General features: G+C 69.3%; 50 protein-coding genes and 2 pseudogenes. 23 read left to right on the top strand and 29 right to left on the bottom strand.

Annotation, left to right across the window (positions count from 1 at the left end; all coding sequences use genetic code 11):
• Nucleotides 1-243: 243 nt before the first annotated feature.
• The 6 genes and pseudogenes from AC07FN_RS36635 to tnpA form a co-directional block, all read right to left on the bottom strand.
• Nucleotides 244-1,803 (bottom strand): hydantoinase B/oxoprolinase family protein, encoded by a 1,560-nt coding sequence (locus AC07FN_RS36635; RefSeq protein ID WP_478399769.1) that lies wholly within the window; start codon nucleotides 1,801-1,803, stop codon nucleotides 244-246.
• A complete protein-coding gene (locus AC07FN_RS36640) occupies nucleotides 1,800-3,752 on the bottom strand; it encodes a hydantoinase/oxoprolinase family protein (RefSeq protein WP_478399770.1) in 1,953 nt (650 codons plus the stop codon). Before AC07FN_RS36640 ends, AC07FN_RS36635 begins: the two co-directional genes overlap by 4 nt.
• A 277-nt stretch (nucleotides 3,753-4,029) precedes the next feature.
• Entirely contained in the window at nucleotides 4,030-4,701 is a 672-nt protein-coding gene (locus AC07FN_RS36645; protein ID WP_478399771.1) for a GntR family transcriptional regulator, read from the bottom strand.
• A 51-nt stretch (nucleotides 4,702-4,752) separates the two neighbouring features.
• Nucleotides 4,753-5,739 (bottom strand): ornithine cyclodeaminase family protein, encoded by a 987-nt coding sequence (locus tag AC07FN_RS36650; RefSeq protein WP_478399772.1) that lies wholly within the window; start codon nucleotides 5,737-5,739, stop codon nucleotides 4,753-4,755.
• 92 nt (nucleotides 5,740-5,831) lie between these two features.
• Nucleotides 5,832-6,518, bottom strand: a complete 687-nt coding sequence (locus tag AC07FN_RS36655; RefSeq protein WP_478399773.1) for a glycosyltransferase family 2 protein — start codon at nucleotides 6,516-6,518, stop codon at nucleotides 5,832-5,834.
• Nucleotides 6,519-6,545: 27 nt separating this feature from the next.
• Nucleotides 6,546-6,909 (bottom strand): annotated as a pseudogene (gene tnpA / locus AC07FN_RS36660) (IS200/IS605 family transposase).
• Nucleotides 6,910-6,965: 56 nt separating this feature from the next.
• Here tnpA and AC07FN_RS36665 point away from each other — a divergent pair.
• Together AC07FN_RS36665 and AC07FN_RS36670 are read left to right on the top strand one after the other, a co-directional pair.
• Nucleotides 6,966-8,177, top strand: a complete 1,212-nt coding sequence (locus tag AC07FN_RS36665) for an RNA-guided endonuclease InsQ/TnpB family protein (protein ID WP_478399774.1) — start codon at nucleotides 6,966-6,968, stop codon at nucleotides 8,175-8,177.
• Between the two features lie 418 nt (nucleotides 8,178-8,595).
• A complete protein-coding gene (locus AC07FN_RS36670) occupies nucleotides 8,596-9,228 on the top strand; it encodes an LCP family protein (protein ID WP_478399775.1) in 633 nt (210 codons plus the stop codon).
• 4 nt (nucleotides 9,229-9,232) lie between these two features.
• Here the strand turns inward: AC07FN_RS36670 and AC07FN_RS36675 are convergent, their stop codons facing one another.
• Nucleotides 9,233-10,261, bottom strand: coding sequence for an aliphatic amidase (locus AC07FN_RS36675; RefSeq protein WP_478399776.1), 1,029 nt, complete (start codon nucleotides 10,259-10,261; stop codon nucleotides 9,233-9,235).
• 328 nt (nucleotides 10,262-10,589) lie between these two features.
• Nucleotides 10,590-11,666 (bottom strand): substrate-binding domain-containing protein, encoded by a 1,077-nt coding sequence (locus AC07FN_RS36680; protein WP_478399777.1) that lies wholly within the window; start codon nucleotides 11,664-11,666, stop codon nucleotides 10,590-10,592.
• Between the two features lie 92 nt (nucleotides 11,667-11,758).
• Between AC07FN_RS36680 and AC07FN_RS36685 the strand changes: the two genes are divergently transcribed.
• Complete coding sequence (locus AC07FN_RS36685) at nucleotides 11,759-12,181, top strand: MarR family winged helix-turn-helix transcriptional regulator (RefSeq protein ID WP_452618793.1); 423 nt, start codon at nucleotides 11,759-11,761, stop codon at nucleotides 12,179-12,181.
• 4 nt (nucleotides 12,182-12,185) lie between these two features.
• Here AC07FN_RS36685 and AC07FN_RS36690 read toward each other — a convergent pair whose 3' ends face one another.
• The 5 genes from AC07FN_RS36690 to AC07FN_RS36710 all read right to left on the bottom strand — a co-directional run bounded on the left by AC07FN_RS36690 (nucleotide 12,186) and on the right by AC07FN_RS36710 (nucleotide 16,234).
• Entirely contained in the window at nucleotides 12,186-12,863 is a 678-nt protein-coding gene (locus AC07FN_RS36690; RefSeq protein WP_478399778.1) for a formylglycine-generating enzyme family protein, read from the bottom strand.
• Nucleotides 12,856-13,302, bottom strand: coding sequence for a helix-turn-helix domain-containing protein (locus tag AC07FN_RS36695; protein WP_452618795.1), 447 nt, complete (start codon nucleotides 13,300-13,302; stop codon nucleotides 12,856-12,858). Before AC07FN_RS36695 ends, AC07FN_RS36690 begins: the two co-directional genes overlap by 8 nt.
• Before the next feature lie 173 nt (nucleotides 13,303-13,475).
• Entirely contained in the window at nucleotides 13,476-14,747 is a 1,272-nt protein-coding gene (locus AC07FN_RS36700; RefSeq protein ID WP_478399779.1) for an MFS transporter, read from the bottom strand.
• Complete coding sequence (locus AC07FN_RS36705; RefSeq protein ID WP_478399780.1) at nucleotides 14,744-15,943, bottom strand: M20 metallopeptidase family protein; 1,200 nt, start codon at nucleotides 15,941-15,943, stop codon at nucleotides 14,744-14,746. The genes AC07FN_RS36700 and AC07FN_RS36705 overlap by 4 nt, the downstream gene beginning before the upstream one ends.
• Nucleotides 15,944-16,042: 99 nt before the next feature.
• Nucleotides 16,043-16,234, bottom strand: a complete 192-nt coding sequence (locus AC07FN_RS36710) for a helix-hairpin-helix domain-containing protein (RefSeq protein WP_132493631.1) — start codon at nucleotides 16,232-16,234, stop codon at nucleotides 16,043-16,045.
• Nucleotides 16,235-16,366: 132 nt separating this feature from the next.
• Here AC07FN_RS36710 and AC07FN_RS36715 point away from each other — a divergent pair, with 132 nt between their 5' ends.
• Complete coding sequence (locus AC07FN_RS36715) at nucleotides 16,367-17,863, top strand: long-chain-fatty-acid--CoA ligase (protein ID WP_478399781.1); 1,497 nt, start codon at nucleotides 16,367-16,369, stop codon at nucleotides 17,861-17,863.
• Nucleotides 17,864-18,082: 219 nt separating this feature from the next.
• Here the strand turns inward: AC07FN_RS36715 and AC07FN_RS36720 are convergent, their stop codons facing one another.
• A complete protein-coding gene (locus tag AC07FN_RS36720) occupies nucleotides 18,083-18,766 on the bottom strand; it encodes a GNAT family N-acetyltransferase (RefSeq protein ID WP_478399782.1) in 684 nt (227 codons plus the stop codon).
• A 352-nt stretch (nucleotides 18,767-19,118) separates the two neighbouring features.
• Here AC07FN_RS36720 and AC07FN_RS36725 point away from each other — a divergent pair, with 352 nt between their 5' ends.
• The 3 genes from AC07FN_RS36725 (at nucleotide 19,119) to AC07FN_RS36735 (ending at nucleotide 21,729) form a co-directional block, all read left to right on the top strand.
• Nucleotides 19,119-19,505 (top strand): VOC family protein, encoded by a 387-nt coding sequence (locus tag AC07FN_RS36725; RefSeq protein WP_478399783.1) that lies wholly within the window; start codon nucleotides 19,119-19,121, stop codon nucleotides 19,503-19,505.
• Between the two features lie 100 nt (nucleotides 19,506-19,605).
• Nucleotides 19,606-19,896, top strand: coding sequence for a hypothetical protein (locus AC07FN_RS36730; RefSeq protein WP_478399784.1), 291 nt, complete (start codon nucleotides 19,606-19,608; stop codon nucleotides 19,894-19,896).
• A 234-nt stretch (nucleotides 19,897-20,130) separates the two neighbouring features.
• Nucleotides 20,131-21,729, top strand: a complete 1,599-nt coding sequence (locus AC07FN_RS36735; RefSeq protein WP_478399785.1) for an SMI1/KNR4 family protein — start codon at nucleotides 20,131-20,133, stop codon at nucleotides 21,727-21,729.
• A gap of 95 nt (nucleotides 21,730-21,824) precedes the next feature.
• On the opposite strand, the gene AC07FN_RS36740 is transcribed toward AC07FN_RS36735, so the two are convergent.
• A complete protein-coding gene (locus AC07FN_RS36740; RefSeq protein WP_478399786.1) occupies nucleotides 21,825-21,971 on the bottom strand; it encodes a hypothetical protein in 147 nt (48 codons plus the stop codon).
• A gap of 116 nt (nucleotides 21,972-22,087) precedes the next feature.
• Between AC07FN_RS36740 and AC07FN_RS36745 the strand changes: the two genes are divergently transcribed.
• Nucleotides 22,088-22,666 (top strand): TetR/AcrR family transcriptional regulator, encoded by a 579-nt coding sequence (locus tag AC07FN_RS36745; protein ID WP_478399787.1) that lies wholly within the window; start codon nucleotides 22,088-22,090, stop codon nucleotides 22,664-22,666.
• A gap of 70 nt (nucleotides 22,667-22,736) precedes the next feature.
• Nucleotides 22,737-23,678, top strand: a complete 942-nt coding sequence (locus tag AC07FN_RS36750) for an alpha/beta fold hydrolase (RefSeq protein WP_478399788.1) — start codon at nucleotides 22,737-22,739, stop codon at nucleotides 23,676-23,678.
• 124 nt (nucleotides 23,679-23,802) lie between these two features.
• On the opposite strand, the gene AC07FN_RS36755 is transcribed toward AC07FN_RS36750, so the two are convergent.
• The 4 genes from AC07FN_RS36755 to AC07FN_RS36770 are packed head-to-tail and all read right to left on the bottom strand — an operon-like array spanning nucleotide 23,803 to nucleotide 28,096.
• Complete coding sequence (locus AC07FN_RS36755) at nucleotides 23,803-24,129, bottom strand: hypothetical protein (RefSeq protein ID WP_452616822.1); 327 nt, start codon at nucleotides 24,127-24,129, stop codon at nucleotides 23,803-23,805.
• Nucleotides 24,126-26,123, bottom strand: coding sequence for an nSTAND3 domain-containing NTPase (locus AC07FN_RS36760; RefSeq protein ID WP_478399789.1), 1,998 nt, complete (start codon nucleotides 26,121-26,123; stop codon nucleotides 24,126-24,128). Before AC07FN_RS36760 ends, AC07FN_RS36755 begins: the two co-directional genes overlap by 4 nt.
• Nucleotides 26,120-26,851, bottom strand: coding sequence for a toll/interleukin-1 receptor domain-containing protein (locus tag AC07FN_RS36765; protein WP_478399790.1), 732 nt, complete (start codon nucleotides 26,849-26,851; stop codon nucleotides 26,120-26,122). The genes AC07FN_RS36760 and AC07FN_RS36765 overlap by 4 nt, the downstream gene beginning before the upstream one ends.
• A gap of 42 nt (nucleotides 26,852-26,893) precedes the next feature.
• Complete coding sequence (locus AC07FN_RS36770; protein WP_478399791.1) at nucleotides 26,894-28,096, bottom strand: transcriptional regulator; 1,203 nt, start codon at nucleotides 28,094-28,096, stop codon at nucleotides 26,894-26,896.
• A gap of 304 nt (nucleotides 28,097-28,400) precedes the next feature.
• On the opposite strand from AC07FN_RS36770, the gene AC07FN_RS36775 reads away from it, so the two are divergent.
• Nucleotides 28,401-28,604 carry a hypothetical protein gene (locus AC07FN_RS36775; RefSeq protein WP_478399792.1) on the top strand — a complete coding sequence of 68 codons (204 nt, stop codon included), beginning with the start codon at nucleotides 28,401-28,403 and terminating at the stop codon, nucleotides 28,602-28,604.
• Between the two features lie 102 nt (nucleotides 28,605-28,706).
• On the opposite strand, the gene AC07FN_RS36780 is transcribed toward AC07FN_RS36775, so the two are convergent.
• The 5 genes from AC07FN_RS36780 to AC07FN_RS36800 all read right to left on the bottom strand — a co-directional run bounded on the left by AC07FN_RS36780 (nucleotide 28,707) and on the right by AC07FN_RS36800 (nucleotide 32,046).
• Nucleotides 28,707-28,883: a hypothetical protein gene (locus tag AC07FN_RS36780; protein WP_478399793.1), complete on the bottom strand. Its 177-nt coding sequence runs from the start codon at nucleotides 28,881-28,883 to the stop codon at nucleotides 28,707-28,709.
• Nucleotides 28,884-29,003: 120 nt separating this feature from the next.
• Nucleotides 29,004-29,252, bottom strand: coding sequence for a hypothetical protein (locus tag AC07FN_RS36785; protein ID WP_478399794.1), 249 nt, complete (start codon nucleotides 29,250-29,252; stop codon nucleotides 29,004-29,006).
• An 81-nt stretch (nucleotides 29,253-29,333) separates the two neighbouring features.
• On the bottom strand, nucleotides 29,334-30,428 hold the full coding sequence (locus AC07FN_RS36790) for an NAD(P)/FAD-dependent oxidoreductase (protein WP_478399795.1): 1,095 nt from the start codon (nucleotides 30,426-30,428) through the stop codon (nucleotides 29,334-29,336).
• A 98-nt stretch (nucleotides 30,429-30,526) separates the two neighbouring features.
• On the bottom strand, nucleotides 30,527-30,976 hold the full coding sequence (locus tag AC07FN_RS36795) for a MarR family winged helix-turn-helix transcriptional regulator (protein WP_478399812.1): 450 nt from the start codon (nucleotides 30,974-30,976) through the stop codon (nucleotides 30,527-30,529).
• Between the two features lie 95 nt (nucleotides 30,977-31,071).
• A complete protein-coding gene (locus tag AC07FN_RS36800) occupies nucleotides 31,072-32,046 on the bottom strand; it encodes a sugar-binding transcriptional regulator (RefSeq protein ID WP_478399796.1) in 975 nt (324 codons plus the stop codon).
• A 128-nt stretch (nucleotides 32,047-32,174) separates the two neighbouring features.
• On the opposite strand from AC07FN_RS36800, the gene AC07FN_RS36805 reads away from it, so the two are divergent.
• The 5 genes from AC07FN_RS36805 (at nucleotide 32,175) to AC07FN_RS36825 (ending at nucleotide 38,767) form a co-directional block, all read left to right on the top strand.
• A complete protein-coding gene (locus AC07FN_RS36805; RefSeq protein ID WP_478399797.1) occupies nucleotides 32,175-33,176 on the top strand; it encodes a zinc-dependent alcohol dehydrogenase family protein in 1,002 nt (333 codons plus the stop codon).
• 4 nt (nucleotides 33,177-33,180) lie between these two features.
• Nucleotides 33,181-34,518 carry an ABC transporter substrate-binding protein gene (locus AC07FN_RS36810; protein ID WP_478399798.1) on the top strand — a complete coding sequence of 446 codons (1,338 nt, stop codon included), beginning with the start codon at nucleotides 33,181-33,183 and terminating at the stop codon, nucleotides 34,516-34,518.
• Nucleotides 34,519-34,544: 26 nt separating this feature from the next.
• Nucleotides 34,545-35,444, top strand: coding sequence for a carbohydrate ABC transporter permease (locus AC07FN_RS36815; RefSeq protein WP_478399813.1), 900 nt, complete (start codon nucleotides 34,545-34,547; stop codon nucleotides 35,442-35,444).
• Nucleotides 35,441-36,265, top strand: a complete 825-nt coding sequence (locus AC07FN_RS36820; protein ID WP_132491930.1) for a carbohydrate ABC transporter permease — start codon at nucleotides 35,441-35,443, stop codon at nucleotides 36,263-36,265. Before AC07FN_RS36815 ends, AC07FN_RS36820 begins: the two co-directional genes overlap by 4 nt.
• A gap of 321 nt (nucleotides 36,266-36,586) precedes the next feature.
• Nucleotides 36,587-38,767, top strand: a complete 2,181-nt coding sequence (locus tag AC07FN_RS36825) for a tetratricopeptide repeat protein (RefSeq protein WP_478399799.1) — start codon at nucleotides 36,587-36,589, stop codon at nucleotides 38,765-38,767.
• On the opposite strand, the gene AC07FN_RS36830 is transcribed toward AC07FN_RS36825, so the two are convergent.
• Nucleotides 38,718-39,677 carry a carbohydrate kinase family protein gene (locus AC07FN_RS36830; protein WP_478399800.1) on the bottom strand — a complete coding sequence of 320 codons (960 nt, stop codon included), beginning with the start codon at nucleotides 39,675-39,677 and terminating at the stop codon, nucleotides 38,718-38,720. The two genes, AC07FN_RS36825 and AC07FN_RS36830, sit on opposite strands and share 50 nt — an antisense overlap.
• Before the next feature lie 349 nt (nucleotides 39,678-40,026).
• Here AC07FN_RS36830 and AC07FN_RS36835 point away from each other — a divergent pair, with 349 nt between their 5' ends.
• Nucleotides 40,027-42,933 (top strand): AfsR/SARP family transcriptional regulator, encoded by a 2,907-nt coding sequence (locus AC07FN_RS36835; protein WP_478399801.1) that lies wholly within the window; start codon nucleotides 40,027-40,029, stop codon nucleotides 42,931-42,933.
• Nucleotides 42,934-43,246: 313 nt separating this feature from the next.
• On the opposite strand, the gene AC07FN_RS36840 is transcribed toward AC07FN_RS36835, so the two are convergent.
• Nucleotides 43,247-43,804: a hypothetical protein gene (locus AC07FN_RS36840; RefSeq protein WP_478399802.1), complete on the bottom strand. Its 558-nt coding sequence runs from the start codon at nucleotides 43,802-43,804 to the stop codon at nucleotides 43,247-43,249.
• On the opposite strand from AC07FN_RS36840, the gene AC07FN_RS36845 reads away from it, so the two are divergent.
• Together AC07FN_RS36845 and AC07FN_RS36850 are read left to right on the top strand one after the other, a co-directional pair.
• A complete protein-coding gene (locus AC07FN_RS36845) occupies nucleotides 43,791-44,186 on the top strand; it encodes an FHA domain-containing protein (RefSeq protein ID WP_478399803.1) in 396 nt (131 codons plus the stop codon). The two genes, AC07FN_RS36840 and AC07FN_RS36845, sit on opposite strands and share 14 nt — an antisense overlap.
• A 52-nt stretch (nucleotides 44,187-44,238) precedes the next feature.
• Nucleotides 44,239-44,904: a response regulator transcription factor gene (locus AC07FN_RS36850; protein ID WP_478399804.1), complete on the top strand. Its 666-nt coding sequence runs from the start codon at nucleotides 44,239-44,241 to the stop codon at nucleotides 44,902-44,904.
• Between the two features lie 6 nt (nucleotides 44,905-44,910).
• Here AC07FN_RS36850 and AC07FN_RS36855 read toward each other — a convergent pair whose 3' ends face one another.
• Nucleotides 44,911-45,912 (bottom strand): Acg family FMN-binding oxidoreductase, encoded by a 1,002-nt coding sequence (locus tag AC07FN_RS36855; protein WP_478399805.1) that lies wholly within the window; start codon nucleotides 45,910-45,912, stop codon nucleotides 44,911-44,913.
• A 117-nt stretch (nucleotides 45,913-46,029) separates the two neighbouring features.
• On the opposite strand from AC07FN_RS36855, the gene AC07FN_RS36860 reads away from it, so the two are divergent.
• The 3 genes from AC07FN_RS36860 (at nucleotide 46,030) to AC07FN_RS36870 (ending at nucleotide 49,781) form a co-directional block, all read left to right on the top strand.
• Nucleotides 46,030-47,766 carry a GAF domain-containing sensor histidine kinase gene (locus AC07FN_RS36860; RefSeq protein WP_478399806.1) on the top strand — a complete coding sequence of 579 codons (1,737 nt, stop codon included), beginning with the start codon at nucleotides 46,030-46,032 and terminating at the stop codon, nucleotides 47,764-47,766.
• A 279-nt stretch (nucleotides 47,767-48,045) separates the two neighbouring features.
• Entirely contained in the window at nucleotides 48,046-48,996 is a 951-nt protein-coding gene (locus AC07FN_RS36865; RefSeq protein WP_478399807.1) for an ATP-binding cassette domain-containing protein, read from the top strand.
• Nucleotides 48,993-49,781 carry an ABC transporter permease gene (locus AC07FN_RS36870; RefSeq protein WP_478399808.1) on the top strand — a complete coding sequence of 263 codons (789 nt, stop codon included), beginning with the start codon at nucleotides 48,993-48,995 and terminating at the stop codon, nucleotides 49,779-49,781. Before AC07FN_RS36865 ends, AC07FN_RS36870 begins: the two co-directional genes overlap by 4 nt.
• Nucleotides 49,782-49,989: 208 nt before the next feature.
• Here AC07FN_RS36870 and AC07FN_RS36875 read toward each other — a convergent pair whose 3' ends face one another.
• Nucleotides 49,990-50,979: an LLM class flavin-dependent oxidoreductase gene (locus AC07FN_RS36875; RefSeq protein WP_478399809.1), complete on the bottom strand. Its 990-nt coding sequence runs from the start codon at nucleotides 50,977-50,979 to the stop codon at nucleotides 49,990-49,992.
• Nucleotides 50,980-51,226: 247 nt separating this feature from the next.
• A pseudogene (locus AC07FN_RS36880) lies at nucleotides 51,227-51,574 on the bottom strand (transglycosylase family protein); the annotation flags it as partial.
• A gap of 385 nt (nucleotides 51,575-51,959) precedes the next feature.
• On the opposite strand from AC07FN_RS36880, the gene AC07FN_RS36885 reads away from it, so the two are divergent.
• Together AC07FN_RS36885 and AC07FN_RS36890 are read left to right on the top strand one after the other, a co-directional pair.
• The gene (locus AC07FN_RS36885) at nucleotides 51,960-52,739 is read left to right on the top strand and encodes a heparin lyase I family protein (RefSeq protein WP_478399810.1); all 780 of its coding nucleotides are present in this window, start codon (nucleotides 51,960-51,962) and stop codon (nucleotides 52,737-52,739) included.
• 51 nt (nucleotides 52,740-52,790) lie between these two features.
• Nucleotides 52,791-53,456, top strand: a complete 666-nt coding sequence (locus AC07FN_RS36890) for a peptidylprolyl isomerase (RefSeq protein ID WP_478399811.1) — start codon at nucleotides 52,791-52,793, stop codon at nucleotides 53,454-53,456.
• Nucleotides 53,457-53,567 lie beyond the last annotated feature (111 nt).

Here is a 53,567-nt window from a genome sequence, read left to right on the forward strand (position 1 = left end):
GTCGACGCACCTCGCGGTCCAACTGGGGTTCACTCACCCGGATCTCCCTATGATCATCAGGCCCGGGTGTCAACCATCTCCGTCAGTTTTATAGGCCGCTGGAGCGACCATTACCGCTCACGACCGCGGGCGCCGGGATGCGGAAGCCTCCGGCCGCTGGGGTCGGAGGCTCCGCCGGGCCGGGAAGTTCGAAAGCTCCACGTGCCAGCGCGGGGCGCCCGACCGGCACCTCCAGGGTAGCGCTCAGTCGCCCTCGCCGGGACCGCCCCAGCCGCCTCCACCTGGTGTTTCGATGCGGATCCGGTCGCCTCGGCGCAGCGGCCAGGTGCCCTTGGCCGGGAGCCCCTCCTCGGTGCCGTCCGCCCGGACCAGGACGTTGCGGCCCACCGCGCCGGGCTCGCCGTCCCGGGCCCCCCGTGGGGCGTGTTCGCGGCGTTCGGACTGGATCGTCAGGGTGCAGTCGGCGAGCGCTTCGATCTCCCGCACCAGGCCATCGCCGCCCGGGTGCCGTCCCGCGCCGCCGGAGGACGGCCGGAGCTCGTAGCGCCAGACCCGCAGCGGGTAGTCCAGCTCCATCGCTTCCGCCGGCGTGTTCTGGGTGTTGGTCATGCCCGTGTGCACGCCCGACATGCCCGGGCGGGTGGGAGTGCCGCCTTCGCCGCCGCCCAGCGTCTCGTAGTAGCTGAACGCCGGGTCACCGCCGCCGATCAGCAGGTTGTTCATGGTGCCCTGGCTCCCCGCAGGCACGCGGTCGGGGATCGCCTGCGCGAACGCGCCGAGCAGCACGTCCACGATGCGCTGGCTGGTCTCCACGTTGCCCGCCGCAGTCGGGGCCGGGAACGTCGGGTTCACCACCGTGCCTTCCGGCGCTTCGACGCGCAGCGCCCGGTAGCAACCGGCGTTGGGCGGGGCGTCGGGGTCGGTGAGCATCCGGAGCACGAACATCGACGCCGACAGCGTCACCGCGAACACCGCGTTGCAGTTCACCGGGATCTGCCGCGCCGTGCCGTCGAAATCCACCAGCACCTCGTCGCCGGAGACCGTCACCGCCGCCTTGATCGGGATCCCGTCGCCGATCTCCAGCACGTCCTCGCTGCGGTAGCAGCCGTCGGGGATGTCGCGGATCGCCGCGCGCACCCGGCGGTCCGAGTAGTCGCACACCGCCGCCATCGCCGTGCGCAGCCGCCGCGACCCCATCCGGTCGGCCAGTTCGCGCATCCGCGCCGCGCCGACGTGGTTCGCCGCGAACTGGGCGCGCAGGTCGCCGCGGCGTTCCTCGGGGGTTCGCGAGTTCGCCGCGATCAGCCGGACCACGTCCTCGCGCTCGCCGGTCGCGTCGGCGATGCGGACCGGCGGTATGCGGACGCCCTCCATCGCGATCTCGGTCGCGGTCGCGGGCATCGAGCCCGGCGCGGCGCCGCCGACGTCCGCGTGGTGGGCGCGGTTGGCCACGTACCCCAGCAGCCGGTCGCCGTCGCCGACGGCGGCGACGATCGTCAGGTCCGGCAGGTGGGTGCCGCCGAGGTAGGGGTCGTTCACGCAGACCTGCTCGCCCGGTTCGAGCCGCCCGCAGGTCTCCAGCACGGCGCGGACGCTGGCGGGCATCGCGCCCAGGTGCACCGGGATGTGCTCGGCCTGCGCGACCATCTCGCCGTCGGGGTCGAACACCGCGGCGGAGCAGTCGGCGCGTTCCTTGATGTTGGGGGAGTAGGCGGCGCGGCGCAGCGCCACGCCCATCTCGTCGGCGATGCCGGCCAGGGCGTGGCGGAACACCTCCAGCTCGACGGCGGTCAGCTCGGTCATGTCAACCGCACCACCAGGTTCCCCGATTCGTCCACTGCGGCCACTTCGTCCTCGGCGAGCAGCGTCGTGGTGTCCGGCTGCTCGATCAGCGCCGGCCCGGCGACCTCGTCGCCCGTCTGCAGCGCGGCCCGGGACACGATCCGCGCGCGCACCGACCGGTCGCCGATGCCGATCTCGCGATCCGGTTTGCGCTCCGGTTCGCCCTGGTCCCAGTCCCGCGGCGAATCCGCGAGGATCGGCTCGCCACGGGCGATGACCCGCAGCGTGACGACCTCGACCCGCTCGTCGGGCATCGCGTACCCGTACGACTCGCGGTGCGCGTCGTGCAGCAGTTCGGTGAGATCGGCTCGCTCGGTGACGTCGATCCGCAGCTCGTGGGATTGTCCCGCATAGCGCATGTCGGCCACTTTGGACAGTGATATGCCCGTTGTGACGCCTTGCTTTTCGAGTTCCCGATGAGCTTCGGTGCCCAGTTCCTCCCACGCCTGCGACAGGTCTTCACCGGCATCCACCAGCACTGTTCGCGACGCCTCGAAGCGAGGCGGAGCCAGCAGCAGGCCGAGCGCACTGAGCACGCCGGGCGCGGGCGGCACCACGACGGCGGGGCAGCCGAGCTCCCGCGCCAGTGCGGTCGCGTGCAGCGGGCCAGCGCCGCCGTAGGCGACCAGGGCGAGCCCAGCCGGGTCGATGCCGCGCTCGGTGCTGACCCTGCGCAGCGCCCGCGCCATCGTCGCGCGCACGACGGCCAGCACTCCGGCGGCCGGTTCCGGCAGCGTTTCCAGCGCTCTGCGTGCGGCGTCGGCGTCCAGCCGGAGGCCGCCGCCGAGCTCGCGCGCGGGGTCGAGATGGCCGAGCGCGCAGTGCGCGTCCGTCACCGTGGGCTCTTCGCCGCCGAGGCGGTAGCAGGCCGGGCCGGGGTCGGCGCCGGCCGACTGCGGGCCGACCCGCAGCGCGCCGCCGGTGTCCACCCACGCGATCGACCCGCCACCGGCCCCGACGGTGTGGATGCCGACCGCCGGGGTCCGGAACGGCAGACCGGCGATCTCCGACGACGTCGACACCTCCGGGCGGCCCTCGCGGATCAAGCACACATCGGTGGACGTGCCGCCCATGTCGAACGCGATCGCGTCCTCGAACCCGGCCGAGCGCGCGACCGCTCCGGCGGCCACCACGCCCGCGGCCGGGCCGGACAGCAGCGTGTGCACCGGTGCCGTGGCGGCGAAGTCCACGCCCGCCGTGCCGCCGCTGGAGGTCATCACGGTGATCGTGGGGTCGGGCAGCCGGGCGGTCAGGTTGGACAGGTAGCGGCGCATCACCGGCTCGACGGCGGCGTTGAGCACGCAGGTCGACGCCCGCTCGAACTCGCGGAACTCCGGCAGCAGCGAGCTGGAGCGGGTGATCGGCACGCCCAGCTCGGCCAGCGCCGCGCACAGCCGCCGCTCGTGGTCGTCGCAGGCGTAGGAGAACAGCAGGCACACGGCGATCGACTCGGGTTCGAGGCGGCGGACCGCGGCCACCACCCGGTCGATCTCGGCATCGGTGAGCTCGACGACCGCCTCGCCCCGCGGGCTCATCCGCTCGGCGACGGTGACCGACCGCTCGTGCGGCACCAGCGGCTCCGGCTTGGTCGCGGACAGGTCGTAGAGGGCGGGCCGGTTCTGCCGCCCGATCTGCAGGACGTCGGTGAAGCCGTCGGTGGTGACGAAGGCGGTGCGGGCGACCTTGCGCTCCAGCACGGCGTTGGTGGCGGTGGTGCTGCCGTGTGGCAGCAGCCGGAGCGACCCGCCGGGCAGGCCTTCGGCGATGCCGCGCTCCACCCCTTCTGCCTGGTCGGCCGGGGTGGTGGGCACCTTGACGGCCCGGGGCCGGTGGCCGGAGGAGTGCACGACGACGTCGGTGAACGTGCCACCGACGTCCACCCCGGCACACGCCTCGGCCTCTCCGGACATCACAGTCACCCCGCTCAATCATCGCGCAGCACTCGCCACCCGGCAGGAACGCCGCCCGCGTTTGTCCGGAGCCGCCGCGGCGGAGTGCGCTCCGTCGGGCTGAGCGAAGGGAGCGAACGGCCTGTTCGCCTCGTCTACTGGGGCAAACGGTCCGTTCGCGCCAAATCAGCAGTGCGTGCCTGCGTTGGGTGGGTGAACCGAACGGCCTGTCCGCCTCGCCTATCGAGGCAAACGGTCCGTTCACCCCGAAGCCCCCGGGATGCCGGTGCGGAAGTGACTACTGAAAGTTTCCCAGCTGGTCGAAGGTGGGCTGGCGGCTGGCCGCCACGTGCTCCAGGGCGATCCGGGCCGCTTCTTCGGCGTTGCCCGCAGCGATCGCGTCGAACAGATCGGTGTGCTCCCGGCAGAGCATCTCCGGGTCGGTCGCGCTGGTGAGCCGGAACAGCCAGCGGACCTTGCTGTTCAGCGGCGCCATCATCGAGTGCAGCAGCTCGTTGTCGGCGAGGTCGATGATCGTCGCGTGGAACGCCGCGTTGGCGCGGGCGATGCCGTCCTTGTCCGCGGCGGCGGTGGTCGCCCGCGCCTCGTCGAGGTGCGCCCGCAGCCGCTGCAGGCCCTGCCGGTCGGCACGCTGCGCCGCGAGCCGGGCGGCCAGCGATTCCAGGCTCTCCCGGATCTCGAACAGGTTCTCGACGTCCTTCGCCGTCATCGAGGCGACCACCACGCCGCGCCGCGGCAGCGCGCGCACCAGCCCTTCCGACTCCAGCTGCAGGAACGCCTCGCGCAGCGGGATCCGCGAAACCTCCAGCTGCTGCGCGAGATCGCGCTCCACCAACCGGAAGTCCGGTGGGTAGGCCCCGGAGATGATCCGTTCCCGCAGCTCGTCGGCGATCGAGTCGCGCAACGAACGATGCGCCGACCCGACGGAAGGTCGCGCTTCCAGCGACACCTGGCACCTCCTGGCCGCGGTCCGGCTCCCGCGCGGCCCATCGTATTCCGCCTACTCGGGCAGCGAGATCTCGATCCCGATGCCCTTGTCGCGCGCCCGGTCGACGAGGATCCGGGCGGTCGCGAGGTCCTGGATCGGCACGCCCACCGAGTTGAACAGGGTGATCTGCGCGTCGTCGCGGCGGCCGGGCTTCGCGCCGGTGAGGACCTCGCCGAGCTCGTCGCGGACGTGGTCAACCGTGATGGCGCCTTCGTCGAGCGCGATCGACACGGCACCCGATTCGGCGAGCGCGGTGTCCAGCGAGTCCACCACGACGCGGGCGCGCGCGATGCCGTCGGTGTCGATCTCCCGGTGGTCCCGGCGCGGCGGCGCCCCGACGGCGTTGACGTGCAGGCCCTCGCCGAACCAGCGACCGGCGACCACGGGCGTCGCCGCCGGGGTGAGGGTGCAGAGGACGTCCGAGCCGCGGACGACCTGCTCGGGGCTGCCGGCGAGCTCGATGTCCAGGCCGCTGTCGGCCACGGCATCCCGGAAGGCCCGGGCGCTGGCCTCGGTGCGGCTCCACACCAGCACCCGGTCGATCGGCCGGACCCGCGTGATGGCCGCGAGGTGGCTGCGCGCCTGCGCGCCCGCCCCGATCAGGCCGAGCACGTGCGCGTCGGGGCGGGCCAGGCAGCGGGTCGCGACGGCGGAGGCGGCGGCGGTTCGGTACTGGGTGATCGCGCCGCCGTCGAGGAATGCCTCGCAGACCCCGTTCTCGGGGTTGACCAGGACGATCGTCGACTGCTGCCGGGGCAGCTCGCGGGCCGGGTTCGCGGGCACGTCGGCGAGCAGCTTGACGCCACCGGCCTGGCCGTCGGCGAGCGCCGCGGTCATCGGGATCAGGTGCGCGTCGGTGCCGGGCGTGCGGGCGGGGTGCCGTTCGGGCTGGTCGGCGCGGCCGAGGGCGAGGTCCTCGTGCGCCTTCTGCACCGCATCGATCACCTCGTCCATCGAGATCAGCGAGCGAACGTCGGACCGGGTCAGGATGCGCGCCATCGGGACCTCTCCGTCGAAGAAGGAGTGTTGGTCTATGGTATACCATGTTGCGAATCCGAGCTTCGATCTCCGTCCGGGCGGGCGAGCTCAGGTCACCGGCGCCGCCCGGCCGCCAGCGGGACGATCCGCCCGCGGCGCTCCAGCTTCTGCCACGGCAGCCGGGCGCCGGCGAGGGCGGTGATCACCGACTGCACCACGACCAGGTACATCAGCTGCCGGTACACGATCTGCTGCAGCGGCAGCACCAGCAGTGGGCGCAGCGACTCGCCGTCCAGCCGGAACGCGATGACGCCGGGAACCGCCTGCAGCGCCAGGAATCCCAGCCAGGTCAGCGCTACCGTGCCGGCGTCCTCGGTGAACAGGGCGAAGCACGCGGTCACGTCGACCACCGGGGAGATCACCTGCAGCAACACCTGGAAGATGAGCAGGTAGGGCAGGCCGCGCCGCCCGAGCCGCCCGGCCGGGCCGCGCTCGATGATCGCCCGCCGGTGCTTCCAGATCGCCTGCAACGTCCCGTAGCACCACCGGTAGCGCTGCTTCCACAACTGGCCGTAGGTGGCCGGCGCCTCGGTCCACGAGATCGCGTTCTCCTCGTAGACCACCCGCCACCCGTCGCGCTCCAGGGCCATGGTCAGGTCGGTGTCCTCGGCGAGCGTGTCGTCGCTGACGCCGCCGATGTCGAGGATCGCCGAACGGCGGAAGGCGCCGAGCGCGCCGGGCACCGTCGGCGTGCAGTGCAGCACGTCGTAGACGCGGCGGTCGAGGTTGAAGCCGATCATCGAGAACGTAGCGCGAGTGCCCGTCCTTCAGGGCAGGAAGGAAGCGCGTCGACTCAGTGTCGGGGATGGCCACTGGGCGAGCGGGCGGGCTTGCCGTTCGATGTGCTGATGTATTACGGAAATCGGCGCTCCCCCAACGGGTCGTATGTCGTCGAACTCTTCGCGCGGCAGTCTGAAAGAGACTCGTTTTAGGTCGTTGACCAGCTTCGAGATAGCGATCCCGGGTGGGAAGTTGGCAAGGCTGTGGACGTGGTTGGGTCGCAGTTGAACTCGGCTCACTCGGTTTCGAAGTCCGCGCATACCTTGCGCATGATCTCTCCCGCGCGGTCCAGGTAGGTGTTGGTGAACACGGATGTCGGTACTTGGTGACGAAAACCAAGTGTGCGTGCATGAGGAACACGTAACGACCTGCATGGAACCTGTGTTGATCTCCGTAAAACAGCTACAATGATCTTCATGCGAGATGGCGCAGGCGGTAGGTGTATCGGGCACGCCCGATACACCTACCGCCTGCGCCTTTCCCGCGCCGCACACCGGTCCATGCTGGGTGAGTGGGATCGATGCCGGTGGGTGTGGAGTTCCTGCGTCGCTTCCTCCCATCAAGCGCACCGAGACGGCGCCGAGTGTGGTCCGGCGCGACTGGACAAACTTCTGACCTCGTGGCGCGCGGAGCACGAGTGGCTGTGTGCCGGTGCGTCGGTACCGCAGCAGCAGATCATCCGCGACTTCGCGAAATCTCGTACGAAGGCGTTGAAAGACATCAAGGTCCGGCTGTCGGTGCGGCAGCGTGCTGGGATGCCGAGGTTCAAGAAAAAGGACATCGCGCACCCGAGCCTGAACTACACACTGCGCGGGTTCCGGATCAAGGACGGACGCCTGCACCTGGCAGGCGGAATCGTGCTGACCGTGGTGTGGTCCCGCGAACTTCCCGCGTACCCCTCCTCAGTGCGGGTATACCGGGACAGCCTGGGGCATTGGTACGCCTCATTCGTGGTGGTGGCTGAAGTCCAGTCCTTGCCGGAAACCGGCAAGGTGATCGGTATCGACTGGGGCGTTACCGAGATCGCCACTACTACATCCGACGACCACGACCTACCGCACGGCGAGCGCGGTAAACAAGCCGCTGCGAAACTGGCTCGGTATCAGCGGATGATGGCCCGCCGACGTCCGTCGAAAGGCAAACCGGCATCGACGGGATACCGCACGGCCAAGCGGCAGGCCGCGAAGGCACACAAGAAGGTCGCACGCCAACGGCAGGACGATGCCCGTAAATGGGCTCAGCGGGTGGTGTCCGACCACGATGTGATCGCGGTCGAGGACTTCCGGCCGAAGTTCCTGGCGAAGACAACGATGGCCTGCAAGGCTGCTGACGCGGCGATCTCGGCGACGAAGAACGAGCTGCTGAACATGGGGCGTAAGCACGGCCGCGCGGTGGTGCTGGTGGACCCGAAGAACACGACGAAGGACTGCGCCAAGTGCGGAGCGAGAACCAAGCACGCCATGCCGCTGTCGGAACGCACCTATACCTGCAACGCATGCGGACACATCTCCCCCAGGGATAAGAACTCCGCACACGTGATGCTCGTCCGGGCTGGGCTGTACCCGGCTGGTGTTGAGGGCAGAAGACCTGATCGTCCGCTGGACGATCAGGCAGCCTGAGCCAGAAATCCCCACAACACCGAATGCGGCGGGGTTGAGAATCCCCCTGCTTTCAGGCGAGGGAGCAGTCAAGTACTCGATGTGCTGCCGTCCGGTCCGCCGCAGCGGATGAGCACGAGATTGATCGCCAGGACGGTCCGGCGGAACACGCGGCGGCGACCGCTGCCGTCTATGAATACCGGCTCCGCCGGGTGCGCCCGGCGCACGTGCCGGTCCGACAGCACGTCGAGGGTGGTTTCTTCCTGATAATTCCGCTTCCGGAGTGGCCGGTGTGGACCACTACTGTTCTGGGACCGCCACGGAGTTATGCCCGGCGTGAACTTCCTTCGAGGCGCTATAGGGTCGCTGGCGGTCTTGTCGTGACATCGCTGCTCCGGTTCTCGGAGACGTCGGTTGCTCGAATCGCAGGTCGAGGGTCGTGCTCGTCGTCGCCGTGGCGCTCAACGCGGCATACTCCTACGGAGGTCCGACGCTGCTGTCCCGGACCGTGGAGGAGGCCACCGGGCTGCGCATCGACCACTACCTGGAGATCGGCCTGGGCGGTTTCGCCGGGGTCGTGGACGCGGTCGGCGGCGTGCGGATGTGCCTGCCGCAGCCGATCCACGACCCGAAGATCGACCTGACCCTGGCGGCCGGCTGCCAGCAGCTGACCGGCGCGCAAGCGCTCGGATTCGTCCGCACCCGAGCCTTCGCGCGCGGCGACCTGGAGCGCGCGGAGCACCAGCGGGAGTTCCTCATTTCGTTGGTGCACAAGGCGACCAGCCGGGAGGTGCTGTTCAACCCGTTGCGCTCGGTGCCCATGGCGTGGGGGCTCGCCGATGCCGTCACCGTCGCCGACGGCGACCACCTGGACGACCTCGGGCAGCTCGGTCTCCAGGCGAGCACCGCGGGCGAGGGGCTGATCACGGCGACCGTGCCGACCAACGGCGGGATGGACATGCCGGGCGTCGGCGCGGTCCTGTTCTGGGACAAGGCGAAGTCGGCGGAGCTGTTCGCCGCGCTCGGGCAGGACCGGCCGGTGCCCCGCGAGGCGCTCTCGGGCGCCCGGTGAACGATCAGGCCGGGTCGGTCGGCAGCGAGCCGACCTGGCAGTCCTTGACGCCGACGGCGTCGCGGGTGAACGTCTCGACGTTCTTCTGCGCCCGCTCCGGGTCGTTGACCCACATCCGGTAGAAGTCGAACGGGCAGTCCGCCACGCCCTTGTCGCCGTCGCCGGCGGCGTGCACCCCGGTGTAGCCGCGGTGCAGCAGCTTGAAGAGGTGGTTCTGGGACTGGTCGTGGCGGCGCGCGTCGCGGATCGCCGACACCGACAGCTGCGCGTACTGGATGCCGTACTCCTCCTCGCCTGTCTCGCCGAGGGTGCGGCCGTCGAAGCCGATGATCGCGGAGTGCCCGAAGTAGGAGTAGACGCCGTCGAAGCCGGCGGCGTTGGCGACCGCGACGTAGCAGTTGTTCGCCCACGCCATCGCCTTGGACATCAGCACCTGCTGGTCCTTGGCCGGGTACATGTAGCCCTGGCAGCGCACGATGAGCTCGGCGCCCTTCATCGCGCAGTCCCGCCAGATCTCCGGGTAGTTGCCGTCGTCGCAGATGATCAGGGAGACCTTCATGCCCTTCGGGCCGTCGACGACGTGCGTCGTGTCGCCCGGGTACCAGCCCTCGATCGGGCACCAGGGCAGGATCTTGCGGTACCGCTGCACGATCTCGCCGCGATCGTTGATCAGCACCAGCGTGTTGTACGGCGGCTTGTCCGGGTGGTCCTCGTGGCGTTCGCCGGTGATGGAGAAGACGCCCCAGGTCTCGGCGCGGCGGCAGGCTTCGGCGAAGATCTCGGTCTCCTCGCCGGGGACCGTGGACGCGGTCGCGAACATCTCGTCGGGGTCGTACATGATGCCCTGCGTCGAGTACTCCGGGAACACCACCAGGTCCATGCCCGGCAGGCCGGTCTTCATGCCGGCGACCATGTCGGCGATCTTCCGCGCGTTGGCGATCACTTCCGCCTTGGTGTGCAGGCGCGGCATCTTGTAGTTGACCACCGCGACGCCGACGGTGTCCGGGCTGGCGGCGATGTCCCCGTGTCGCATCGATTGACTCCTCGGTCGAGATGATTCCCACTGGAAAACTTCCATGTGAAAATAAACCGGCGTGGGTGGAGCGTCAAGCGATGAGCGGCCCCGCCGCGAACGTCGTTATGAGATCAAGGAAACCGAGCGACCCGAGCGCCAGTGCCGAGCAGCTGGAGTGAACGGCCTGTTGGTCTCGTCTATCGAGGTGAACGGTCCGTTCGCGCCATGCCCGGCCGTTGGATGGGTGAGGTGAACGGCCTGTTCGCATCGATAGGTGAGGTGAACGGTCCGTTCGCTCGTTGCCGTCGCGGACGCGCCACCGCGCGAACGAGATCTGGGTTCGCGGTCAGAGGCGGGTGATGACGTCGAAGTCGTAGCCGTCGGCCACCGCCAGGTGGACGTGCTGGGCCGCCTGGTGGCCGCGGAACTCGACCGTGCCGCGCGGGCCCTGGTAGGCGGTTCCGTCGATGGCCGCGTTGAACTCCGCCATGCGTGCCGAGCCCGCTCGCCGCGCCAGCTTCGCCAACGTGCGCAGGCCCTCGTAGCAGGATTCGGCGGCGTTGTTCAGCGGCGGCGCCGACGGGCCGTGCAGCCGGGTGTACGCGCCGAGCAGGTCCATCGCGTCCGCCGTGGCCAGCGACCGGAAGTATCCCGCCGAGACGAACAGGTTCCGGGTCGCGTCCAGGCCGCTGGCGAGCAGCATGCTCTCCTCCATCAGCGGGCTGAACCGCACCAGGCGTTCGTGCAGGCCCTGCGCGGCGAAGGCGCGGTTGAACCGCACGGCGTCCTGCCCGACGAGCAGCATCAGCACGCCGTCGCACGGGGAGTCGGCCAGTTGCCTGGTCACCTGCCGCATGTCTCCGGTGCCCAGGCCGACGAAGGTCTCGCCGACGATCCGCAAGTCCAGTTCGCGTGCGAAGGCGCGGACCGCGGCGGTCGAGCCGCGCGGCCAGACGTAGTCGTCGCCGACCACGAACCAGCGGCGCACCCCGGCGTTGTCGCGCAGCCACCGCAGCGCCGGAGCGATCTGGAAGCGCGGCGTCTCGCCGGAGCAGAAGATGCCGGCGCGCCGCTCGCCGCCTTCGTAGAGCGAGGTGTAGACGTAGGGCACGCGGTCGGCCACGACCGGCGCGATCGCGTGCCGCACCGAGGAGATGTGCCAGCCGGTGACCGCGTCGATCTCCCCGGCCGCGACCAGCCTGCCGACCTCCGCGGCGACCTCGCGCGGCGGGGCGCCGCCATCCACGACGTGCACGGCCACCTCGCGGCCGAGGATCCCGCCCGCGTCGTTGAGCTCCTGCACCGCGAGTTCGGTGATCGCTTCGCAGGACGGGCCGAACAGGCCGGCCGGGCCGCGCAGCGGGATCACCATGCCCACGCGCCACCTCGCGGCGCGTTCGCGCACCGCTGGGCCGAATGCCATTCGCGGCTCCGAAAATGGCGAGAGTCTCGATCGCTTCCAGGTGGAAGTCTTACGATTCTCGCGGGGTAGCGCAAGAGTGAGGATCGGGGAGCATGGCAGCAGGTGACGTCGCGGCGAGCCCGCCGCTGACCAGGACGCTGGCCCGGGCCGCGCGCGCGGTCACCGCGAGCGTCGAGCAGGTCGTCCGGCCGGAGGGACTGACCTTCGACCAGTGGCTGGTGGTGGAAACCCTGGCGGCGGAGGGAAGTCTGGCGATGGCCGAGCTCGGTGAGCGCACCATGATCACCGGGCCGACCCTGACCCGGCTGGTGGACCGGCTGGTCACGACGGCCCTGGTGTACCGGGAGGTGGACCCGGCGGACCGCCGCAAGGTCCTGGTGCACCTGAGCCGCCGGGGCGAGGGGCTGCACCGGGAGGTGGCGCCGAAGGTCGCCGAGGTCGAGCAGCACCTCCTGAGCGGTCTCAAGCGCGCCGGGGCGGTGCTGGAAGCCCTGGAGGGCATGGCGGAGCGCTGATGCGTCAGCGCGAGCGGGCAAGCCGGAACCCGAGGTCGTCGGTGCGCAAGGTCGGGTGGCTCTTGCGGCGGCACGACGCGCGGCATCCCCGTGGCGGGTCGTACCAGCCGCCGCCGCGGAACACCCGGTACGGACCGTAGACCTCGGGATCGTAGACGTCCCAGCACCATTCCCACACGTTGCCGATCATGTCGTGGAAGCCCCACGCGTTCGGCGCCCTGGTCGCGACCTCGTGCACCTCGTCGCCGGAGTTCCCGCGGTACCAGGCGATCTCGTCCAACTCTCCATAGTGGACATCCGAGGTTTCGGCCCGGCAGGCGTGCTCCCACTCGGCTTCGGTCGGGAGCCGGAAGCCGTCGGCGGACCAGTCGCAGGTCACCTCCCGCGCGTCGGGGTCGTCGCCGATCGAGTAGCAGGGCTGGAGTCCCGCCGATGCCGAGAGCAGGTTGCAGAACCGGACAGCCTCCTGCCAGCAGACTTCGGTGACCGGCGTCCGCGGCCCCGCCGGGCTCGCCGGCGCGTCGCCGGTGACGGCGCGGTACAGCTCGCGGGTCACCGGGTGCGCCGCCAGCAGGAAGTCACCGACCTCGACCGGCCAGTTCGTCTTCGTGCCCTCGTCCCGCAGGACGACTTCCCCGCCTGGGACGGCGATCATGCCCAGACCTGCTGGTGGCTCAGGCATCGTCGGACTCCTCGGCGAGCAGCCCGTTGTCGCCTTCGAGCACGGCGTGCAGCAGGTTCAGCAGCTCGGCGGTCGCGGCGGCGCCGCCGAGGATCACGATCTTCAGGCGGCTGCGCTCCTCGTCGTGAACGGTCTGGATGCGCAGCGGGTGCGGGGCGCCGTTCGCCTCGGCCTGGACGAGCGTGCCGATGCGATCGGCCGCGGCGCGGTCGACGCCGTCGATCTGCACGATGCTCGACACCTCCACCGCCCCGGCGGGCCGGCCGGATGGGGGCTGCGGGCGGCCGGTCAGCGCCTCCAGGTCGGCGCGGGCGATCCGGTACTGCTTGCCGATCCGCACCGCCTTGAGCCGCCCCGAGCGGATGTAGCCGCGCACGGTGCGCACGTGCAGCCCGAGTCGATCGGCCACCTGCTCCACTGAGTACATTTCTTCCTTCATCGTTCCCTAACATAGTCCAGATAGGGAGCAATGAGGAAGTTTTCAGAGATATGACGCGTGCCATGAACGGATAGGCGTTCGCTCGTGCCTTGACGTGGCGATGCCGCTTGGCGGCCGTGCGGGGTGGCGGTTTCGCGGCAGCACCCGGGCGCACGGCCCCGGGAACGACGGCGTCAGTCGAGGGCGATGTCCTTGGTCTCCGGCATGCGGTACGCGACCACGGCGCTGATCAGCAGCAGGATCACCGGGTAGCCGAGGAACACGTCGCCGCGGCCGCTGCTGGCCAGCCAGGTCTGCAGGTACGGCGCGCTGCCGCCGAACGCCGCCGTCGCGATGGCGTACGGGAAGCCGGCGCCCGCCGTCCGCATCCGGGTCGGGAACAGCTCCGCGTACACCGTGGGCATGATCGCCGGTCCCGGGGCGATGACCAGCAGCGCGACGATCATCGCGACCGCGAACTGCCAGATCTGGTCCTGGATCAGCCAGCTCAGCGGGTAGATGACCACGGCGCTGCCCACGAAGGACATCAGCAGCACGGGCCTGCGGCCGATGCGGTCCGAAAGCGCCCCGAACAGCGGCAGGACGAGGATGAACACCGCGTTCGCCAGGGCGCCGGCCCACAGCGCCGCGGACGGGTCCAGGTGGTGGACGCTGATCGCCTGCGCGGGCGCGGAAACCACCCAGGTGTAGAACACCACGGTGCTGCCGACGGTCAGCCCGATCACCCGCAGGCACGCGGTGCGCTGCTCCCAGAAGCTCCGCCACAGCGGCGGCCGGTTCGTCGTCCGCTGCCGGTCGAAGACCTGCGTCTCGGCCAGCCGCAGCCGCATCACGAGGGTGTAGAGCCCGACGACGCCGCCGAGCAGGAACGGCACCCGCCAGCCCCAAGCGCTCATCGCGCCCGGCGGCAGCGCGCCCGCCAACGCGGCGGCGAGCGCGGAGCTCGCCAGGATTCCGCAGGTTCCCGAGGTGTAGACGAGACTGGACCAGATCCCGCGCCGGCCGCGCGGCGCCATCTCCGCGATGTAGGTCTGCACCGCGGGCATCTCGCCGCCGTGCCCGAGCCCCTGGCACAGCCGGGCGACCACCAGCAGCAGCGCCGCGCCGATGCCGATCGTCTCGTACGTCGGCGCGATGCCGATCAGCAGGCTGCCGCCGGAGGCCAGCGCGATGGAGCCGACCATGGCGGAGCGGCGGCCGATCCGGTCGCCGAACCAGCCGAACAGCAGCCCGCCCAGCGGCCGCATCAGGAACCCGACGGCGAAGATCGCCAGGCTGGACAGCACGGCGCTGGTGCTGTCGTGGGCGGGGAAGAACTGCGCGGCGAAGAACGGGGTGAAGACGGCGTAGGCGTTCCAGTCGAACCACTCCAGCGCGTTGCCCGCGCCGGTGCTGACGATGGTCCGCCACTTCCGGGGCGTTGCGCGGTCCGCTTCGGTGATCACGGCTGGCTCCGGGCCAGGCGGCGGATCGCAAGTTCGGCGTAGAGCGCGGCGCCGTCGGCGAGCACGCTGTCGTCGAAGACGGCGAACGGGGAGTGGTTGTCCGGCGCGGTGGCGGGATCGCGGTCCGGCGGGCACGCGCCCAGGAAGATGAACGCGCCCGGAACCTGTTCCAGCACGCGGGAGAAGTCCTCGCCGCCGGTGACTGGGCGGTCCAACCAGGAGAACCGGTCACCGTGGGCGTCCGCCGCGACCTGCGCGGCGAACTCCGCCTCGGCGTCGTCGTTGATCGTGGCGCGCACGTACTCAGTGAGGTCCACGTCGACCTCGACGCCGTGGGCTGCGGCAATGCCGTTGCACACGGCGTCGATGCCCGCCCAGACCGCGTCCCGCGAAGGGACGGAGAACCAGCGCAGCGAGCCATCGAAGACCGCTTCGCCGGGGATCACGTTGCCCGCGTCCCCGGAGTGGAAGCTGCCCACCGTCAGCACCACGGTCTCGAACGGATCGACGGTGCGCGCGACCAGCGCCTGCAGCGCGCCGACCATCTCGCAGGCCGGGGCGATCGGATCCTTGGCGCGGTGCGGGGTGGAGCCGTGGCCGCCCGCTCCGCGCACCGTCACCCGGAGAAGATCGCCGCCCGCCATGAGCGGGCCGCGCCGGGTGGTGAAGGTCCCGAGGTCGTGGCGCGCGGCCTGGACGTGCATGCCGTACGCGGCGACCGGGTGCGATCCGGAGGCCTTCAGCACGCCTTCGGCGATCATCTTCCCGGCGCCGTCGCAGCCCTCCTCGCCGGGCTGGAACATCAGCACCACGTCGCCGGCCAGCTCCGCGCGCCGCTCGGTCAGCAGCCGCGCGGCGCCGACCAGCATCGCGGTGTGCAGGTCGTGCCCGCAGGCGTGCATCCGGCCGTCGATCCGGGAGGAGTAGTCCACGCCGGTCTGCTCGGTCACGGGCAGGGCGTCCATGTCGGCCCGCAGCAGCACCGTCGGGCCCGGGTGCGCGCCGCGCAGCACCGCGGTGATGGAGCTCAGCCCGCTACCGGTGGTGATCTCCAGCGGCAGGCCGTCCAGCGCGGTCAGCACTTTTTCCCGCGTGCGCGGCAGATCCAGCCCGACCTCGGGTTCGGCGTGCAGCTGCCGCCGCAACCGCACCAACTCGTCCTGCAGCTCGCGTGTGGACAACGGCAGTCCCCTCATCTCATGATCACGTCACGGTCAGGATGACCGCCCGCCGCCCGGGGAACACCAGAATGTCGGGAAACCGTTGCGGAAGCGCGGTTGCGTGCAGGAAAACGATCAGGACAGCGACAGGCCGAGCTCTTCGAGCGATTCCTGCAGCCGGGACAGCGCCTTCGGTCCCATGCCGTGGAGCTTCTTCAGCTCGGCGGCCGGAACGCCGTCGAGCTGCCGCAGTTCGGTGTAGCCGGCCGCGTTCAGCGCCCTCGTCGCGGGCGCGCCCACGCCACGGGGAAAACCGGAGTCCGCCATGCCCGGGAGCGTAGCGCCACCTGACCGGCATCTTGTGTGCCAGATCACTCTTGCGTAGGCTGCAATCATACCGACTGGTCGGTACCGACTTGTCCGGGCGACACCGCCGTTCCCCGAACCGACGGAGTGGGCATGGGATTCAACCTGGCGACGATGCTGCGCGAATCTGCGACCGAGCGGCCCGAGCGGGCACTCCTGCACTTCGGCGCGCAGGCCATCACGTACCGGGAGGTCGACGAGCTCAGCGGGCGCGTCGCGGCCGGACTGCAGGCGGCCGGGCTGCGCCGCGGCGACAAGGTCGTCGTGCACCTGCCGAACGTGCCCGAGTTCCTGTTCGCCTACCTGGGCATCCTCAAGGCCGGCCTCGTGATGGTGCCGCTGAACCCGATGCTGCGGGCGTCGGAGATCGCCTACCACCTCGCCGACAGCGAAGCGACGCTGCTGATCACCTTCGAGTCCTTCGCGGACGAAGCCGTCAAGGCCGCGGACGGGGTGCCGGTCTACGTCGTCGGCTCGGCGACTCCCAGCGGTACGAAGCCCTTCGCGGAGCTGTGCGCGGCCGAGGACACCGGCGAGATCACCGCCGTGGAAGCCGACGACACGGCGGTCGTGCTCTACACCAGCGGCACGACCGGTCAGCCGAAGGGCGCCGAGCTGACGCACTTCGAGCTGTTCATGGCCTGCACCGTCGGCGGCGAGCGGTTCGGCGTCTCCGAGGACGACGTGAGCGTCGTGGTGCTGCCGCTGTTCCATGTGTTCGGGCTGGTCACGGTGCTCGGCCCGGTGATCAGGTTCGGCGGCTCGGCGGTGCTCATCCCCAAGTTCGACGCCGGAGCCGTCCTGGACGCGATCGAGCGGCACCGCTGCACGATCTTCTCCGGCGTGCCGACGATGTACTTCGCGCTGCTCGGCGAGGACCTCTCCGGCCGGGACCTCTCCTCGCTGCGGGCCGGGATCTCCGGCGGCGCGGCGATGCCGGAGGAGGTGCTGCGGGAGTTCGAGCGGACAGTGCCGGGCATCGTGGTGCTGGAGGGCTACGGCCTGTCCGAGACCGCCGCCGTCGCGACGTTCAACTGCAGCGCGGCGGAGCGCAAGATCGGCTCGATCGGCCGGCCGCTGTGGGGCATCGAGGTGAAGATCTTCGACGAGGACGACCGCGAACTGCCGCCCGGCCCCGAGCACATCGGCGAGGTGGTGATCCGCGGCCACAACGTCATGAAGGGCTACTACAAGCGCCCGGAGGCGACCGAGGCGGCGTTCCGCAGCGGCTGGTTCCACACCGGCGATCTCGGCTACCGCGACGAGGACGGCTTCTTCTTCGTCGTGGACCGCAAGAAGGACCTGATCATCCGCGGCGGCTACAACGTCTACCCGCGCGAGGTCGAAGAGGTGCTCTACGCCCACCCGGCGATCCGCGAGGCGGCCGTGATCGGCAAGCCCGACTCGCGCATGGGGGAGGAGATCGTCGCGGTGGTCGCGTTCCAGCCCGGCAGCAGCCCGGACGCGGACGAGCTGATCGCGTTCAGCCGGGAGCGCCTGGCCGGGTACAAGTGCCCGCGCGAATTCCGGGTCCTGGACGAACTCCCCAAGGGCCCGAGCGGCAAGATCCTGAAGAAGGCCCTGCGGTAGCAGCGTTTTCGCGCGGGCGGCGGCTTCGCGCGAAACCGCCGCCAGCACCCGAACGGCGGGCCGGGGTCACATCTTCGCGGCGCCGGCCTTGATCGCCTCGCGCCTGCGCCATGGCTGCCACCGAGGCTGTCCGGGGACCTGCCTCGCCGCGATTTCGCGCGAAATCGCCCGCCCCACAGCCGTAGGGCGGGTGTCGCGCGGAAGGCGTGCGCGGCTTGGTCAGGCTTCCGGGACCCGCACGGCGGTGAAGAACAGCCGGTAGCGCAGCCGGAAGCCCATCGATTCGTAGAGCCGGATGGCGTCGGTGTTGGACGCGACCGTGTGCAGCAACGGCTTCTCGCCCCGGGCCCGGATGCCGGCGACGACGGCCCGCATGAGCCGGGTGGCCAGGCCCTGCCCGCGGAACGCCGGATCGGTGCAGACCGCGCTGATCTCCGTCCAGCCGGGCGGGTGCAGCCGCTCGCCGGCCATCGCGACGAGCTCGCCACCGCGCCGGAATCCCAGGTACGTGCCGAGCTCGACGACGCGCGGCAGGAACGGCCCGGGCTGGGTGCGCTTGACGAGGTCGAGCATGTCCGGCACGTCCGCCGCGGTGAGCCGCACCGCCTCGTCGTCCTCGACCCCGACCACGCCGTCGTCGACCAGCTGCACGCCGGGCAGCCGCTCCACGACTTCCCAGTCGGACGGGGGTGTTCGCGCCCGCCCGGAGAAGGGGACCACCGCGCCCGGCCCGGCCAGCGCCGCGACGTCCCGCCAGCCGTCGTCGCCGAACTCGTCCGGAATGGCCAGGAACGGCGCCATGTCGACGGGGTAGCGCAGCACCTGCCCGTGCTTCTCGGCGAAGCCGGCGTGCGGGCCGGTGAGTGAAGCCCACGCGGGATTGTCGAGCGGCGACGTGGTCATCGACCACTCCTTCCGGCGAAGTGTTCGGTGCCGCCACATTTTCGCGCAGCGGCGCGTGGTTCGAGCATCCCCGGTTCTGCCGTACCAACACGTGAGAACCCAGCTGCGGGACGGATGCGGATGATCGGTCCCGGTCGCTCGGGTCGAGCATTCCGGGCCGTTGCGGAGGCCTGGGGTGGCGCGCAAGCCCCCGACAGCCTCTGCAATGACCTGGAGAGCGTGCCCCGTACCTGGCTGTGACCCGGGGCACGTGATCTTGACGCGCCGGAAGCCGTCGTGATCTGATCGAGCCAGCGTCGCGTGTCGGTGGCAGGCTGTGCCAGGCATGGAGGCGTGGGTTCGAAGGGTCTTCATGACCACTCTTTTCAATCACACGATCGTCGCCGCGCGCGACAAGCAGGAATCGGCGTCCTTCTTCACGGAGATGTTCGACCTCCCGCCGGCGGAGCCGGGCGGCCCCTTCCTCACGGTCCACCTGGACGCGGGCGTGACGCTCCAGTTCGCGGAGCCGGGCATCGAATTCCCGCCGCAGCACTACGCATTCCTCGTCACCGAGGAAGATTTCGACGGCATCTACGCCAGAATTCAGGCGGCGGGCCTCGAACACTGGGCGGACCCGCAGCAGAAGCTCCCGCAGCAGTACAACACGAACCACGGCGGCCGCGGCGTCTACTTCTGCGACCCGTCGGGTCACCACCTGGAAGCGATCACCCAACCGTACGGCGCGGATCTGAACTGATCTAAGTGGACGGTCGAACGCGGCCCGCCCGGTCCTCGTGCCGGGCGGGCCGCGCGGCTGGTAGCGTCGGGCGAGCCCCGGCCGAAGGGACTGGTTCGCGATGACCGCCGAGCACCCCGAGGTTCCGCCTGACGGGGAACGCGATCACAGCCTGCTGATCAGCGAGGAGCGGCAGCGGGATCTGCTCTCCCAGCTCGTCGAGATCGAGCACGAGATCCGCCGGGTCACCCTCGACGCGGCCGGGAACGGCCCGGCCAATCGCGCGGCCGCCGAAGCCCACCTCGCCGAGTTCACCGACCTGACCCGGCGTGCCCGCCGGGCCGTCCGCAACGCGGTCACGGTCGAAGAGCGGATCGCCCACCTCGACTTCGACGTCGACGAACGGCCCTGAAGCACCGGAAACGCGGCAGGAACGCAATTTCAATGGAAATCAGAGCTCTGATTTCCATTGAAATTGCGGAAGTTGTCCACAGCCATCGGCGTGTCGGGTTCTGACACGCCGATGGAACGTGGTCATCGCCGTGTTCGGCACCGGACCCGGTCCCGAGGCCGGTGCGCCGCGACTGTCGGCACCGGGTGCTAGAACCCGTCGGAAACGATCAACGATCTGAACGGGCGCATTCCAATGGGACGTCATCGGCGGGAAGCCGGCACCACCGAACTGCTCAGCGGCATGGCCGCCCGCGTCGCGGAGAACGCTCCCGAGGGATGGCGGCGCGCGTGGGCGAGCGTTCACCGGGACAGAAGCAGCTCCCGCAGCAGCGTCATGCAGTACGAGCTGGCCGACGGTGAGCTCCGCGACGGTGGCGCGGATCTGTTCAAGGAAGCGGGAGCCCTGTTCTTCGCGACCGAGCCGTGGCCGGAACACCTGACCGTCGAGCTGGTCGTCGAGCCTTCGGGCGAGTTCGAGGTGATCACCAGCCGGTCGCTGATCCGCACGCAGTACCAACCGGATCGCCTGCTGCTCGTGCTCAAGCCGGATGTCCTGCCCGCCGAGCCGGGGGACGAGCAGGAGGGCCCTGCGGATCCGACGTTCGCGGGTGATCCGGACGAGGCCGTGCGGCTGCTCCGGGAGTACCTCCGGCTGCGCGCGGAGATCTTCGAAGAGGAGGAGGAAGAAGAACTGTCTCCTCCGCTGGACGAAACGACGCGCGCCGAGCTCATGGCGAGCCTGGACGTCGCGCTGCCGCCCGATCTGGTCGCCCTGTACGGCGTGGCCGACGGCGACGACGGCGGCGACGTCAACATCTTCGACACGCACTCGTGGACCGACCTGGAGTTCGTGACCGACCATCCCCACCACCGGCACGAACGCGACTGGACCGACGACCCGCTGACGGGTGCGGTCTTCGAGGCGATACCGCCGGGGAAGGTGCGCCGGTCGATGAGCCGCGACGGGTGGATCGTGATCGGGGTCAACGAGGACGGGGACTTCCTCGCCGTCGACATGGACCCGGGGCCGGCGGGCCGCCCGGGACAGGTGATCATCATCGGCGGCGAGTACGAAGGAGCTCCCATCTACGTCGCCGACTCGGTGACGACGCTGCTGCGCCGCCAGGTGGAGGCGCTCGAACGCGGCGACTACGAGCTCGACCTCGACCGCCTGTTCGTCGACGCCGACACCCCGCGCCCGTGGGAGTACCTGGAGTCGTTCTCGTGGGATGCCGGCGACCACGGCGGCTCCCTGGCCGGGATGTCTGGGGAAGTCCAGCGCCTCACGGCGTGGAAGGCCGACGGGATCGACCTGGAACCGGTGCGACGTGCACCCCTGTTGCGGGACGCGGTGCTGCTCGGCCAGGGCGCCATCGACCTGAGCCCGCTCCGAGACGCGCCCCTGGAGAGCCTGACGCTGGAACTGGGCTCGATCGACCCGACTCCGCTGGCAGGCCATCCGACGCTTCGAAACCTGGCCCTCCGCTCGCAGCAGCCGGTGGAAATCGCTGTGCTACCAACACTTCTGCGACTCCAGGGCCTCGACCTCTCCCGCGCCGAGGTGACCGACGTGGAGCCGGTCGCAAAGCTGGGAGGACTGCTGCTCCTCGCCCTGACCTACGAGCAGTGGGTGCGGCTCTGGGAACTCGGCGCCGAGCTGCCATCGCTAGCGGCGGTCGCGCTGGGAGGAAACCCAACGCCGAACCAGATCGACGAGTGGACGGAGCATTTCACGGGAACCCTCCCGAACGGCCGCGAAAAGCACACCGGCCGATACGACGCACGATCATGACCAGGCGGCGCCCGGCCGGCCCACCTGGCCGGGCGCAGCACGCATCAGCCGCTGAACCTGCCGGCCTTGATCGCTTCTAACGCCCGGTTCGAGGCCTACTTCTCGATGGCGGCGCGCAGAGCCGCCGTGAACCATGCGAACACCGGTGCCAGGCTCGGCGGAACCGGCCAATCATTGATCACCGTCAGTTGCCAGTAGTGCTCACTGCGCGGATCGGCTGCGATCCCCAGGCGCGCCAGCATCCAGCGGCGCAAGTCGGTGCGGCCGAAGGCTCGGCGTAGCGCGCGGTCAGGCTGTCCACGATCGGCGCCGCCTAGAGAATTTGAACGATCGGTCCAAATCGGTTAGCCTCTCCGGTGTGGGCAGGACCAAGGAGTTCGATCCGGACGTCGCGCTGGGCAAGGCGATGGAGCTGTTCTGGCGGCAGGGCTACGAGGCGACCTCGATGCAGGATCTGGTCGACTGCCTCGGGCTGGGGCGCGGCAGCATCTACGGCGCGTTCGGCGGAAAGCGCGAGCTGTACCTGAAGGCCCTGGAGCGCTATGTCGAGGACACCGGGCAGGCGTTCGTGGCGCACCTGTCCGCGTCCGGCCGGGCGATCGACGCGGTCTGCGGCCTGGTGCGCCTTTACGTCGAGATTTCGGTCGAGGACGCCGAGGTCAAGGGCTGTTTCATGACGAACACGGCGGTCGAGCTGCCTGCGGACGAGCAGGTGGGCCGCCGGGTGGAGTCCGGTCTGGCCGTGATGGAGACCGCGCTCACGGCGGCCCTGATGCGCGCCCGCGCGGAGGGGGACCTGGCCGCGGACAAGGATCCCGCGGCGCTGGCGCGATTCCTGGTGACGCTGCTCCAGGGTGTGCGCGTCGTGGGCAAGACGCCCGTTCGGCGGCGCTTCCTCGATGACGCCGTGGAGCAGGCCCTCGCCCTGTTGAAGTGATCTGACGCGCTCTCGGGTCGGGTACTTCCATGCCCATTTACTGGAATGATCATTCAACAAAAGGAGCGCTGTGAACGCCGTACCTACCGATGCCGAACTGGCCGCCTCGCTGGACGGGGGCTTCACGAGCGAACACGCCGACGTCAACGGCACCCGGCTGCACCACGTCACCGGCGGGCGCGGCGAACCGTTGGTGCTGCTCGGCGGCTGGCCGCAGACCTGGTGGCAGTTCCGCAAGGTGCTGCCCGAGCTGGCGCGCCGATTCCGGGTGACCGCGGTCGACCTGCGTGGGATGGGATCGTCGGCCAAGCCCGAGTCCGGCTACGACAAACCGACGATGGCGCGCGACATCCGCGAGCTGATCCGGCACCTGGGGCATGAGTCCGCGTTTGTCGCGGGACATGACATCGGGGCCTCGGTCGGTTACCACCTGGCGGCCGGCCATCCGGAAGCGGTGCGGAGGCTGGTCACGGTGGACATGGGCGTCCCGGACGCCTCGTGGCTGGACATCACCATGCTGCCGGGATCCGACGACCAGGCCGCGGCGCTGGAGGTGGGCCGTGGCGGCTACCCGTGGTGGTTCGCGTTCAACCAGCTCCGCGGCCTGCCCGAGCAGCTCCTGGCCGGTCGCTTCCGGTACCTGATCGACTGGCTGTACGGCCACATGCTGCTGGACCAGGCGTCCGTCGACGAGGACGCGCGGCGCGTCTACGCCCACGCCTACGACGATCCGGACGCCATCCGCGCGGGCAACGGTTGGTACCAGACGATGCGACAGGACGTCGCCGCGCTGGCCACCTACGCCCCGGTGGAGCTCCCGATCCTCACCCTGGCCGGAGAGTCCAGCTATCCGGCGTTGCGTGCGCAGATGGGGCCGGACAAGGGCACGGACATTCGCGTCGTCGAGGTGCGGTGCAGCGGCCACTACGTGCCCGAGGAACAGCCGGATGCGGTGGTCCGCGAACTGACCGGGTTCTTCGGCGGTCACGTGGATGCGCCCAGAACGGCTTGACCCTCACGTCACGCAGGGCCTCATGCTCGTTCCAGTGGAGGTGAGCGAAGTGAGCTTCTCGGGCGGTGAGGTGAACGGGCCGTTCGCTCCGGTGGGCGGGACGAACGGGCCGTTCACCTCGGCCCTAGAGCGGGCGTGGTGCGTCGAACTTCTGGCGGACTTCTTCGGCCACGCCGGGATTTCCGGCGGCTTCGATCAGCCGCGCGAAGCGGTGGGCCGTCAGGGCGCGCACCGGGTTGTCCCCGTACAGGCCAATCCGGTCCAGGACCACGCCGACGTGGTCGCTGGTCGTCCTGTTCCCGTGCATGAGTTTCTGGTAGACCCCGTACAGAATCGCTCCGAACAGCGGCACGGTGACCCAGGCCGGCCATTCCAGCAGCAGACCCAGCAGGAGCGGGACGGCAGCCGCCAGCGTCAGGCCGCCGTACAGGATCCGGTTTTCCTTGCTCATCGAACGGCCTCCTCAGGCACGTGGTCGAACGTGTAGTCGGTCGAGTGCAGGCCCTGCGCCATGTCGATCAGCTGGGACAACCGGACGAAGACATCGGCGCGCCCGCTCGTGGTCCGGCTCCAATCGCGCGCGAGGACGTGCAGCGAACCGAGCAAGTGGAGGTGCTGGCTCGCCGCGTCCACCAGGATGCCGAGCAGCAGATCGTGCGGCGCGGTCCGGCCGGCGGCGTCGAGCCAGTGGCAGACGCGCTGCACGACGAGGTCTGGACGAGCGAGCATGGTCTCACGCCAGCAGGAACTCAGTTGGAAGCGGATCGTGTGATCTGCCGCGAGAGGCTGGGAACGCATGCTGGAGTCGGCCAGCCGCACCGGATCCGCGATGGCGAGGAAGAGGAAGTGGTCGACGGGCCACGGTTGCTGCCTCGCCAGGCCCGTCGTGAGCCTGTCGAGCAGCAGCCGCAGCAGTATCGGATCGCGCGAGGTCAGCTCGACGAGCGCCTGGTACGCCGTCGGGGCGCCGGTGCCGTCCTCGTTGCGGGCCCGGTGGTGCAGCCGCACCAGGGCCTGTTCAGGGTAGGTCGGCGCGATCACCTCGGTGCACACGTCCACAACGATCTGCCCGACGTCACCGGGAAGGTCGTTGCGCCGCGACCAGTCGTACACCAGACGCCGGAAGAAGTGACCGTGGCGCTCGCTCCTCAGACCGCGCAGGAGAGCTCGCACACCGTAGTCGCGCAGTGCATTCGACGCTCCGTGCTGCCTGGGAAAGACCCACCGGTCGATCAGCCACTTCACGTGCCCCGGCGAGTTGGTGCGTAGCGCCTGCTCCACGAACCGGTCCACCAGGTTCTCCCGGTCCCGCCTGGTGAACTGCTCGATGCGGATGATGTCGTCCACCCACCGGCAGAACGGCTCCCGGAGATCTGGGTAGTTGTCCCAGAAGTGCTCCCGCAACGCCCGGTCATAGCTGAGCCGGCTGAACTCGATCCGGTTGTTCGGCGCGACGTCGATGCTCAGATCGACGAGTTGGGTGCGGTAGCCCTCCTGTTCCATCCGGGGCTCCTCACGTCCGTCGAGGCTCAACGCGCTCACAAGGCGGTGGGAGGCGAAGAACACGGCGTCGCTTGATGCTCCGCGGCACATCGCCGCGGCGAGCAGGACCGTGCGCTGCCGACCGCCTGACACCTTGTTCAGCTGCTCCGCCACCTCGTTGCTGCGGTCGATCCGGGCGGAAACCGCCTCGCTGAGCCACGTTGCGACGTCGCCGCTGCGGTTCGTGTCCCTGGCGAGCACGACCATCTGCGCGAGGTTGGCGATCTCCGACATCGGTGCGGACAGGCTGCGTGCGAGTTCCTCCGAGGCCAGCTGCTGGACCGAGGGGAAGATCGACTCCTGTTCCAGGTGCCATCGCAGCACCGAGGCACCGCGCGGCCGGTCGATCCTGGCCTCGAACTGCGCCAGGTCCGAATCCAGGTGGTGCTTGCGGGAATCGGGCACGACTACGGCGATATAGCCGTTGCGCTGCTGGAGGATCGTGCGGAACGAGAGGAGATCTCGTTGCCGGGCGTGGAACACGTCTTCGCCGCTGTCCGAGAGGTCGAGGACGAACAGGTGGCCCGGCTGGACCTTCAACTTGTCCAGGCCCGGATCCTGTGTGCGCGCCTCGTCGTCGAGCACGGTGAAGGGGGTGTGGTCGTCGGCGAGCTCGTTCAGGAGCATCTTCGCCGCTGTGCGCCGACCGCTTCCCAGCGGCCCGGTGAGCACGACGGTGCGGGACTGCCGCAACATTTCCCGCGCAGCACCAAAGTTCTGCGGCGGCTCGAACCGGCTCTTGAGCCAACGCAGGTCGTCCTTCAGCGTCAACCGCGGCCCACGAGCCTGCTCCTGGACGCTCTCGTGGATCGTGAAGTAGATCGGGTTGATGTTCTGATCGCCGGATCCGGCGTGGATCGGGCTTCCCTGCGTGTCGTGGAATTCGTTGTTCGTTTCGGTCACCGGTCTTCACCCCGCTCCCGCTTCGAGCCGAACTTCTGGCGGATTCCGCCGGTGTTCTTGCCCGCGATGTAGTTCGCGCCGTCGCCGTAGAAATTGTTCTGGTCACCCGCGCCGCTGCTCACCGGACCCGTCGGGCCGTTGAACGTGGTGGTGGTGATCGATCCGGTGTGCAGGTCGCGGAGCTGGATGGCGCTCCCGACATGGCCGGTGATGGAGTTGTACACGCCTTCGGATGAAGGCGCTTTCGCCGCCCGGTCCACGAGCCCCGGCACCAGGTCCAGGAGCTCGGCGGCGATTCGCACCAGCCCGGCCTCGGCGTTTCCGGTGTCGAAGTCGAGCGCTTGGAGGTCGGCCAGCGGGGCCAACTCCGGCGGCAGTGCTGCGGCCGGAAGCCGCGGCAGCCCGCGCCCGCACAGGACCGGGATGATGCGGGCACCGGACTCCATGGCGTTCAAGATCTCCTTGCGGATCCAGTCGTTCTCGCTCGCCAGGGCCTGGTTCCCGCTCTGGTCGGTCGCGGTGACCCAGTTGGGGCCGATCAGGACGAGGAGTGCGCGGGCGTCGAGCGACGCGGCCTGCAAACGCGCTCGGAAGTTGTCACCGGGCCGGATCGACTTGCTGTCGCGGAACACCTCTTCGCTGCCGAACCTGCCCGACAAGTAGCTTTCGATGTGCGCCGCTGCCTGGTGGCAGTCGTCGGTTCGGTAGTTGACGAAGATTTTTGGCATGGAGGTACCTCATTTCCGGCACGGATGGCGCCTGGGGACTTCTCAGATGGACTGGTTGTGCAACGAGGTGATCAGCCGGGGTTGCAGCTCGCGGACTGACCGAACCCGGTGGTGCCGGGCGAGAACGTGGCTCAGCTGGCGGAGGTCGGTGATGATGGTCGCCGAGCCGACGGTGTCGACGACACCGAGGATCTGGCCGGCCAGAGCACAGGCGTGGTCGATGTCGCCGGCCGAGGCGTGGGCCAATGCGCGGCGCACGCCGTAACGCGCTTGAGAGCGAAGTGCCTGCGGCGACAGGCGTTGGACCTCGCGGTCGAGAACCGTCGTAGCGGCGTGGATTCGGCCGAGATCGTGGAGGCACCAGCCGTGGATCATCTCGACCGGGTCGGCCAGGTTCGTCGTGCCGAGCACCGGCCCGGCTTCGGGTTGCGAGGCGCTCAGCATTTCGCGCGCGTGGTCCAGTGCCCGCATGCACGAGTCGTAGTCACTGGCGAGCGCATGGCCTTGCGCCTCGTGCAAAGCGGCCAAACCGCGGATGCGCGGGGTCGTCGCGCCGCTTTGCGCTTGGCGCGACAGGTCGATCGTGTGCTGTGCGTTTCGCTGGTACATGGCGACCAGCGCGCGCCGGGCCAGCGAGTACGCGGCCAGCGTTGGGTCCTCGCCGGCTTCGGCCAGCTCTACCGCGCGGTCGGTCCACCACAGCGCGGCCTGGTCGTTTCCCGATTCCTGCGCCATCCACCCGGCGAATTCCGCGTACCGCGAGTTCAACGCGAAGAGCTCGCCGCGGGCCTTCGGACGCCTGGCGCGGGCGGCGAGTTCGCGGAGGGTGTGGGTCTGCGCGATGAGCGCGGGCAGCACCACCGAGGGGCTCGCCGTCTGCCCCAGCCTGCGGAACTGGTCGAACATGGTGCGGAACGTCGAGACCGTGCTGTCCTCGGCGATCGCGTGACCGCCGCCCATGCCGAAGGCGAGCACCGAAGCCGCGCCCGCCGCCAGCGCCTGCCGCCGGTCCATCGGCCGGAACCAGCTCTTCCCGCCTGAGTCGAGACTCATCAACCACACCTCACCGTCGCCGTTCACCTCGGGCAGCGATGCTTCGGAAGACCGCGCGGGAACCAGGCTCGCGAGTTCTCCACCGGCTTCGAGGATCGAATCGCAACGCCGGGCGAAATCCGGTGTCGGCCGTTTCCCGCCGGTTTCGATCTTGCTCACGTAGCCCTTGCTGTAATGAAGCAGCGCGGCCATTCGAGTGAGCGAAAGACCGGCCGCGGTGCGCAGTCTTCGAAGCTCTGCCCCGAACAGTGTGGGCTGTTCAGTCACATCGTCCTCCGGGTTTCCCGTTGCCCGGTTCAGCGGGCGACGGGAAACGGCTGTTGGTCCCGACCGGTTTTCGCGCACGGTGAAACGTGCCGGTCCGGCGACTGGGAGGCCGGGCCACCGGCAGACCTTAGGAGAAGAGATGATCAAGGACGAGCTCGTCCGAGAATCGATACCCGAACAGCCCAATCCACCACTGGCGAGGTCGCTCGGACGGGTGATGCTCGCATCCGTGTTCACCGCGGTGCTGGTGTGGGCGGCGATCGTCCTCGCCGGCATCGCCCTTTCCGGTGTTGAGCTTTTCGCCTTGGTGCTGGTGCTCTCCGCCGCATTCATCGCAGTCCTCGACGCCTGGAGGGAAATCCGGTTCGGCACGGCCGCGCGCCGTTCGCCGGAGGATTGTGGCGGAGATTCGGATTCCGGAGCCGGGAAATAGAGCCGTTTCCCGTTGCCCGTTGGAAGAGTCAACGGGAAACGTGCGCCACCGGACGGTTTCGGCTATGCGCGCCATCCCGCCGGCTCGCCTCGCTCACGAGCCTCACGCGGCGGGGACGGGCGGTTTCGCGATGAGGATGATTGCGTTGTTGGCGTGGCTCATAACCACGCTGCCCCGGCCGAGTCGGCGGTGCGACGGGTCCGTCTCGATCCGGTCTGCGATCGCATCGATGCCGATCAGCGGCGGACGAGGTCGGGCGTGATTCGCGCGTTCGGTCATGCCGCCGAGCAATCACGCAGGCCCGACAGATTTCAGCTGCAGTTGGGTGTTCGCAGGAGGCGGCGGAGGACAGCATCCATCGCTCCAGTGGCCTCGCCCCGAGCGGGGCGAGGCCACTGATCATCGGGCCTTCGCGATCGCTTCGCGCACGGCCGGGACGATTTCGCCCGCCCAGAGTCCGAGGGAAACGCCGTCCTGCGTTCCGCCGCCCGCCGAGAACAGCGTGAAGCCCGACGCGCCGTGTTCGAGCACGGCACCGGTCAGCTCCTCGACCCACTGGTCGACGGAACCGCCGATCCAACGGTCATCCTCGTCGCGCGTTGCGTTTGTCCAGAGTGGACGATTTCGGCCCCTGGCCGCCGGGCGCATCGGCCGCGTCGACGGAGTCGCGGTGTGGATGTCCTCTTGGGATGGTCTTGAGGACGCCGGCTGCGAGCGGGAACGCTGCGTTCAGGCGGTGGGGCCGAACTGCTCGATGAAGCGGCCGGTGAACAGGTCCGCGCCCTTGTATTCGGCGACCATCGCGGCCGGCGCGGCGGTCGGGCCCTCGGGAGAGGGCAGCTGCCCGACACCGCCGCTGCGGCCGAGCGGGAGCAGGATCGAGAGGGACGGCTGGGGAGCGTAGGTCGCCGCGGGGCGTTCTCCGCTCAGCTGAGCGGAGATGTTCTTGACGACCACCTCGGCGTGCTGCATCGCGTGAGCTGCCATCTTGGCCTCGGCGACGTCGGTGATGTCGCCGACCGCGTAGACGTGGTCGTGCCCCACGACGTTGAGGAATTCGGTGACGGGCACCTGGCCCTGCGGCGTGCGGGTCGTGAGCTTGCCGTCGGCGAGGTAGTCGCTGTTGGTGCTCGTCCCGTAGGCGCGGAACCAGATGTCGGCGGTGATCTCGTCGCCGCCGGTGGTGGTGGCGGTGAAAGCACCGGCACGGCCCGGCTCGGTGCTCGGCGCCGCCGTCAGGCCGGTGCCGAGGCGCACGTCGACACCGAGCGCGTCGAGCTGGCCGCGCAGGTCCTCGACCACCTCCGGCTCGAAGCCGGGGAGCAGCTCCCGGGCCGGGTCGACGATGGTCACGTGCTTGTCCGGCCAGGCGTCCTTGATCTCGCCGGCCAGTTCCAGGCCGACCGGGCCGGCGCCGAGGATCAGCGCCTTGCCGGCTCGGCGGAGTTCCTCGTTCGTCCGGCGGAGGTCGTCCAGCGCGTCGCCGACCGAGTCGGAGCCGGGCTTGGCCGGGTAGGCGTAGCTGGAGCCGGTGGCCAGGACCATGTAGTCCGCCGGGACGTGCTCGCCCGAGGCCAGGGTGACGCCGCCGGGGTCCACCGAGACCGCGCGGTCGCGGATCACCTCGCCCCGCGTGAGCAGCGTTTCGAAGGGGAAGAACATGTTGCCCGCCCAGTCGGGCCGGGCCAGCGCGCGCAACGATGCGGCCGCGTTGACGAACGCGTCCCGGGGGTCGATGAGGACGACGTCGGCCTCGGACTGCAGCGCCTTGGCGACCGCGGCGCCCCCGTAGCCTCCGCCGATTACCGCGACGGTACGACTCATGATTCCACGCTCCACAAAAGATCGAGTTCGTGGTACGAACTATAATAGTTCGTACCACGAACTCAAAGGATTGTGTCGCGGGACACATCATGTGCGGATCAGCTGTCGCGGGTGCCCTCGTCCGATTCCATGAAGATCACCGGAACCTCGTTGCTCAGCACGACGCGGCCCAGCAGGTCGGCGAGCGTGTTGCGCTCCGCGGGGCCGAGGTTCGCCGGCAGCTCCTCGATCCGCCTGCAGGTCTCGGTGTAGAACTCGTCCGCGAGCTTGCTGCCCTGTGCGGTGAGCGCGACCCGCACCGCGCGCGTGTCCTGCGGATCCGGCTCGCGGCGGACCAGGCCGTTGCGCTCGGTGCGGTCCACCAGGCCGGTGAGGCTCGACTTGGCCAGGCCCAGCATCGACCCCAGTTCGCTCATGCCGCGCGAGCGCGACATCAGCACGCACAGCAACTGCCCCTGCTGCGGCGTCAGCCCGTATTCCCGGCCCGACTTGGCGTACACGGCATCCACCAGGAACGCGGACCGCACCAGCGCGGCCGCCATTCCCATCTGGCCATCTTCTTGATTGCCCACGCCGCCAGATTAACATCGGACGCCTTGATAATTCGCGCAACGAACTGCGCCTTGCGCGGGGGATCGGCCGGTCATCCGGGCGGGCGCTCGGCGGCCAGTTCCAGGATCCGCTCGGCCGCCACCGCGTCGGTGATGAGGGTCGTGACGATGCCGGAGCGCAGGACCGCGTCGATCGCTTCCGCCTTCGGTTCGGTGTAGCCGAGGGCGATCACTTCCGGGACCTGGCGCAGCTGTTCGTGGGTGATCGCCAGGACGTGGTGGGCCAGGCCGGTCGACAGGGCGTTGCCGTTCTCGTCGAACAGGCGGGCCGCGATCTCCGCCGTCGCGCCGCGCCGGCCGATCGAGTCCCGTTCGCTCGGGGTCAGCGCGTCGTACACCGTCGATTCGCCCGGCTGCCAGGCGCCGATGCTCACCACGGCCTTGGTCAGGTGCTGGAACTGGTCGAAGGTCTCCGCTATGCCCGGCTGCTTGCGCAGGATGTCGGTGGTCCGGCGGTCCGGCAGCACCAGCGGGCCGTAGATCGGGTAGGGGTCGCCGCCGCCGACCGCCGCGACCCGGCCCACCGTCTCCACCGACCGGTCGCGCATGTCCATGCCCGCCTGCACCCCGCACAGCTGCACGATCGGGCACTTCGGGAGGGAATCGACGGCTTCGGCCATCGCGTTCACCGAACGCGCCCAGGCCAGGCCGATCACGTCGTCCGGCGTGGCGAGCTCGGTCAGCAGCCGCGCCGCCAGCGAGCCGATCCGGCGGCGCAGCTCCGGCCGGTCGGCCTTCGATTCCGCTCGATTGAGCACCATGACCCGGCGGAGCCCGTAGGCGGCGCGGACCTCGTCCGACATCGGCAGGTCCACCGGCACCGGCAGGTCGAACTCGATCCGGACGAGGCCGGTTTCCTGTGCCGCGGCAAGGATGCGCGCCGCTTTGAAGCGGCTGATCCCGAACTCCTCGGCGATCTCCAGCTTGGACCGGCCCTGGACGTAGAACCGGTGCGCGATCGACGCCGCGGTGATCGTGTCGGTCATCCGGATCCTCTTGGTGCTCATATGAGCAAGATAGCTCGAAATCCGGCCCAAAGGTTGACGTATCTCGGCATGAAGTCCTTGAATGCTCCGCGTATTGCGGGACGCCCGCGATCAAATGCGCTCATATGAGCAGACCGGAATGGAGTGTCATGCGCGCCGCGATCATCGACCAGCCCGGTTCGATCAGGGTTGGCGACGTGCCGGATCCGAAGCCGGGGGACGGGCAACTGGTGATCAAGGTCGGTGCGTGCGGGATCTGCGGCACGGACCTGCACATCGCCGACGGCCACTTCCCACCCACGCCTTACCCGATCGTGCCGGGCCACGAGTTCGCCGGCGAGGTCGTCGAGATCGGCGCGGAGGTGCCGGGGGACTGGAAGGCCGGCGACCGGGTCGCGGTGGATCCCTCGCTGTTCTGCGGGTACTGCACGCCCTGCCGCTCCGGCCACGGCAACCTGTGCGCGAACTGGAACGCCACTGGCGACACCGTGGACGGCGCGTTCGCCGAGTACGTCGCCGTCCCGGCGGCCACCTGCTACCGGATGCCGGACGAGATGACCTGGCAGCAGGGCGCGCTGGTCGAACCGGTGTCGTGCGCGGTGCACGGCGTCCGGCAGATCGGCGTCGAAGCGGGCGAGCGGTTCCTCGTGGTGGGCGCGGGCACGATGGGGTTGCTCATGCAGCAGCTGCTCCAGCGCGGCGGCGCGCACGTCACGGTCGTCGACCGCAACGAGGCGCGGCTGGGCCGGGCGATCGGGCTCGGCGCGGTGGCGGTCGGCACCGACGTCGCCGAGCTCGACGAGCGGTTCGACGCCGCGGTCGACTGCACCGGTGCCGCGCCCGCGATCGAAGCCGCCTTCGACTCGCTGCGCCGCGGCGGCCGGCTGCTGGTGTTCGGCGTGGCCCCGGAAGAGGCCCGCGTGTCGCTCTCGCCGTTCCGGATCTACAACGACGAGATCAAGATCGTCGGTTCCATGGCGGTGCTCAACAGCTTCGGTGCCGCGCTGAACCTGGTGGCCTCCGGTGCGATCGACACCGCCGCGCTGCTCACCGACACCCTGCCGCTGGAGGAGTTCCCCGCGGCGCTCGACCTGATGCGCAGCGGTGCCGGGCTGAAGGTCCAGGTGCTGCCGGGAGGCGTTGATGCATAGGCGAATGAGGAAGCTCGCGCTGCTCGCGTGCGCCGCGCTGCTCACGCTCACCGGCTGTGCCGGCGCCGGGACGCTGGGCTCCGGCGGGCGGACGTTGGTCGTCGCGATCGTGTCGAACCCGCAGATGGAGGACGCGATCGCGCTGTCGGACCAGTTCGAGCGGGACAACCCCGGCATCAAGCTGAAGTTCGTGCAGCTGCCGGAGAACCAGGCGCGCGCCAAGATCACCGCCTCGACCGCCACCGAGGGCGGCGAGTTCGACGTGGTGATGATCAGCAACTACGAGACGCCGCAGTGGGCGGCCAACGGCTGGCTGGAGAACCTGCAGCCCTACATCGACGGCAGCGAGGGCTACGACCCGGGCGACTTCATCCCGAGCATCCGGGACTCGCTGTCCCACCAGGGCTCGATGTACGCGGTGCCGTTCTACGGCGAGTCGTCGTTCCTGGCCTACCGCAAGGACCTGTTCGAGCAGGCCGGGCTGACCATGCCGGAACGCCCGACCTGGCAGCAGATCGCCGACTTCGCGGCAAGGCTCGACAACAAGGCCGCGGGCGTGTCCGGCATCTGCCTGCGCGGCAAGCCGGGCTGGGGCGAGAGCCTCGCGCCGTTCACCACGGTCGCGAACACCTTCGGGGCGCGCTGGTTCGACGAGAACTGGAACGCGCAGCTGACGTCGCCGGAATTCCGCTCCGCCGCCGAGTTCTACGTGAACCTGGTGCGCGAGCACGGCGAGGTCGGCGCGTCGAGCGCGGGCTTCTCCGAATGCGGCACGCGCTACGGGCAGGGCCAGGCGGCGATGTGGTACGACGCCACGGTCATGGCCGGCACCAACGAGGACCCGGAGAGCAGCAACGTCGTCGGCAAGTCCGGCTACGTCGCGGCCCCGGTCGAGCGCACTGCCAGCAGCGGCTGGCTCTACACCTGGTCGCTGGCCATGCCGAAGGTCGCCGAGGACAAGGACGCCGCCTGGCGGTTCATGCGCTGGATGACCGACAAGGAGTTCGTGCGCAACGTCGGCACCACCTTCGGCTGGAACCGGGTTCCGCCCGGCTGCCGCCTGTCGACGTACCAGATCCCCGAGTACCAGCAGGCCGCCCAGGCCTACGCACCGGCCACTTTGGACGGAATCGACCGCGCCCAGCAGAGCAACTCGATGCTGCACCCGGTGCCGTACCCGGGAATCCAGTTCGTCGGCATCCCGGAGTTCCAGGACCTCGGCACGCGGGTCAGCCAGCAGCTGTCCGCCGCCATCGCGGGGCAGATCACGGTCGACGAGGCGCTCCAGCAGTCCCAGGAGTACGCCGAATCGGTCGGCGCGGCATACCGGGAGACCAGATGACCCAGACCGCCACGACACCTGTCACGATGCCCGCCCAGGCGCGCAAGCCGGTCGGCAAGTGGTCCGGCACCGCCTGGCTGCGCCGGGCCCCGCTGCTGCCCGCCCTGCTGTTCACGATCCTGGTCACGCAGATCCCGTTCGTGCTCACGGTGATCTACTCGTTCCAGTCCTGGAACCTGGTGCGGCCGGGCTCCCGCCACTTCGTCGGACTGCGCAACTACGTCGACGTGTTCGCCGACAGCCAGTTCCGCGGCGCGATGCTGACCACGGTGCTGCTGACCGTGGTCTGCGTGCTGGTGGCGATGCTGCTCGGCCTCGGGCTGGCGCTGCTGCTGGACCGGCAGTTCATCGGCCGCGGGGTGGTCCGCACGCTGCTCATCACGCCGTTCCTGATCCTCCCGGCGGCCGGCGCGCTGCTGTGGAAGACGACGATGTTCGACCCGACCTTCGGCCTGCTGAACTTCGTCTTCGGCGGCGACACCGACTGGCTGTCGGAGTTCCCGCTGGCCTCGGTGATGGCGCAGATCGTCTGGCAGTGGACGCCGTTCATGATGCTGCTGATCCTCGCGGGCCTGCAGGGGCAGTCCAAGGAGGTGCTCGAAGCCGCGGCGGTGGACGGCGCGGGCCGGTGGCGCATCTTCGCGTCGATCACCCTGCCGCAGCTGACCCGCTACCTGCAGCTGGCGATCCTGCTCGGCGCGATCTACATCGTGAACAGCTTCGACGCGATCTTCCTGATGACCCAGGGCGGCCCGGGCACCGCCAGCACGAACCTGCCCTACTACATCTACCAGCGCGCCTTCGAGGGCTTCGACATCGGGCAGTCCTCGGCGATGGGCGTCATCGTCGTCGTGCTGACCCTGATCGTGGCGACGTTCGCGCTGCGCTTGATGTTCCGGACCTTCGGCGTGAGCGAGGTGCGATGATGCGTGCCGGAAACCCGGCCGGCAGGTGGGCGCTGACCGCGTTCACCTGGCTGGTCGCCATCCTGTTCGTCTTCCCGCTGCTGTGGATGGTGCTCACGGCGTTCAAGCAGGAGGCCGACGCCTACACCGACCCGCCGCGGCTGGTGTTCACCCCGACGCTGGACCAGTTCGCCGGCGTCCTGGAACGCGGTTTCCTGCCGTACCTGGGCAATTCGGCGTTCGTCACGGTGGTGTCGACGCTGCTGGTGCTGCTGATGGCGGTCCCGGCGGCCTACGCGCTGTCGATCGCGGCGGTGCCGGGCACCCGGGACGCGCTCGGGTTCTTCCTGTCCACCAAGATGCTGCCGGTCGTCGCGGCGATCATCCCGCTGTACGTGATCTCGCAGAACCTGAAGCTGCTGGACAACGTCTGGGTGCTGGTCATCCTCTACACGGCGATGAACCTGCCGCTGGCGATCTGGATGATGCGCTCGTTCTTCCTGGAAGTGCCGAAGGAGATGGTGGAGGCGGGCCGCGTGGACGGCGCGAAGCTGCCGACCCTGCTGTTCAAGGTCATCCTGCCGGTGGTGGCACCAGGCATCGCGGCGACGGCGCTGATCTGCGTGATCTTCTCCTGGACGGAGTTCTTCTTCGCGGTGAACCTGACGGCGGCCCAGGCGGGCACGGTGCCGGTGTTCCTGGTCGGCTTCATCACCAGCGAGGGCCTGTACTGGGCCCAGCTGTCGGCGGCGGCCCTCCTGGCGTCGCTACCGGTGATGATCATCGGCTGGGTGGCCCAGAACCACCTGGTCCGGGGCCTCTCCATGGGAGCCGTGAAGTAAGACTCCCAGAACGCTCCCCCTGCCGCCCACTCCCCCGCGGCAGGGGGAGTTCTCTTTTGCGAGGTGTCGTCGGATTGCCGGCCGTTCCGGAGTCCGGAATTACTTCCCAGGGAAGTGAGTTCCGGGCTCCGGTTCGTTGCAGTGGCCGTCGACGCTGGGGCAGCGCGCATCTTGCGGAATTGCCTCGTCGAACACACCCGGTTGGGTTGAGTGGGAAGAAAGCGAAGGCGATCACGTCACTTGTCATGGCAGATCTGCGGCGGATGGTGGGAAGGTTGGGCTTCCTAGCTTCGTGCGGGTGCATGTGGAGGTGGGGTGCACGTGTCGTCGTGGGGGAAGAGGCGGGCCGGTCGCGATGCGATCTCGGCCGCGGAGAACCTGCTCACCGGGAGCGTCGCAGGTCCCGTGGTCCAGGCGGGCAGCGTGAGCGGCGGGATTCACTTCCACCAGTTCGCCTCCGCCGAACCTGTGATCCCACGCCAGTTGCCGACGCCGCCCGCGTACTTCACCAACCGGGACAGCGAGCTCACGGCATTGGAGCAGACGTACACGTCGAGCCGTGATCGCGGCGGTCTCGCCGTGCTGTCCGGGCTGGGCGGGGTGGGCAAGACCGCGGTGGCCCTCCGGTGGATGTACTCGGCTCAGGAACGCTTCGCCGATGGTCAGTTCTACGCGGATCTGGCGGCCGGGGACGGCGGGGAGCCCGCTGCGCCGGGAGCGGTACTGGGCGGTTGGCTTCGGGCGCTCGGCGTCCCGGCGGAGGCCGTGCCGGCCGACCTCGAACAGCGGGCGGCCTGGTGGCGGTCCTTGGTCGCGGACAAAGCGATAGGAATTCTGCTGGACAACGCATGGACCGCTGCGCAGGTTCGCACCGTGCTGCCCGCGTCACCGCGAAGCATGGTGCTGGTCACGGCTCGTCGGCAGTTGGCTTCCCTGCGGATGGACGGCGCGCAGCTGGTGTTCGTGCCCCCGCTCAGCACCGGGGACGGGGTTCGGCTGCTCGACAGGACCATCGGAGACGACAGGGTGCGGTCCGCTGAGACCGAGGCCGGCCGGCTGGTCGATCTGTGCGGCGGTCTGCCGATCGCGCTCTCCGTCATGGGGGCGCGAATGGCTTCCCGGCCACGTTACGGCGTGGCGCAGGCAGTGGCCGAGTTGCAGCACGAACGCGGTCGGTTGCGGATTCTCTCGCGGGAAGAGGAGGTCTCGGTGAGCTCGGTGTTCGACTTGTCCTACAACGGATTGCCCGCGGAAGCACGTCGCACCTACCGGACCTTGGGCATGCATCCTGGTCGGGAGATGAGCATCGAGACGGTGCTCGCGGCGACGGATCTTCCGCCGGCGGTGCTCGACGAGCACCTCGATGCTCTGCTGGAGGCCCACCTGCTCGAAGAGGTGAACGTGGGCCGTTACCGCCTGCACGACCTGCTCCGGTTGCACGCTGGAGAACGCGCCCGTGAGGAGGACTCCTCCGAGGACAGGTCGACTGCGCTGCTTCGCATCGTCGAGAGCTACATCCGCAGCGCGGAAGGCGCATGCCGGCTCCTCACCCCGCACCTGCGAGGAGCCGAATACCCCTTCACCCATCCGGAAGTCGCTGGGAAGGTGTTCGAGGAGCGTGCCGCCGCGCTGGCCTGGTTGGAGGCCGAGTGCGCCAACATGATCAGCTGCATCCGGACGGCTGTCGACCGCCGGTGGTGGGCTGCGGCGTGGTACCTGGCATACGTCATGTGGCCGCTCTTCCGCTATGCGGGCCACCACCAGGAGCGATTGGTCGTCGATGAGCTCGCCGTGCGGTCGGCGAAGGAGCTGGGCGACTTGGAGTGGGAGGGCCGGGCGACACGGAGGCTCGCGTTGCTGCACAACTTGAGAGGGCGGCGCGCGGAGGCCGATGAACTGCTTCATCGATGCTTCGAGGTGTTCAGCGAGCTCGGTGACGAGTACGGGGTGGCGAACACGAGGGATGCTCAGTCGGTGATCGCGCTCGCCGCTGGAGATCACCAGCGGGCCGTGAGCTTCGCCGAGCAGGCTCGCACGAGCTTCGCCGCGTTGGGCAGGGAACGCAAGGCGATCCTGTCGTTGCTCGTCGTCGGCCAGGCCAAGGTCGCTTCAGCTGCTACCGGTGAGGGGATCGCGCTGTTACGCGAGGCGCAGCGCGAACTCGCGACATCTCGTGAATCCGACCCGTACAACGCCGCTCGCGCGGAGCTCGTCCTAGGCGAAGCGCTGGTCCGGGTCGGTGACACCGCTGAGGCTGAAACCTGGCTGGCGGCCGGGGAAACGGCGATGCAAACCATCGGCTCCGTCGAGGGGACGGCATTCGCCCATCAGGCGTGGGCCGACTTCTACCGGTCCCAAGGCGATGCCGCAGCGGCAGAGGAGCACTTGGCGGCGGCGATCCGTCACTTCGACCACCAAGGCGATGCCGCCGCCGATGTGCTGCGCCGACGCCTCACGGACTGGCGGGCGCAGGCTGAGTCCGGTCCCACCGGGAGAGCTTGACCCGCACCGGATTCCGCGACCGCAAGTTCGCCAGGTCGGCTTCGCCGAGGAGCACCCCGGACGGGAACCGGTGCCCGATGCGCCAGCCGGCGTAGACGACGGCGTCGGACAATGCCTCGACCGGATTGCCGGTCGCCAACCAGCTGTGCAGGAACGAAGCGAAGAGCGAATCCCCGGCGCTCGAGGTGTTGCACACCCCGAGCGGAGCCACCGCGTCGGCTTGGACCAGGCGCCCATCTCGTAACCCGAGCAGACAGCCGCGGCCACCTCTGCTCACCGCGGTCAGCAGGCAACCCGGGTAGCGTCGGAACACCTGCGCTATCCATTCCTCGGCCGGGCACGGCAACCGCTCGTGGCTGCAGAACACGATGTCGGCCACTTCGAGCCACGGCCCGTAGCGGTCATCGTCGATGTCGGCGATCACGTTGACGTCGACGGCGATCGGCACACCTTGCAGCACCGCGGCAGGAAGCAGCGGTCGGGTGAAGTCGGTACTGGTCAGGACCGCGAGGTCGGCACCCCGCACGGCGTCCTGGAACGTCTCGACGGGGTACTGGACCGCAGCGATGCTCGTCATGTGGGAGTAGACGACCCGGTCGCCGCTGGGCGCGACCAACACCACCGCCAGCGCGGACGAAGCGCCCTCGACGACCTCCGGTCCGTTGAGGTTCCTGTCGTCCAGCTCTCGGCGGATCAGCGCTCCGGTCCGGTCGCCGCCCACCACGGTGCACAGCGAGACGTCGTCGCCGAGCCCGGAGAGGATCGTCGCGATGTGCCCGCCCGCGCCGCCGACACCGGACTCCAGCCAGCGCGGGTACCAAGGCCCTTCCCTGGTGATGCGCGTCGGATCCTGCACGCCGACGTTGATCGCGAGACTGGCGACCCCGGCGACTACGATCTTGTTGGCCATGATTCCTCCGCTTGTCGCTCGTCGGCCGGGAACGCGGCCGACGAACCCAACGTTGGCGGGGCGGACTTGACGATCCGGTTTCGGTGAACTGGCCGATCCGGTCGAATCGGCAGCTGGGAGGGTCGTCGCTCGTTCCGTCGGGCATGCGGTGACTTCGCGCCGGCTTGGCGTGTTCCGCGCGATGTCGGGACGTTGCCAGTTCGCTTGCAGAACGCTTGTGCTGGCGATGGCCGACCGCGGCGAGGAACCGTAATGGAGTAGGTACTTACGGCGATCGGATGCTGTGGCCGATTACGAGATCGCGCACACTCGATGCACAGGGGGAGGGCGACCAGCGAAAGGGGCGCTGGTGGACTTCAAGATCTTCGGCCAAGTGCGGCTGCGGTTGGCCGGAACGTGGCAGGACGACTGGCAGGCGACGAAGATCCGCGGTCTGCTGGGAGTTCTTCTGACCAGGCCGGGGAAGACGATCCCGATCAGCCTCGTGGTCGACTGGTTGTGGGGCAGGGAAGCGGACCCGGCCCGGCACGCCAAGACGCTTCAAACGTACGTGACCCGGCTCCGCGGGGTCTTGAACACGATGGAGTCGTCCGCAACCGTGAAGAACGTGAACGCGGGCTACCGGTTGAACATCGACCGCGAACGCGTCGACTACCACTACGTGCGCGACCTCCTCGTGGATGCCCAGCGCGCGGCTCGCCACGGCGATCACGAGTTGGTCTGCGAGCTGCTTCCAGAAGCTCTCGAACTTTCGGCGGAACCGCCGCTCGTCGATCTCGACACGGATCTGGCCGACGCCTTTCGGCGGCAAGCGTTGGCGACGCTGGTCATGCCCGCCCACTACACGTTGATGGAAAGCCAGTTGGCGCTCGGCAACCCGGAGCAAGTGCTGGCGACGACGGAAGAACTGCAACCGGAGCACGAGCTCAACGTCACCCTCGCCAAGAAGCGGATCCAGGCCTTGCGGGCAGCGGACCGCGACTACGAGGCGACCGAGTACTTCTTCCACCAGCGGAGGCTTCTGCAATCGCACGATCTGCTCGAAGAAGCCGACGAACTCCGCACCTTCTTCGACCAGATACGGTTGCCGATCCCGTCGCCCCGGCGAGGGGGCGAGGACATCGCGCCGCAGTCCAGCGGCCCGCCCAGAAAGCTGCCTCGGGATCTACGTGATTTCGGTGGACGAGCAGATCTCGTCGATGTGCTGGACGAGTACACCGAGAACGGCACCGGTGCAGGGCTGCTCGTGCTGGTGGGTACTGCCGGGATCGGCAAGACCGCGCTGAGCGTGCATTGGGCGCACCACGTCCGTCAGCAGTTCGCAGGGGGCGACTTCTACCTTGACATGAACGGCTTTTCGCTCCATCCCCCGTTGAGCAGCGCGGATCTGGTGCGCGCGTTGCTGTCCTCGTTCGGCGTGTCCGCAGACCTCTTGGGCGACACTCGCGACCAGTGGGCGCAGTTGTCCACGTTCATGAGTGACCGCCACATGCTGTTGTTGCTCGACAACGTCGCTGATGTGGGCCAGATCGAGCCGCTGCTGGATGTTGCTCACGAGGCCGTCATCCTCGTCACGAGCAGGCACCATCTAGATCGGTTGCTTCTGCACCACGGTGCTCAGGAGATCCATGTTCCGCTGCTGGACGAGGCGACGGGAACGCGTTGGTTGCGCGAAACCATTGGTGTCCGCTGCGACCGGGAACCCGATGCGGTCCAAGAGCTGGTCGGACTCTGCTCCGGAATTCCGCTGGCGCTGCGCATCGTCGGTCACTACGCCCGGGAACGCCGCGAGGTCTCCCTCTCGGACATCGCCGGATTTCTTCGCGAAGAGCACCGGATCCTCAAGGTCGGGGACAGCCCCAACGGTGACCACACGAGTGTGCGAGCGAGCTTTGCGCTGTCCTACCGGACGCTTCCCGGGCTCGCGAGGCGGATGTTCCGCTTGCTCGGCCTGCATCCCGTTGCGCAGACAGGTTTGGAGACCGCGGCTGCATTGACCGGCTCGACGCCGCAACAGGCTCGCGAAGACTTGGACGTCTTGGTGAACTCGCACTTGATCGAGCAGAAGGCCGAGCACTACGAGTTGCACGACTTGATTCACGAGTTCGCGGCCGAGCGGGCCGAGGAGGACGAGGATCCCGTCGACCGCGCGGAAGCGCTGCTCCGAATGCTGGACTGGTACCTCCACACGGCAGGAAATGCGGAGGCGAAGCTCTTCCCGTACCGCCCGGGCGTGCCGATGCTTCCCCTCGACGACCAGGTCACGCCGAAGGAGTTCGAAGACGACCAGGACGTGATGCGGTGGTTCTTGCAGGAACGACGTGCCTTGCTGGCCATGGTTCGGGTTGCCGCGGACCACGGCCAGGACCAGTACACCTGGCGATTGGCGAACACCATAAACGAGCCGCTGAAGCGCCTCGGTCGGTATCAGGAAGCCCTCGATTCCCTGGGGCTGGCTCTCGCCGCCACGCGTGCGCTCGGAGAGCGAGAAGGGGAATGCATCTGTTTGAACAATATCGGATACATCTGCCTGAGCATCCGCGAGTTCAACCGGGCCTACGACCACTTCTCGGAATCCTATCGCATATGCCGGTCTCTCGGTCTCGTGCTCGGGGCTTCGGTGGCATTGCACAACATGGCTTGTCAGCGGTTTCGGATCAATGACTGGGATGCGTCCGAGCGCCTGTTCACGGATGCGCTCGAGGTCCAGCTCCTGCACGGATTCGAGTTCGCCCGCGCCGGAACGCTGCGTCGGTTCGGAGAGTTGCGGCACAAGCAGGCCGACTATGCGGAAGCAAGCGTCCTATACCACGAATCCCTTGCACTGCATCGAAAAGTGGGGAATGCCCACGGCGCGGGTGAAGTCCTCGGGCAGCTCAGCCAGCTCCACCTGGATCGCGGTGATCTGCAGGTGGCGATCGATTTCGGCGAGCAGGCGCTGGTCTGCCACCGGCGCAGCAGTGACCTGGTTTCCCTCGCGGTGGCGATCTGCGTCCTCGGCACGGCGCACTTCCGGAGGGGGCAAGTCGCCGAGGCCGTCGAGTACGCGAGGGAGAGCGTCCGGATTTGTTGGCGGACGAACGATGTCGAAACCGAGGCCCGGGCGTTGGAGCTGCTGGCCGCCGCGTTGTACTCGGCCGGAAGTCGGGACGCGAGCGTCGAGGGATGGGAGCGGGCCAGCGATCTGTACCGCAGCTGCGGAAACGATGGCTGGGTCGCCATCCAGGAACGCCTCGCGGAGCTCGGCCACCGCTGACCGTCCTGGTCAAGGAGCCGGTTGTGCGGCAAACCGGGCAAGCGTAGCCGACCGCTGTTGGCTGCGATGATCGCGACCCCCGATTTTCAAGCCCAGGAGTGGGGCTGATATTTACTTCGAACGGGCGACTAAAGGTCGCTCGGTGTCTGTCATCTCTTCAAGAAACTCCTGGAGTATCACCAAATGAGTTCCGCCCTACGGGTGATTCGATTTCTCTGTGGCGTCACGTCGTTGGTTGCTGCCGTGTACATCGGCGGGTCGTTCGTCGCGTCGCCGGAGGCTGTTGCGGCAAGTGCGGCAAGCGCGGCAAGCGCTAAGGAGAGCTGCTGGGGGCAATACAGGGTTCCCTGAGTGGGCTGTCGCGATTTCGAGGCGACGGTTCTCGGTTGTCCTTGGCGCGCCGTTCAGGCACGGCAGAGTATCGATACTTCGACCGGTCGGAATTTGTTGATCTGCCGGTGATCGCGATTGCGGTTGTGACTGCGACGTCCGCGTCTTCCTCCCCCTGCCGCCCGCGACCATCGCGGCAGGGGGAGTTCAAGACCAGTGCGCCGTTCATCGTCACGATGCGGGTGAGCAGGTGCTCGGGTCCCGGCATCTCGGGGCGTCCTTCGGCCTCCACGAGCCGTGCACGGCCGTCGAACTCTTCGGCCGTCATGCCGGTCCAGGCCCGCAGGCCAAGCGGGTGATCTTGCCGCGATCCATTTTCCGGGTCGCCGGCGGGCCGGGCGCCGGGCTTCGAAAGTGAGGACGAAGGTCCTGGCGAGCGACGGCCGGATCCGGGCATGCTGGCTTTGGTCGCCGCACCCGGACAACGTCGCCCGCCGCGGCGTTTTCGCTTGCTCGCGAGGAGGTTGATGATGAACGACATTCGGATCGACGAGCCGACCCGGTTTTGGTCGGTCCCCGCCACGGCGGCGCAGCAGGTGCCGGCGCCACGCGCGCCCGAGGCGCACAGCGGGCGTGCCCGGCTCGTGATCAGCCGCGGGCCCGACGCGGGGGCGGGGTTCACGATCAGCATGCCGCGCACCACGATCGGGCGCGGCCGCGACTGCGACATCGTGGTCGAGGACGTCACCGTCTCGCACGTGCACGCCGAGCTGCGCGAGGAGGGCGGCCGGTGGGTGCTCGTCGACGGCGGCTCGCTCAACGGCACCTACCTCAACCGGCTGCCGGTGGACGCCGCCGTGCTGGCCGACGGCGACGAGATCTGGGTCGGCAAGGTCCGCTTCACCTTCCGCACCGACTCCTGAGGCCGGCGAAGAGCACCGGGCAGCGACCCGGGTGCGCTCGTAGCCTGGAAGGGTGGATGACACCCGGTCCGGCAAGACGACGGTGTTCCTGGTCGACGACCACGAGGTGGTGCGGGTCGGACTGGCCGACCTGCTCAGCGCCGAGCCAGACCTCGAAGTCGTGGGCCAGGCCGCCACGGCCGGCGAGGCGGAGGCCCGCATCCCCGCCCTGCGGCCGGACGTGGCCGTGCTCGACGTGCGGCTCCCGGACGGCAACGGCATCGAGCTCTGCCGGGAGCTGCGGTCCCGGCTGCCCGGGCTGAACTGCCTGATGCTGACCTCGTTCTCGGACGAGCAGGCCATGCTGGACGCGATGCTGGCCGGCGCCGCGGGCTACGTGGTCAAGAACATCAAGGGGATGGAGCTGGCGTCGGCGGTGCGCACGGTCGGATCGGGCCGGTCGCTGCTCGGCGAGCAGGGCACCGCGGAGCTGGTGAACAAGCTGCGCGCCAAGCTGGACAGCGCCGCGGCGCTGCCCGACCTGACGCCCCAGGAGCGCATCCTGCTCGACCTCATCCGCCAGGGCCTGACCAACCGGCAGATCGCCGACCGGATGTACCTGGCGGAGAAGACGGTCAAGAACTACGTGTCCCGGCTGCTGTCCAAGCTGGGCCTGCAGCGCCGGACCCAGGCGGCGGTCCTGGCCACCCAGCTGCACCACCGGCCGAAGCGGACCTGAGGCTCGTCAGCTGCGGGCGGGCGCGTCGTCGACCACATCGTCCAGGGCGCGTCGCGGCGTCGCGGGCACCGGCGATCCGTAGCCGATGCGCAGCACGGCCTGCGGCCACAGGCCGCCGCCGATGAGTTCGCGCAGCTCCTTGCGCGTGGTGGGCACCTCGACGATCTGGGAGATGAACGAGCTCGACAACCCGGCGGCGGTGGCGGCCAGCAGCACGCGCTGCATCGCCATCCCGGCGTGCAGTTGCGCGGACACCCCGTCCTGGAACGAGCCGAGCACGCAGATCAGCGGCTCCGGCTCGAAGTCCTTGCCCGCCACCCGGGTGTTCGCCTGCCCGCGGCTGTAGTCGCGCAGCACCCATTCGTCCTGCGGCTCCGGCAGCGGCCCGCTGCTGCTCACGAGCACCCCGTCGGACGAGCCCGAGTTGCGGCCCGTCCAGAACCGCAGCTCCGCCATGAATTCCGCATCCGAGAGCTGTGCGTCGTGCGCCTGCTGGGCCAGCGCCTGCAGCTTCGGCAGCTGTTCGCGCTCGGGGATCGCCAGCCACGCGCGCTCGGCCTCCGCCGCCTGCCGCAGCTGGCTGTGCAGCGACCCCGGGACCGCGGTGGGCAGGAACGGCTTGCGATTGGTGCGGCGTCGCGGGATCGCGGCCGCGAGTTCGACATCCGTGGGCGTCGCCGGGCGCCGCCTGGCCGGGCGCACCATCGCGAGCAGGTCCGGTGTGCAGCGGTGCGGCAGCACGTTCACGTCCGGCTGCACCCCGGCCGCCCGCACCGCCAGCCGCAGGTTCAACAGCGCCGCGCCGCAGGCGAGCACCAGTTCGCGGTGCTCCGGGTCGGCCACCGGCACGGCGCGGGACCGGTCCGCGTGCAGCGCGATGGTGTCGGCCGTGCAGTGGAATCGCCAGGGCTGGCTGTTGTACAGCGACGGCGCGGAGGTGGCCTTGAGCAGAACATCCTCCACCTGGTCGGCCGTCAGGCACCCCACTGCGCCGATCGGCGTGTTCATCGGGTCTCCCTCCGGTCGCCTGCTGCCAGCGTGCCGGTGGCGGGCGCGGCGAAACCAGAGTCGATCGTCACCACTCGGCACCCGGTGCGAATCGGTCGGACGTGCCACAGTAGACGCGTGAGCAGGGCGGACGCGCCGAGGCCCGGCGAGCCGCAGGACCCGTCGAGGTCGGTCGCGGACACGTTCTCCCGGTTGCGGCTGAGGGAGCTGTTGAACCAGGTCCAGGTGCGCATCGAGGAGATCATCGGGCTGCGCGAGCGGATGGACGGCGTGCTGTCGGCCGTACTCGCGATCTCGTCGGAGCTCGAACTCGACGCGGCGCTGCGGCGCATCGTGCACACCGCCATGGAGCTCGTCGACGCCCGCTACGGCGCCATCGGCGTGCTGGGCCCCGGCGGGGAGCTGTCGCAGTTCGTGTACGAGGGCATCGACGAGCCGACGAGGGAGCGCATCGGCTCGCTGCCCACGGGGCACGGCGTGCTCGGCGTGGTCATCGAGGCGGACAAGCCGCTGCGGCTGACCGAAATCTCCGACCACCCGGCTTCGATCGGGTTCCCGGCGCACCACCCGCCGATGCGCGGCTTCCTCGGCGTGCCGATCCGCGCCCGGCAGGAGACGTTCGGGCGGCTGTACCTGACGGAGAAGCGCGGCGGTGGGGAGTTCACCGAGGATGACGAGGTCGTCATGCAGGCGCTGGCCGGCGCGGCGGGCATCGCGGTGGACAACGCCCGGCTGTTCGAGGAGGTCCGCCGCCGGGAGCGCTGGCTGGACGCCACCGGCGAGATCACCGCGGAACTGCTGGCGGGCACCGATCCCATCGACGCGCTGCAGATGATCGCCGAGCGGGCGGCGGAGCTCACCGCCGCCGACTACGCCATGGTCGCGGTGCCCGCGGCCGGCGAGGACGCGGCGGAGGTGACCGACCTCGTCATCACCGTGTCCGTCGGGCTGGACATCGAAGACCTGGCGCACCGGACTATCCCGGTCAGCGGTTCCACCACCGGGCAGGTGTTCCGGGAGCGGTTGCCGCGCAACGTCTCGAACCTCGCCTTCGACATCACCGAGGGCAATGTCGTGCAGTTCGGCGCCGCGCTCGCGGTTCCGATGCGGGCCGACGAGACCACGTCCGGCGTGCTGCTCACCGCGCGCGATGTCGGGGCGCCGGGATTCGACGAGAACCAGCTGCAGGTGGTGTCCTCGTTCGCCGACCAGGCGGCGCTGGCCCTGCAGCGGGCCGAAGCGCAGGCCGCCCGCCGGGAGCTCGACGTGCTGGCCGACCGCGACCGCATCGCGCGCGACCTGCACGACCACGTCATCCAGCGGTTGTTCGCCATCGGCATGGCGATGCAGGGCACGCAGCGCCGCGCGAAGGTGCCGATCGTGGCCGCCCGGCTGACCGAGCACATCGACCAGCTGCACGAGGTGATCCAGGACCTCCGCGCCAGCATCTTCGACCTGCAGGCCACCGCGGAGGGCGCGGTGCGGTTCCGGGCGCGGGTGCAGCGCGTCGTCACCGACGTGGTCGGCGACAGCCCGATCCGCATCACCGTGCGGATGGCGGGCCCGCTCGACGTGCTGCCGCCGAAGCTGGCCGAGAACGCCGAGGCGGTCGTGCTGGAGGCGGTGAGCAACACGATCCGGCATGCGCGGGCATCGGAGCTGTCGGTCGCGATCGCCCTGGACGACACCCTGTCGATCGAGGTGACCGACAACGGCATCGGCATCCCGGACGACGTCACGCCCAGCGGCCTGCGCAACCTCGCGGAACGCGCGGATCAGCTGGGCGGGCAGTGCGCGGTTCGGCCGCTGCCAACGGGCGGAACCAGCGTGCGCTGGAGCGCGCCCCTGCGCTGATCGCCGTCGATCGCGGTCATGTTCGTGCTGTCCGTCCGCAATTTCCATTGAAATCGAACCTTCGATTTCAATGGAAATTGCGGCTGAAACCGGGTCTGGCCGCGCGTCCACCTGGCCTTTCGTGTCGCAGTTGTTGGTCCTGGCGTCTAGGTGAGCCAAAGTGGCTTGATTGGGTGCCAATGTGGTGCCATAGTGATGCCATCGATCTCGTGGGGTCGCGGAACCGGCGGTCGGCCCGGTGATCGCGATCAACGCGTTGCTACGACGAAAGGAGGGGGCATGGCTGGACGATCCGCCATCGCGGCCCGCGGGCTGCGGAAGTCGTTCGGGGACAAGGTCGTGCTCGACGGCATCGACCTGGACATCCCGCAGGGCAGCATCTACTCGCTGCTGGGCCCCAACGGCGCGGGCAAGACCACCACCGTGCAGATCCTGTCCACGCTCATCCGCGCCGACGCCGGCCATATCCGCGTCGCCGGGCACGACCTGGCCGCCGATCCCGACGCGGTGCGCGCCGCGATCGGCGTCACCGGCCAGTTCTCGGCCGTCGACGACCTGCTCACCGCCGAGGAGAACCTGCTCCTGATGGCCGACCTGCACCACCTGCGCCGCCCCGTCGGCCGGCAGCGGGCCGCGGAGCTGCTGGAGCGGTTCGACCTGGTCGAGGCGGGCCGGAAGCCGGCCGCGACCTGCTCCGGCGGCATGCGGCGGCGGCTCGACCTCGCGATGACGCTGGTCGGCGATCCGCGCGTCATCTTCCTCGACGAACCGACCACCGGGCTGGACCCGCGCAGCCGCCGGACCATGTGGCAGATCATCCGCGACCTGGTGGCCGGTGGCGTCACGATCTTCCTGACCACGCAGTACCTGGAGGAAGCGGATCAGCTCGCCGACCGGATCGCCGTGCTCGACCACGGGCGGCTGGTCGCCGAAGGCACCGCGGCCGAGCTCAAGCGCCGGATCCCGGGCGGCCACGTCAGCCTGCGGTTCGCCGGCGCCGCCGAGCTCGCCGCGGCGGCCCGGAACTTCCGCGACGTCGCCCGCGACGACGAAGCGCTCACCCTGCAGATCCCCAACGACGGCAGCGTTCCGGCGCTGCGCGGCCTACTGGACCGCCTCGACGCCGAGTCGATCAAGCCCGACGCGCTGTCCGTGCACACCCCCGACCTCGACGACGTCTTCCTCGCCCTCACCGGCCGCCCCGACAACGAGAAGGAGCCGCTTCGATGAGCACCCTTTCCCACGCCGCGAGCGATTCGATGACGATGCTGCGCCGGAACCTGCTGCACGCGCTGCGCTATCCGGGCATGTCGTTGTCGGTGATCGGCATGCCGATCGTGATGATGCTGCTGTTCGTCTACGTTCTCGGCGGCGTGCTGGGCGCCGGGCTCGGGGTCGCGGCAGGGGGCGCCGGGTACATCGACTACGTCGCGCCCGGGATCATCCTGATGGCCGCGACCTCCGGGTCCGTGGCGGCGTCGGTGTCGGTCTGCGTGGACATGACCGAGGGCATCATCAACCGGTTCCGCACCATGGCGATCTCCCGGTCGTCGGTGCTGAACGGGCACGTGGTCGGCAGCGTGATCCAGACGATGATCAGCGTCGTGCTGGTCGTGCTCGTCGCGCTGCTGCTGGGTTTCCGGCCCACCGGCGGACCGCTGGCGTGGCTCGGCGCCCTCGGCCTGCTCGCGCTGCTGGCGCTCGCGCTCACCTGGGTGTCGGTCGCGATGGGCCTGGTCGCCAGGAGCGCCGAGACGGCGAGCAACGTCGGCCTGCCGTTGATGTTCCTGCCGTTCCTCGGCAGCGCGTTCGTGCCCACCGACTCGATGCCGGCCGGGTTGCGCTGGTTCGCCGAGCACCAGCCCTTCACCCCGATCATCGAGACGGTGCGCGGACTGCTGATGGGCACCCCGGTCGGCGCGAACGCGGTGCTCGCCGTCGCCTGGTCGGTCGCGATCGCGCTCGCCGGCTACCTGTGGGCGCGGGCGGCGTTCCGGCGCGAACCCACCCGCTGATCAGGCTTTTTGATCTATGTCTTTGAAGCGGCGCAGCGCCTGCGCAACTCGCACCGCCGCGGGTTCTCAGGCTGTGCCCGCCCTTATCGGGGCCCGACGCCGCGTATTGGTCATACGCAAGCCGGGGATCCCGCAACCAGGCGGCGACCCTTGCAGGAGGGCCGCCACCCGCGCCGCCACGTGGAACGAGCCTGGGAATGGGTCTCGATCAGGCCGGGACCAGGCCGCGGACGTCGGCGAGGAGTTCGAGCGAGCGGCGCCATGCCCCGCGGTCGGGCGCCGCGGACACGACGATCAGCTCGTCGGCCTGGGACCGCTCGGCGAACCGGTCCAGGTAGTCGTCGACCTCGGCGGGCGTGCCGACCGCCGTGTACTTGGCCATCTGCAGGACCTGCTGCCCGGCCGGGGAAGCGAGGATCGCGTCCGCCTCGTCCGGGGTGAATTCCCTGCCCTGGCCGAGCATTCGGGCCACCCGGTAGCGCTTCGCCGCCTGGAAGTGCTCCTCGGCCTCGTCGGTGGTGTCCGCCGCGATCACGTTGACCCCGGCGATCACGTACGGCTCGGCGAGCTGCGCGGACGGCTGGAACTCCTGCCGGTACAGCGAAACGGCGGCCTCCAGCGCGTCGGGCGCGAAGTGCGAGGCGAACGAGTAGGGCAGGCCGAGCAACGCCGCGAGCCTGGCGCCGAACAGGGAGGAGCCGAGGATGTACAGCGGCACGTTGGTCCCCGCGCCCGGCGTCGCGTTGATCCCGGGGACCCGGGTCTCGCCCGACAGGTATCCCTGCAGCTCCAGCACGTCCTGCGGGAACGTCTCGGCCGAGGACGGGTCGCGGCGCAGCGCCCGCATCGTCTTCTGGTCGCTGCCCGGCGCCCGGCCGAGGCCGAGGTCGATCCGCCCCGGGAAGAGCGTTTCGAGGGTGCCGAACTGCTCGGCGATGGTCAGCGGCGCGTGGTTGGGCAGCATCACGCCGCCGGCGCCGAGCCGGATGGTCTTGGTGTGCGCGGCGACGTGGCCGATCAGCACGCTGGTGGCCGACGACGCGATCGACGACATGTTGTGGTGCTCGGCGTACCAGATCCGCCGGTAGCCCAGCGATTCGGCGCGTTGCGCCAGGTCGACGCTGGCGGTGAAGCTATCGGCGGCCGTCTCGCCGGGGCCGATGTGTGCCAGATCGAGAATGGAGAGGGCAACGGCCACGGCGGCATCAGCCTTTCATCGCGTGCGACAGGCGCGAGGCAGCCGCCCCGCGCGGCAGGGATAACGGAACAGCCGCCCCGGTTATTCCGCGATCGCCGGGCAGTGGGGCTCGTCACGTCGCCGCCGCGAGGCGAGCGTTGGTCCAGGTGCTCGCCCGTGAGTGTTTTGGGGTGCTATGACGCCCCAAAGCACTCACGGGCCCTGGGCAGCGGACCTGCTCCATCCACAGTGGAGGTCAGCGGGTCAGGCCAGCCTTCTTGGAGCACACGGGCCAGGCCTTCGGGCCCTGCTTCTTGAGGACCTTCTCGGCGACCGCGATCTGCTGTTCGCGCGTTGCCTGGGAGGCCTTGGGGGCGTAGTCCTTGCCGCCGAACGCGGCCCAGGTGGACTGGGTGAACTGCAGGCCGCCGTAGTAGCCGTTGCCGGTGTTGGCCTTCCAGTTGCCGGAGCTCTCGCACTTCGCCACGGCGTCCCAAGTGGACGCCGAGGCGGCGTTGGCGGGGATGGCCGTGGCCAGGGGAGCGGCGGCGATCAGGTCGGCGAACGCCACTCGGGCGGCGATGCGGGCGGCCGTGCGCTTCGGGGTACGCGTCATGGGCGGTCTCCTGCTGGCGCCTGCGAGCGGGCACGTTCGTGCCGCGGGTGGGCGTGCGGGGGCGCCGCCGGAACCCGGTTCGGGGTGCTCGCCCCTGCCCAGTCGTTCGTTCGGGGGTAGGAAGCCGCGCGGGGCAGGGTTCGGCGCTGCGAGCTTCCGCGTCGGTTCGGGGATCCGACTGGCGGACACGCTACGTAGTCAGTGCTGGTGGGCCAACTCTGAAATCCCGCAGTCGCCGCAGCGGGAAGCGTCACAAGATCCCGATGATCTGGCGTTCGTGCTGGTGAATGATGCAATATCTGCTGACTACAGTTAGTGATGTTCAATCTGACATTCACTCATGTGGGTTACATGGGTGCGGAGTGGGCGTCCGGCGGTCCGGGTGATGCCTCTGGACGCCGGCCGCCGGCATCCGGTAGATCTGGCCTTCCGCCGCCGGAAGGGAACGATCATGGTCGGGAGATTTCCCGCCGTGGCCCTGCTGGCGGCGGCGCTCGTCGTGGCTTCCGCGCCCCCAGCAGCAGCCGCGGCCATCTGGGACGGCGACGCCGCGCACGGCAACGGCGTGTTCGCCCACATCGGCTCGGAATGCGCCGCGCCGGGCAGCGTCACGGCCGTCGACGATCCGGAGCACGGCGCGGTGTGGCGCTACGACAAGCCCGCCGAGAGCCGGCGGTGCGAGAGCCGCGGCATCGCCATCGACGGCAAGGAGCACGACTTCGAGAACGGCTCCACCTACTACCTCGGCTGGCGCAGCAAGCTCTCCAGCACCGTCGACAACAACGCCACCTTCCAGTGGAAGTCCTACGGCAGCCACATCCAGAACTACCCGGTCGTCATCAAGGTGATCGACGGCAAGCTCTCGCTGCTGCAACGCCAACCGGACGCCACGCGCATCATCTGGGAGCACCCGATCGCGGCGGGGGAGTGGCACAGCATCGTCCTCGGCCTGCACCTGTCCGACGAGACCACCGGCGGCTGGGTCGAGTTCTGGTTCAACGGCGAGCAGCAGACCTTCAGCGACGGCTCGAAGCGCTGGGCGTGCCGCACCTTCGACAGCGAGAACCACCCGAAGTGGGGCGTCTACGGGGCCGAAGGCGACGACGTGGTCAACGAGATCGATGCGCTCAAGGTCGGCACCGACTACGCCGACGTCGCGCCCTGACTGCTGCTTTCGTCGGTATCTACCGGTCGCGCAGCTGGCTAGGTTCTTCGCATGAAAATGCGTTGGTTAGCCGGGGTGCTCGGCATCATGCTCACCGCGGTCACGATGGGCGCTGCGGAGGCCCAGCCGCAGCAGTGGTCGAGTCCGCGCACGATGTGCGAGTACATCCCGACGCCGGAGAACCCGGCCGCGCGACCGGTCCGGCCGCCGCATCCCGCGGCCAAGAACGAGGGCACGGTCCACGCCACGATCCGGACCAACCACGGCGACGTGGTCGTCGAGCTCGACCGCGCGAACGCGCCGTGCGCGGTGCACAACCTCGTGCACCTGGCCCGCAAGGACTTCTACGACGACTCCCGCTGCTGGCGGCTGACCAACTCGGCGCGGCTCGGCGTGCTGCAGTGCGGCGACATCTACTCGGTGGAGAAGGGCGGCCCGGGCTACCGGTTCGCCGACGAGGTCACCGGCGCCGAGACCTACCCGCGCGGCACCATCGCGATGGGCAACCAGGGGCCGGACACCAACGGCAGCCAGTTCTTCATCGTGCACTCGCACGCCAACATCAAACCCGGGTACACGGTGCTGGGCCGGGTCGTGGAGGGCATGGACGTGCTCGACGAGATCGTCGCGGGCGGCATCATCCCGGGCGAAGGCGGCGACCAGGACGGCGAGCCGGTCCTGCCGGTGGAGATCGAGAACATCAAGATCCGCCGCTGACTAAGGGATTGCCGGGAAATCAACTCGCTGATTTCGGCTTTGTGTTTGGTGTGGGGTTGAGGCTGGTTGCTAGCGCGGTGAGGTCTGGCGCGGAATAGAGCCGTTGTTCGG

It is taken from the genome of Saccharopolyspora sp. NPDC045941, from assembly GCF_056431445.1.

What these genes read in the sequence shown, in the direction of transcription:
- AC07FN_RS36805 (WP_478399797.1), top strand. Translation starts at nt 32,175, where the DNA reads ATGCGCGCCGCGATCATCGACCAGCCCGGTTCGATCAGGGTTGGCGAC.
- AC07FN_RS36675 (WP_478399776.1), bottom strand. Translation starts at nt 10,261, where the DNA reads ATGCGACACGGGGACATCGCCGCCAGCCCGGACACCGTCGGCGTCGCG.
- AC07FN_RS36780 (WP_478399793.1), bottom strand. Translation starts at nt 28,883, where the DNA reads ATGACCGAACGCGCGAATCACGCCCGACCTCGTCCGCCGCTGATCGGC.
- AC07FN_RS36730 (WP_478399784.1), top strand. Translation starts at nt 19,606, where the DNA reads ATGACCGCCGAGCACCCCGAGGTTCCGCCTGACGGGGAACGCGATCAC.
- AC07FN_RS36815 (WP_478399813.1), top strand. Translation starts at nt 34,545, where the DNA reads ATGCCCGCCCAGGCGCGCAAGCCGGTCGGCAAGTGGTCCGGCACCGCC.
- AC07FN_RS36740 (WP_478399786.1), bottom strand. Translation starts at nt 21,971, where the DNA reads ATGCTGGCGCGCCTGGGGATCGCAGCCGATCCGCGCAGTGAGCACTAC.
- AC07FN_RS36705 (WP_478399780.1), bottom strand. Translation starts at nt 15,943, where the DNA reads ATGAGGGGACTGCCGTTGTCCACACGCGAGCTGCAGGACGAGTTGGTG.
- AC07FN_RS36755 (WP_452616822.1), bottom strand. Translation starts at nt 24,129, where the DNA reads ATGAGCAAGGAAAACCGGATCCTGTACGGCGGCCTGACGCTGGCGGCT.
- AC07FN_RS36725 (WP_478399783.1), top strand. Translation starts at nt 19,119, where the DNA reads ATGACCACTCTTTTCAATCACACGATCGTCGCCGCGCGCGACAAGCAG.
- AC07FN_RS36840 (WP_478399802.1), bottom strand. Translation starts at nt 43,804, where the DNA reads ATGTCGTTCATCATCAACCTCCTCGCGAGCAAGCGAAAACGCCGCGGC.
- AC07FN_RS36770 (WP_478399791.1), bottom strand. Translation starts at nt 28,096, where the DNA reads ATGGCCGCGCTGCTTCATTACAGCAAGGGCTACGTGAGCAAGATCGAA.
- AC07FN_RS36785 (WP_478399794.1), bottom strand. Translation starts at nt 29,252, where the DNA reads ATGCGCCCGGCGGCCAGGGGCCGAAATCGTCCACTCTGGACAAACGCA.
- AC07FN_RS36710 (WP_132493631.1), bottom strand. Translation starts at nt 16,234, where the DNA reads ATGGCGGACTCCGGTTTTCCCCGTGGCGTGGGCGCGCCCGCGACGAGG.
- AC07FN_RS36870 (WP_478399808.1), top strand. Translation starts at nt 48,993, where the DNA reads ATGAGCACCCTTTCCCACGCCGCGAGCGATTCGATGACGATGCTGCGC.
- AC07FN_RS36865 (WP_478399807.1), top strand. Translation starts at nt 48,046, where the DNA reads ATGGCTGGACGATCCGCCATCGCGGCCCGCGGGCTGCGGAAGTCGTTC.
- AC07FN_RS36890 (WP_478399811.1), top strand. Translation starts at nt 52,791, where the DNA reads ATGAAAATGCGTTGGTTAGCCGGGGTGCTCGGCATCATGCTCACCGCG.
- AC07FN_RS36885 (WP_478399810.1), top strand. Translation starts at nt 51,960, where the DNA reads ATGCCTCTGGACGCCGGCCGCCGGCATCCGGTAGATCTGGCCTTCCGC.
- AC07FN_RS36685 (WP_452618793.1), top strand. Translation starts at nt 11,759, where the DNA reads ATGGCAGCAGGTGACGTCGCGGCGAGCCCGCCGCTGACCAGGACGCTG.
- AC07FN_RS36820 (WP_132491930.1), top strand. Translation starts at nt 35,441, where the DNA reads ATGATGCGTGCCGGAAACCCGGCCGGCAGGTGGGCGCTGACCGCGTTC.
- AC07FN_RS36720 (WP_478399782.1), bottom strand. Translation starts at nt 18,766, where the DNA reads ATGACCACGTCGCCGCTCGACAATCCCGCGTGGGCTTCACTCACCGGC.
- AC07FN_RS36690 (WP_478399778.1), bottom strand. Translation starts at nt 12,863, where the DNA reads ATGCCTGAGCCACCAGCAGGTCTGGGCATGATCGCCGTCCCAGGCGGG.
- AC07FN_RS36665 (WP_478399774.1), top strand. Translation starts at nt 6,966, where the DNA reads ATGATCTTCATGCGAGATGGCGCAGGCGGTAGGTGTATCGGGCACGCC.
- AC07FN_RS36655 (WP_478399773.1), bottom strand. Translation starts at nt 6,518, where the DNA reads ATGATCGGCTTCAACCTCGACCGCCGCGTCTACGACGTGCTGCACTGC.
- AC07FN_RS36680 (WP_478399777.1), bottom strand. Translation starts at nt 11,666, where the DNA reads ATGGCATTCGGCCCAGCGGTGCGCGAACGCGCCGCGAGGTGGCGCGTG.
- AC07FN_RS36855 (WP_478399805.1), bottom strand. Translation starts at nt 45,912, where the DNA reads ATGAACACGCCGATCGGCGCAGTGGGGTGCCTGACGGCCGACCAGGTG.
- AC07FN_RS36800 (WP_478399796.1), bottom strand. Translation starts at nt 32,046, where the DNA reads ATGAGCACCAAGAGGATCCGGATGACCGACACGATCACCGCGGCGTCG.
- AC07FN_RS36845 (WP_478399803.1), top strand. Translation starts at nt 43,791, where the DNA reads ATGATGAACGACATTCGGATCGACGAGCCGACCCGGTTTTGGTCGGTC.
- AC07FN_RS36790 (WP_478399795.1), bottom strand. Translation starts at nt 30,428, where the DNA reads ATGAGTCGTACCGTCGCGGTAATCGGCGGAGGCTACGGGGGCGCCGCG.
- AC07FN_RS36640 (WP_478399770.1), bottom strand. Translation starts at nt 3,752, where the DNA reads ATGTCCGGAGAGGCCGAGGCGTGTGCCGGGGTGGACGTCGGTGGCACG.
- AC07FN_RS36735 (WP_478399785.1), top strand. Translation starts at nt 20,131, where the DNA reads ATGGGACGTCATCGGCGGGAAGCCGGCACCACCGAACTGCTCAGCGGC.
- AC07FN_RS36810 (WP_478399798.1), top strand. Translation starts at nt 33,181, where the DNA reads ATGAGGAAGCTCGCGCTGCTCGCGTGCGCCGCGCTGCTCACGCTCACC.
- AC07FN_RS36830 (WP_478399800.1), bottom strand. Translation starts at nt 39,677, where the DNA reads ATGGCCAACAAGATCGTAGTCGCCGGGGTCGCCAGTCTCGCGATCAAC.
- AC07FN_RS36795 (WP_478399812.1), bottom strand. Translation starts at nt 30,976, where the DNA reads ATGGGAATGGCGGCCGCGCTGGTGCGGTCCGCGTTCCTGGTGGATGCC.
- AC07FN_RS36715 (WP_478399781.1), top strand. Translation starts at nt 16,367, where the DNA reads ATGGGATTCAACCTGGCGACGATGCTGCGCGAATCTGCGACCGAGCGG.
- AC07FN_RS36765 (WP_478399790.1), bottom strand. Translation starts at nt 26,851, where the DNA reads ATGCCAAAAATCTTCGTCAACTACCGAACCGACGACTGCCACCAGGCA.
- AC07FN_RS36650 (WP_478399772.1), bottom strand. Translation starts at nt 5,739, where the DNA reads ATGGCGCGCATCCTGACCCGGTCCGACGTTCGCTCGCTGATCTCGATG.
- AC07FN_RS36695 (WP_452618795.1), bottom strand. Translation starts at nt 13,302, where the DNA reads ATGAAGGAAGAAATGTACTCAGTGGAGCAGGTGGCCGATCGACTCGGG.
- AC07FN_RS36635 (WP_478399769.1), bottom strand. Translation starts at nt 1,803, where the DNA reads ATGACCGAGCTGACCGCCGTCGAGCTGGAGGTGTTCCGCCACGCCCTG.